Below are 57,671 nucleotides of genomic sequence, written 5' to 3'. Positions count from 1 at the left end.
TCTCCTGTCGCTTTTGGGCGAGGGCGGTCAGCTGATTTCGTTTGGCGTGATGTCGGGCGAGAAAATGCGGATTTCTGCGGGAGACGTCATCTTCAAGCAAGCGGTCGTCAAGGGTTTCTGGCTTGCCAAGCTCATGGAAACCATGTCGCGGGAGGATGCCGGCCGTATGATCGGCGAACTGGTAACCCGTGCCGCCAAGGGTGAGCTGAAACTGCAGGTCGATGCCGTTTTCCCACTGGCCGAAGCTGCGAAGGCTGTGGATGCCGCAGTCGAGCGTGGTCGCAAGGGCAAGGTTCTTCTTCGTCTCTCCTGAGACCGAACCAAGCTGGCACACGCGCTTTAACAAAATCGCGTGTGTCGAAACCAAAGCCTGAATGCGTCGCAAAGCAACCATTGCGACGCGCTTCGATTTGCGATTTGTATGGTTCCACGAAAGGCTATTTCGCCTCAAGGAGCTAAAGGCAGATATGCGCAAATATTCGGTCTTTGCGGTGGCCCGGGAGGCCATGCGCAGCCACAAGGGGTGGGAACCGCAATGGGTCTCGCCGGAACCGCGTTCTTCTTACGATGTCATCATCATCGGCGGCGGCGGTCACGGACTGGGCGCGGCCTATTATCTTGCCAAGGAACATGGCATCACCAATGTGGCGGTGATCGAAAAAGGCTGGCTGGGCGGCGGCAATACGGGCCGCAACACCACCATCATCCGCTCCAACTATCTCTATGAAGAGAGCATGGATATCTACGAGCATTCCCTGAAGCTGTGGGAAGGCTTGAGCCAGGATCTCAATTATAACGTCATGTATTCGCCGCGTGGCGTGATGATGCTGTCGCACAACACGCACGACATGCAGAGCTTCAAGCGGCACATCAATGCCAACCGGCTTTATGGCATCGATAATGAATGGCTGACGCCGGAAGAGGCAAAGAAATTCTGTCCGCCGCTCGATATCTCCAAGACGGCCCGTTACCCCATCAATGGTGCAGCACTTCAGAAGCGTGGCGGCACGGCACGTCATGATGCGGTTGCCTGGGGCTATGCGCGCGCGGCATCCGATCGCGGCGTTCACATCATCCAGAACTGCGAAGTCACCGGCATCCGTCGCGGTCCGGGCGGTGAAGTGACAGGCGTTGAGACCAATCGCGGCTTCATCGGTGCACGCAAGATCGGCGTGTCTGCTGCCGGTCATTCCTCGGTCGTCATGCAGATGGCGGATGTGCGGGTGCCGCTGACCAGCAACCCGCTTCAGGCGCTGGTGTCGGAACCGCTAAAGCCGATTTTTCCCTGCGTGGTCATGTCCAATACGGTGCATGCCTATATCTCGCAGTCGGACAAGGGCGAACTGGTGATTGGCGCCGGTACGGACCAGTATCACTCCTATTCCCAGACCGGGGGTCTTCAGATCATCACGCATACGCTGGATGCCATTTGCGAGCTGTTCCCGATTTTCCGTCGCGTGAAGATGATGCGCCAATGGGGTGGCATTACCGATAACACGCCGGATCGCTCCGCCATCCAGAGCGTCACACCGGTGCCGAACCTGTTCGTCAATTGCGGCTGGGGAACGGGTGGCTTCAAGGCAACGCCGGGGTCTGCAAACCTGTTTGCCTGGCTGATTGCCAAGGGCGAGCCGCATCGTCTGGCGCAAGGCCTGACGCTGGACCGGTTCCGCACAGGACGCCTGATCGACGAAGCGGCGGCTGCCGCTGTTGCGCACTGAAGAAGGGGACATTCATGCTGTTGATCCATTGCCCCTATTGCGGCGAGAGCCGTTCCGAACTGGAATTTCGCTGGGCGGGCGAGGCGCATATCGCGCGGCCCGAGAACATTGCCGAGATTTCAGATGAAGCCTTTGCCGAATATTTCTTCATTCGCGACAACACCAAGGGCATTGCCTGGGAACGCTGGCGGCACATTCATGGCTGCGGACGCTTCTTCAACACGATCCGTGACACCGTGAGTGACAAGTTCCTGTTGAGCTACAAGGCAGGACTGGCGCGGCAACCGGTTCCGGGTGCCTCTGAACCGGTGGAAGGAGATGCGGCATGACGTCTCATCGCATCAAGGGCACCGGACGGCTGACGCCTGCCCGCAAGGCCCGCTTCACTTTCGACGGCAAGATCTACACCGCATTGGAAGGCGATACGGTTGCTTCCGCGCTTCTGGCGAATGGCGTGCATCTCATGGGCCGTTCGTTCAAGTATCACCGTCCTCGCGGTATCCTGTCTGCCGGTGCGGAAGAGCCGAATGCGCTTCTGGATGTCGCGCGTGACAGCGCCCGCCGTCAGCCCAATGTGCGCGCCAGCGTGCAGGAGGTTTTCGACGGTGCGATCATCCAGTCGCAGAACCGTTGGCCGTTCCTGTCCTTCGATATTGGCGGTATCAACAATCTGCTCTCGCCATTCTTCGCGGCAGGCTTCTACTACAAGACCTTCATGTGGCCGCGCGAGGCCTGGGCGAAGCTCTATGAGCCGGTCATCCGCCGTGCTGCCGGTCTGGGCGTTGCGCCAAAGGAAGAAGATCCGGATCATTATGCCAACCGCTTTGCCCATTGCGACGTCCTGGTGGCCGGTGCCGGAGCTGCCGGCCTGACGGCGGCACTTTCCGCCGCTGAAACGGGTGCCTCCGTTATTCTGGTGGATGAGCGTGCCGAAGTGGGCGGCGCGCTTCTGTTCGATAGCGGAACCGTAATTGACGGCAAGCCGGGCTATGACTGGGCTCAAGGCGTGCTCGCCAGACTGAAAGCCATGCCGAATGTGCGCGTGCTGACCCGCACCACCGTGTTCGGCTACTACAATCACAATTTCATCGGTCTTGCGGAGCGGGTGACGGATCACCTGCCGCGTCCGAATAAGTCGCTGCCGCGTGAACGCTTGTGGCAGGTGCGAGCGAGAAAGGTTGTACTCGCAACCGGCGCGATCGAGCGGCACATGGTGTTTGCCAATAATGACCGTCCCGGCATCATGCTGGCCTCGGCGGCGCGCATGTACCTCAACCATTACGGTGTTGCCGTCGGCTCAAAGATTGGCGTCTACACGGCCCATGACAGCGCCTACGAGGCGGCATTCGACCTGAAGCGCGCCGGTATCGACGTGGTGTCCATCGTCGATTGCCGTGCCAAGCCAAGCGAAGCGCTTCTTTCGGCTGCGCGTGTTCTCGGCATCGAAGTCCTGTCCGGCTATTCGGTCGTCAACACATCTGGCCGTTTGCGCATTTCCTCGATGACGGTGGCGCGCAACGGCTCGACCAATCATCGCAAGATCCCGGTCGATGCGCTGTTGATGTCCGGCGGCTGGACGCCTTCGGTTCATCTCTTTTCGCAATCGCGCGGCAAACTGAAGTTCGATGCAGAAAACCAGCGTTTCCTGCCCAATATCTATGCGGAAGCGTGTGTCTCCGTCGGTGCTTGCAACGGAACCGATGAGATCGGCGCCCTTTTGGCGGAGGCGTCGGCTGCTGGCGGCGGCTCGGTGAGCCTGACCGGTCAGAGCACCTATGCCTGGACGGGCGGCATGATCGGCGCTGCCGAAGGAGCAGGGCCCGATACGGCGGTGAAGGCCTTCGTGGATTTCCAGCACGACGTGACGGCAAAGGACATTCGCCTTGCCGTGCGCGAAGGCATGCACTCCATCGAGCACATCAAGCGCTTCACGACAAACGGCATGGCGTCCGATCAGGGCAAGCTGTCCAATATGCATGGTCTGGCGATTGCGGCGGAAATGCTGGGCAAGGACATTCCGCAGGTCGGTCTCACCACTTTCCGCGCGCCGTATACGCCCGTGACCTATGGTACGCTGATTGCCCATTCGCGCGGCGATCTGTTCGATCCCGCCCGCAAGACGCCGCTGCATGGTGAACTTGTGGCCGCAGGCGCCGAGTTCGAGGATGTGGGCAACTGGAAGCGTGCCTGGTATTTCCCGCGTCGCGGTGAGGACATGCATGCTGCCGTCAACCGCGAGTGCAAGACGGCACGCGAGGTGGCTGGCATCTTTGACGCTTCCACTCTCGGCAAGATCGAGGTGGTCGGTCCGGATGCGGCGAAGTTCCTGAACCTCATGTACACCAATGCCTGGGACAACCTGAAGCCCGGCAAGTGCCGTTATGGCATCATGACCCGAGAAGACGGCTTCATCTACGATGACGGTGTCGTGGGGCGCTTGGCGGAAGATCGCTTCCATGTGACCACGACGACGGGCGGTGCGCCGCGCGTGCTTCACCACATGGAGGACTACCTCCAGACCGAGTTCCCGGATCTCAAGGTTTGGCTGACCTCCACCACCGAACAATGGGCGGTGATTGCCGTGCAGGGTCCGAAGGCGCGCGAAATCATTGAGCCGCTGGTGGAGGGTCTCGACCTTTCCAATGAGGCCTTCCCGCATATGAGCGTTGACGAATGCACGGTCATGGGTGTTCCGGCTCGTCTGTTCCGGGTTTCGTTTACCGGTGAAATCGGCTTCGAAGTCAACGTACCTGCCGATTATGGTGCTTCCGTCTGGAGGGCCATCTGGGAGCGTGGCGAGGCTTTGGGCGCTTGCCTCTATGGCACGGAAACCATGCACGTGCTGCGCGCCGAGAAGGGCTATATCATCGTTGGACAGGATACGGATGGAACCGTTACTCCGGATGATGCCGGTTATGGCTGGGCCGTTTCGAAGAAGAAGACGGATTTCGTCGGCATTCGCGGCCTGAAGCGTCCTGATCTGATCCGGTCCGGTCGCAAGCAACTGGTTGGGCTGCTCACTCAGGACCTCACGGAAGTTCTGGAAGAGGGTGGACAGATCGTTGCCGATCCGAACGAACCGAAGCCGATGACCATGCTGGGCCATGTGACGTCTGCCTACTGGTCGGAAAATCTGGGCCGCTCGATTGCAATAGCACTCGTGGCCGATGGCCGTGCCCGCATGGGCAAGACCGTCTACATCCCGATGAAAGACAAGACCATTGCCGCAACCGTGACGGATATGGTGTTCTTCGACAAGGAAGGAGGCCGCATCCATGGCTGAACTTGCAACGCGCGCAGTACCACTGGCCGGGGCTCACGGCGGGACGGCTTCCGTTCGGCTGAAGCCTGCGTCGCCTGCCCATCGCATCTCGCTGCGCGCCGGAGAAGACGTGGTTTCCGCGCTTTCAACGGCGCTCGGATTGAGCCTGCCCACACAACCGAAGACCTCTGCCTCTTCCGGTTCGCGCACCGCACTCTGGCTGGGGCCGGATGAGTGGCTCGTGATCGATGAGGGCGAGGGTGGGCTTGTGGAGGCTGCCCGGTCTTCTGGTGCGGTCCATTCCGCAACGGATGTCTCGCATCGCAACACGGCAATCCTGATCGAGGGGGCGGGTTCTTCAGACGCCCTGAACGGCGGCTGCCCGCTGGATCTTTCACTAAAAGCTTTTCCGGTGGGTGCTTGTGCGCGCACTCTGTTTGGCAAGATCGAAGTCGTGCTCTTGCGAACAGGGGAACAGAGTTTTCGTCTCGAATGCTGGCGGTCCTTTTCGGAATACGCCTTCGGCCTCCTGCGCGAGGCTGCGCTCGACGTAGAATAGTATCGTGGACTACCTTACGGGATATATATCGTTCCGTGGGGTAGTCCTTCGAACTCATTTATTTAATGTTGATATTATCATATTATGTAATATCAAGAATGAATTCATTTAATTTTTAAGTATATTATCTTCGGTAACCCGTTCTTTACCAACATTCTCCACTCTGTTTCTCGGGGAATTCAAGGATATCGCTCACGGATAGTCCAGAGCGGAACCACAGCGTAAGCACCAGTCAAACTCGATCTGTCTCTTGCAGGTCTGCGGACGAATGCCGCAGTCAGTCGAGCCGTTTGCATCAAAGGTCGCGCATAAACGTCGTGCTTGCTGTTCCTTGAATGATGAGGAGGAAATGCATGCTGCGCAGATTATCAATCCGGGCAAGAACATGGATCATGGCGATCAGCTCGCTCGTTGGCATGATGCTGGTCGCGGTCATCTTTGGTGAAACGCTTCGACATCAGGATGCTGCGAATGATCAGCTCGCCCGTCAGCAAAGTCTGGCAGACGATGTGCTATGGACACAAGCCAGTTTCGGCCAGCTCAAGGTCGAGGCCAGTCGCTATGTCACGTCCCCCAAGGCTTCCGGTGTTACGGCGTTCAAGACGCTCTCGCTGGAACTCGAGACCGCAATTGCGAAACTGGCTAGAGATCCGGAGATGCCGACGGCCCAAGCGGCTCAATTGCAGGCTCTGCTGCAGGGTGTTCAAGGCTATTCCGCCAGATTCGGCCAAGTGGCGCAACAGCGCGAGAAGCTTGGTTATAGCCCGGAAGAGGGGCTTCAAGGCAAGTTGAGGGGCTCCATCCATGCCATTGAATCACTCCTGACTGACAAAGCCGATCCGCGCATCACCATTGCCATGCTGTCTGCGCGGCGCAATGAGAAGGATTTCATGCTTCGGGGTGATGAAAAATACGTCAAGGCTGTAGAGCGTGCCGTCAGTGAACTGGCGGCATTTCCCTCTTCGGCTTACGGATTGTCTTCGGACCAGAACATGGCAAATCTGTTGAATGGGTATCAGACATCTTTCAAGGACTATGCGCAAACGGCAGCGCTTGAGGCGCGGCAGATCGGCGACCTGCGTCAGCAGGAAGCGCGTCTCGATCCTCTCTTCGGTGAGATCGCAAAAGCAATCGGTGACTTCAGCAAGGCCGCGGAACTGACAGCGGCTGCGGAGCGCGATTTCCGTTTCAAGCTGCTGGTCGGCGGCCTTGTGCTGCTCGGTTGCATTCAAGTGGTTTTGGCAACAGCAGTCAGACGTTCGATTACTGGACCGCTTGGAGGATTGACGCAGGCAATGGCCGAGCTCGCTCAGGGTCGGCTGGATATGATCATTCCAGAGAAAGCCTCTGGCCACGAACTTGGGCGCATGGCGAGTGCCATGGAGATCTTTCAGCGAAATGCGCTGACCAACCAGCAGCTTGAGGAAGAGGCCAGGGCGCAACGGGCGGCGGCTGATGAAAGCCGCGAAGAGAACGAAACGCAAAGTCGGGAACGCGCCTTGAGGATGCAGCAGGCGACCTCCGTTCTCGGGAAAGGTCTTCAGGAACTTGCCGTAGGCAACCTTTTGCACACGATCGATACGCCCCTGACCGCGGAATTCGAGCAACTTCGCCAGGACTTCAATCGCTCCATCAGGCAGTTGTCTGAAACGTTGAGCACAGTCGCGGGTGCCGCGCATGTCATCGACGGTGGTGCTCGCGAGATCAGCGGCAGTGCAAACGATCTTTCGAACCGGACGGAGCAGCAGGCCGCTTCGCTTGAGCAGACCGCGGCGGCGCTCGATCAGATCACCACCAATGTCAAAGGCTCGACGCACCGCGTACAGGAGGCGCAGGCAGTTGCTGTCGAGGCGGAGGCAAGCGTGGTTGAATCAAGTCGCGTGCTGGACCGAATGACGGAAGCGATGAAGCTCATTGAAACCTCCTCTCAGCAGATTACCAGCATCATCGGGGTGATCGACGAAATTGCGTTCCAGACCAACCTGCTTGCGCTCAATGCTGGTGTAGAGGCTGCGCGTGCGGGAGAGGCCGGGCGAGGCTTTGCCGTCGTGGCGCAGGAGGTTCGTGAACTTGCGCAACGGTCGTCGAAGGCTGCCGGCGAGATCCGACAGTTAATAGGCCAGTCCGGCACCTATGTCCGGGGCGGGGTGACGCTGGTTGCCGATACAGCGGAGGCGCTTCAGAGAGTCGAGGCACATATCCGGCATATAAACGACCACATGCGCTTCATCTCCAATGCGTCCACGGAACAATCAACTGGTCTTGCTGAAGTCAACAGCGCTGTGAACCAGATGGATCAGGTGACACAGCGCAATGCCGCCATGGTTGAGGAGGCAACCGCCGCCAGTGCGATGCTGGCAACCGAAAGCGAACGTCTGAGATCGCTGATTTCAGGCTTCCAACTGGCACAACGATCAGCCGCACAGCGGCAAGCGGCCTGATGCAGCGGATAGGCTCGAGCTTCAAGTCTCCTCGGGCCTGTCCTTGGGGTCGAATTGAACGATCGTCAGCCAGGTTCCGGTGACCGCTGGCTTTCGTTCGTTCTCGATCTCAACCGTTACGTCATAGCTCGTCATCAGCATATTGGCTCCGCGATACCGCGCTTCCTTCAGCACGAATCTTCCCCGCACGCGCCGACCGACACGCACCGGTGAGCCAAAACGGATCTTGTCGAAGCCGTAGTTCAGGCCCATCGTCTGTTCACGGATTTTGGGCAGTGCCGAGTAATTCATGGCCGAGAGTAGAGAGAGGGTGAGAAAGCCATGAGCGATGGTTTCTCCGAACGGGCTTTCCTTGGCCGCTCTTTCCGGGTCCGTGTGAATGAACTGCTGGTCCAGTGTTGCATCGGCAAACTGGTTGATCATCGTCTGGTCAACGGTGATCCAGTCGGATACGCCGATTTCCTGTCCGATCAGGGCAGGGACGTCTGTCAATGAAATGATTTTGGTCATTCTGTTCCTATCGGACAATGGACTTCATATCTGGAGGGTCGCCTTGCAATATTCAAACAATCTACCGTGATTTTCAGGCCGTCAGCATTTATCAGCAGAGCCTCTTATACTGTCTTCACTCAATGCTCTTGTGACACCAGCCAGGTTACCGAACGCGGAGCAAACCCTTCCTCGGGCTGCGGGCGATCACCCAGCACCTCATTCCAGGCGCCTTCCGGCAGGCAGATCTGCCGAACCTCGCTGGAGCGGTTAAAGACGATGGCCAGTTGCACATCCGTCTGTGTGTCACGATCCAGGGTTTGCAGCAGCATGGTCAGCTGTGTTCGTTCCGGCTGCTCCCAGTCGGCTATGGTCATCGGTTCGCCCAGTTCGTTCAGCCAGGTGATGTCGCCGTCGCCGTGAAAGAAATCGAGATCGGCAAAGGCTGAGAACCGGCGGCGGATGGCACCGAGCTCCGCGGTATGCGCCAGCAACTCTTCATCGAGCGTCCTCCAGTCGAGCCAGGTGATCTCGTTATCCTGCGCATAGGCATTGTTATTGCCCTGCTGGCTGCGTCCACCCTCATCGCCCGCCGTCAGCATGATGGTGCCGCGCGTTGAGAACAGAGTGGACAGAAGCGCCTTCACATCGCGTTTGCGCCCTGACACCACGGCGGACAGAGGGGTTGCGCCTTCGATGCCATTGTTCCACGAATGGTTCTCGTTGTGGCCATCACGGTTATCCTCGCCATTGGCCTCGTTGTGCTTGTGGGCATAGGACACCAGATCCATCAGCGTGAACCCGTCATGGGCTGCGATGAAGTTCACCGTGCGCGTCTCGATCTCTCCGTGGCTGGAAAAGATATCTGACGAGCCGGCCAGAGCATTGGCAAGCGTTCCGGTTTTCGAAGGATCGCCACGCCAATAGCAGCGCATGTCATCCCGGGCGCGGTCGTTCCATTCGAGGAAGGGTGTCGGGAAATTGCCGAGCTGATAGCCGCCGGGGCCAATGTCCCAAGGTTCAGCAATGAGAATCCGGTCAGCCAGAAGCTCGTCTTGCGTGATGGCCAGCAGCGTATCGCTATGGCGCGAAAAGCCCTCATGACTGCGGCCCAGAATGGTGCCGAGATCGAAACGGAACCCATCGACCCCCGCATTCAGCACGAAATGGCGAAGTGTGTCGACAATCATTCGCCGGACGGTTGGGTGGTCGCAGGCGATTGTGTTGCCGGTGCCCGTATCGTTGATCAACGCACCCGGATTGTCCGGGTGATGCCGGTAGAGGCTCGGGTTATCCAGACCCCGGAAGCTCAGGGTGGCGCCATAGCGATCGCTCTCGCCGGTGTGGTTGAAGACCAGATCAAGGATGACGCCAATGCCGTGGCGATGCAGTTCCGCAACCGTTTCGCTCAGTTCCGCCATGCCACCGGGAGCAAGCCGTGGATCGAGCGCCATGAAGGTGACCGGATTGTAGCCCCAGCCATTGGTGAGCCCGAGAGGCGGCAAATGCCGCTCGTCGATCCAGGCGGTGATTGGCAGAAGCTCGACCGCATCGACACCGATGCGTTTCAGATGCGCGATGACGGATGGATGAGCAAGGGCCTTCAGCGTGCCGCGCTCATGCTGCGGAACGTCCGGGTGAAGCATGGTGAAGGGGCGAACTCCAAGCTCGTAGATCAGGCCACCTTTGCAAAACACTGGCGGTTTTGACGTGACCGGTCGGTCTGCCGTCACGATCGCCTTGGGAACCAGATCCCCCGTATCGAGGCCGAATTCCGAAAGGCGAGGATCGTAGGTGTAGGGGCGATCCAACTCCTTCGCATAAGGGTCGACCAGCAGTTTAGCCGGGTCAAACCAAAGTCCGCGATCAGGATCGTGAGGACCGGAAGCGCGCAAGCCATAACGGGTGCCTTCCCCAAGTCCCGGAACTGCGAGGGTGAATCGGCCATAGCCCTGTGGCGTCATCGGCAACCTTTGGAGTTCCTGCCGCCCCTCAGCGTCGAAGATGCAGACCTCCACGCCCGTGGCATGTGTGGACTGGACTGCGAAGGTAACGCCATCTGCGGAAAGGATTGCGCCCAGAAAAGAATGCTGCATGCGGCTTCCAGTTCTTCGAGAAACTGCCATAGTATTAGGATCAACTTATGCACGCAGGTTGCGCGTTATACGCATCTTGCACAGTTCGACGGTTTTGGGGAGGAAAACATGCCATCGACCATTCGCTTGCATCGTTTGCTCAAGGCGCCAGTGGACAGGGTCTTTCGTGCGTTTACGGATGCCGATGCCATGGTGAAGTGGAATCCGCCGCACGGCTTCACCGCACGAATGCATGAATTCGAGCCGAAGGAGGACGGCATTTTTCGCATGTCCTTCACCAATTTCACGACGGGCGAAACGCATTCCTTCGGTGGCAAGTATCTCGAATTCGTCGAAAACAAGCGCCTTCGCTATACGGACCAGTTCGATGATCCGAACCTGTCCGGGCAGATGGAAACGGTGGTGGAGTTCAAGGAGACACCGATGGGTACAGAACTCACCATTGTGCAGGCGGGTATTCCAGACCCGATTCCGGAAGCAGCCTGCTATCTCGGCTGGCAGGAATCGCTCTCCTTGCTGACGCTTCTGGTAGAGCCGGAGATTCGGCAAGGTTAGACAGTCATACGAGCGCGTTACCCCCCTCTGCCTTGCCAGGCATCTCCCCCTCAAGGGGGGAGATTGGCAAGATGCTTTCGCTCGCTATTTCTCGCAAACTGTGGTTGCCGCACCAACCATGCACCATGGCATTCCGTGGGTTGCCACGAATCGATCTCCCCCCTTGAGGGGGAGATGTCCGGCAGGACAGAGGGGGGTGAAGCTTAGCCGCTTAGGTTATAACGGTTGGCGCATCGCGGCCCGTCCGCTTCTTTATGTCCGCAATTTCATCTGCCACGGCAATCAGGTCGGCCAGTGCTGCCTGCGTTTCAATGTCATGGCGGGAGCTATCCGGCTCATAACGCTCCACATAGAGCCGCAGCGTCGCGCCCGATGTGCCGGTGCCGGAGAGGCGGAAAACCACACGGCTGCCGCCTTCGAACAGCACGCGTATGCCCTGGTTTTTTGACACCGAACCGTCCACCGGATCATTGTAGGCAAAATCATCCGCGGCTTCGACCTTCAGCGCGCCAAAGCTCTGGCCAGGCAGGGAGTTGAGTTTTTCGCGAAGGGCAGCAACCAGCCCGTTGGCGGCGTCCGTATCCACTTCTTCATAATCGTGGCGGGAATAATAGTTCCGACCGTATTCGGCCCAATGGGCTTCCACGATTTCCTTCACGCTCTTCTTCTTGGCGGCAATGATGTTCAACCAGAAGAGAACGGCCCAGAGGCCATCTTTCTCGCGGACATGGTTGGAGCCGGTGCCGAAGCTCTCTTCTCCGCAAACGGTTGCCTTGCCAGCATCCAGAAGGTTGCCGAAGAATTTCCAGCCGGTCGGTGTCTCATACATGCCAATGCCGAGCTTCTCCGCCACGCGGTCGGCGGCGCCACTCGTCGGCATGGAGCGGGCAATGCCGGCAATGCCGTCTGCATAGCCCGGCGCGCAGGTTGCGTTGGCGGCAATGATGGCCAAGCTGTCGGAAGGGGTCACGAACATGCCCTTGCCGACGACCATGTTGCGGTCGCCATCGCCATCGGAAGCCGCACCGAAATCCGGGCCTTGCGGGCTCATGACATCGTCATACAGTTCCTTGGCATGAACGAGGTTCGGGTCCGGATGGTGGTGACCGAAGTCGGGAAGCGGCACTTCGTTGCGAACCGAACCGGCGGGCGCCCCGAGGCGCTTCTCCAAAATCTCCACGGCATAGGGTCCGGTGACAGCGCTCATCGAATCGATCACGACGCGGAAGCCGGAGCCGATCAGGCTGCGGATCGCGCCGAAGTCAAACAGGCTTTCCATCAGGTCAGCGTAGTCTTTCACCGGATCGATGACTTCGACAATCATGTCACCCAGCGCATAAAGGCCGACCGTATCAAGATCGACATCCGCTTCGTCGAGGATCTTGTAGGTATCGATGACCTTGGTGCGGGCAAAGATCGCATCGGTGATTTTTTCCGGTGCGGGACCACCATTGCCGATATTGTACTTGATACCGAAGTCTTCCGTCGGGCCGCCGGGATTGTGGCTGGCCGACAGCACGATGCCGCCGAAGGCACCGTATTTGCGGATGACGTGCGACGCGGCTGGTGTAGAGAGAATGCCGCCTCTGCCGACCATGACCTTGCCGAAGCCGCTGGCTGCGGCCATTTTCAGGGCCTTCTGAATAACTTCGCGGTTGTAGTAGCGACCATCGCCACCGATCACCAGCGTCTTGCCCTCAAAGCCCTCCAGACTGTCGAAGATCGACTGGATGAAGTTCTCGGCATAGTTTTCCTGGGCGAACACCGGCACCTTCTTGCGCAGGCCGGATGTGCCCGGTTTCTGATCCTGATAGGGCGTGGTCGAGACAGTCTTGATCATCAATGCGAACCTTTCGGTAGAAGGCTGGAGTATAGTTCGGCGTAAAGCCCGGCACTTTTTTCCCAACTCACGTCGGATTTCATGCCCTGCTTTTGCATCTGAACCCATGTCTTTGTGTCGCCATGGAGGCGAACGGCGCGGCGAAGCGCGCGCTTGAAATTATCGAGCGTTACGGGGCCAAAGGTGACCCCGGTGGCGGATTTTGCCGCAAGCGCGGCGGGATTGGCATCGATAACGGTATCGTTCAGCCCACCCGTGCGGGAAACCACAGGCACGCAGCCGTAGCGAAGGCCATAGAGCTGCGTCAGGCCACAAGGCTCGAAACGCGAGGGGATCAGAATGGCATCGCAGCCCGCCTGCATGAGGTGCGATAGCGGCTCGTCATAGCTGACCTTGATGCCGATGCGGCCCGGATGGCGGCTCGCCGCTGCCTGCAGCGCATTCACCAGTTCCGCGTCACCGGAGCCCAGAACCGCAAGCTTTCCGCCCATGGCCACAAGATCGTCAGCGGACTGGGCAATCAGGTCCACGCCTTTCTGCCAGGTCAGGCGGGATATGACGCAGAAGAGTGGCGCGTCGTCATCCACCAGCCCGAACTGTGCTTCCACGGCACGCTTGTTCTCGCGGCGTGCCTTGAGGTCGCCAACAGAGTAGTGGTTGGCCAAGTCCTTGTCGGATTGCGGGTTCCACACATCGACGTCGATGCCGTTGACGATGCCGTGCAGATCGCTGACACGGCGATTGAGCAAGCCTTCCAGCCCCATGCCAAATTCCGGCGTCAGGATTTCTTCCGCGTAGGACGGACTGACGGTGGTTACCGCCCAGGCGGTCTGAATGCCTGCCTTCAAATAGCCGACCTGATTGTAGTATTCGACGCCTTCCATATCAAAGGCATGCGGAGGCAGCCCGAGTTGGGGGAAGATATCGGCGTTGAAATTACCCTGGAACGCGATGTTATGAATGGTCATCACGCTGGGGATCGCCGGCGTGTCGGCAAAGCGCAGATAGGCAGGCAGAAGGCCCGTCTGCCAGTCGTGGACATGCACGAGATCCGGCTTCCAGCCCGGCATGTTGCCGAGCGCGATCTCGGCGCCCGCCTTGGAAAGCGCCGCGAAGCGCCGCCAGTTGTCGAAATGATCATGCCCATGGGTGTCGAGATAGGGCCCGCCTGCCCGGTCGAAAAGGGCGGGGCAGTCCAGAACCAGAAGATCGAGACCGGCGACCTTCGCTTCCAGCACATCCGCGCTGACACCCAGCAGATCATCGAATGTCATGCGAATGGCGACATCGCGTAGCGCCGACATGACCGCCGGATAGCCGGGGATCAGCGTCTTCATCTCGATGCCGAGTTTGCCAAGAGCCAGCGGCAGCGCGCCCGCCACATCGGCCAACCCTCCGGTCTTCACCAGCGGATAAACTTCCGAGGCAACCGACAGAACCTTCATGCCCATCACCTTCTCCCCCATGCGGTGACACGATGGAGCACTGATACTCCATCGTCTCTCACTGTGCCCGAATTCCAGATGTGTCAGAGATCCAGTTTGTCGATCATCGGCTGCGTGATCAGGCAGATTCCGTTCTCGCTGCGGCGGAACCGCTTGGCATCAAGTTCTGGATCTTCGCCAACGACCAGACCTTCCGGAATGGTGACACCCGCGTCAATCACCACATTCTTCAACTGGGCGCGCCGTCCTACGCGAACATTTGGAAGGATCACCGCACCTTCAAGGCGCGAATAGGAATTTGCGCGTACGCCGGTGAAGAGAAGGCTGTTCGAAAGTGCCGAGCCCGAGATGATGCAGTCACCCGAGACAACGGAGGAGACTGCCGAGCCGCGCCGATTTTCGTCGTCATGGACGAACTTTGCCGGCGGCGTGATTTCCGCATAGGTCCAGATCGGCCAGGATTTGTCGTAGATATCGAGTTCAGGAACAATGCCCGTCAGATCGATATTTGCCTGCCAGTAGGCGTCGATCGTTCCCACATCGCGCCAGTATGCCTGCTTTTCGAAGTCAGAACGCACGCAGGACTGCGCGAAGCGATGCGCGACGGCTTTGCCGTTCGCCACGATCCACGGAATGATATCCTTGCCGAAGTCACGGCTTGAGCCGGGGTCGGCAGCGTCTCGGCGCAGGCATTCCATCAGGAACTTGGTGTGGAAGACATAAATGCCCATGGATGCAAGTGCGTAGTCCGGCTTGTCGGGGATGCCCGGCGGATCGGCTGGCTTTTCCACGAAAGCACTGATCTCGTCCTTGTCGTTGACATGCATGACGCCGAAGCCGGTGGCTTCCATGCGCGGCACTTCCAGGCAGCCGACGGTGACGTCTGCACCGGAATCCACGTGCTGCTGCAGCATCAGCTCGTAGTCCATCTTGTAGATGTGATCGCCGGCCAGAATAACCATGTATTCCGGGTTATAGGCCTCGATGATATCGATGTTCTGGTAAACCGCATCGGCTGTGCCTTCATACCATTGCGTTTCGGAGACGCGCTGGGAGGCAGGAAGAATATCGAAGCTTTCGTTACGTTCGGGACGCAGGAAGTTCCAGCCGCGCTGCAGATGGCGGATCAGCGAATGCGCCTTGTATTGGGTGGCAACGCCAAAGCGGCGAATACCTGAATTCAGGGCATTCGAGAGTGCGAAATCGATGATGCGGGCCTTGCCGCCGAAATAGACCGCAGGCTTTGCGCGGCGATCCGTCAGTTCCTTCAGACGGCTGCCGCGTCCCCCTGCCAGTACATAGGCCATGGCGTCGCGGGCTAGCGGTTGAACACGTTTTGTCGTCATGGCGTTCCTCCCAGGTATCGATAAAATCAGGTTTCAGGCTCAAGCATGATGGTGGCGAGCGGTGGTAGTGTGACCTCTGCGCTAATGGTTCCTCCGGCAGAAACGGCTTGCACCCTGCCACCATTGCCCTTGCCGCTGCCGCCGTAGATTTCGGCGTCAGTATTCAGTATTTCGCGCCAGCGGCCCTCCTTCGGCAGAGGCACACGGTAGTTTTCCCTGTAGACCGGCGTGAAATTGGTAATGACGGCAACCGGCTTTTCTCCCGGCGCCTTGCGCAACCAGGCATAGACCGAATTGTCGGAATCATCCGCGATCAGCCATTCGAAGCCTTCACCCTCGCAATCGCGTGCATGCAGTGCAGGCTTGGAGCGGTAGGTGAAATTCAGATCGCGTACCAGACGGCGGACACCTTCATGCGGATGGTAATGCAGCAGGTTCCAGTCGAGCGAACGTGCCTCGCTCCACTCGCTCCACTGCGCAAATTCCTGTCCCATGAACAACAGCTTCTTGCCGGGATAGCCCCACATGAAGGCGTAATAGGCGCGCAGGTTGGCGAACTTCTGCCAGTCATCGCCTGCCATCTTGGCAATCAGCGACCCTTTGCCATGCACCACCTCATCGTGGGACAGCGGCAGAACGAAGTTTTCCGAATAGGCGTAGATCAGGCCAAATGTCAGTTCGTTATGGTGGAACTTGCGATGCACCGGCTCCCGCTTCAGGTAGCTCAGCGTATCGTGCATGAAGCCCATGTTCCACTTGAAGCCGAAGCCGAGGCCGCCTTCGTGCACGGGGTGCGAAACCTTGGGCCAGGATGTGCTCTCTTCGGCAATCGTCATCAGCCCCGCATGCGAGGCGTAGCTTGCGGAGTTCAGCTTCTGCAGGAAGCGAACGGCTTCAAGATTCTCGCGCCCGCCATACTCATTAGGGACCCACTCGCCTTCCTTGCGGGAATAATCGAGGTAGAGCATGGACGCGACCGCATCGACACGCAGGCCGTCTAGATGAAACTTTTCCGCCCAATAGAGCGCGTTATTGATGAGATAGGACAGAACTTCGATACGACCGAAATTATAGATCGCCGTATTCCAGTCCGGGTGGAAGCCCTGACGCGGATCGGCATGTTCGTAGAGGGCAGTGCCATCGAATTCCCGAAGACCATGGGCATCCGTCGGGAAGTGGGCGGGCACCCAATCGAGAATGACGCCAATACCCACCTTGTGGCAACCGTTGACGAAGCGGGCAAAGCCCTCCGGCTCGCCAAACCGCGCGGTCGGGGCGTAGAGCCCGGTGGTCTGGTAGCCCCAGGACGGGTCGAAGGGATGTTCGGTAATGGGCAGAAACTCGATATGGGTAAAGCCCATATCCGTGACATAGGGAATGAGTTCCGCCGCCAGTTCATCCCAGCTGAGAAAGGTTCCGTCTGGCCGTTTGCGCCAGGAGCCCGCATGAACCTCGTAGATCGAAATCGGCTGGCGGCGATGGTCGCATTCTGCCCAGAACTTGCGATGTGCCTCGTCTTCCCATTCCTGCACCAGTTCCGGTGCGGTTAGCGATGCCGTCTGTGGCCGAAGCTCCGCACGCCGTGCATAGGGGTCTGCCTTCAGGGGCAGGGGCACGCCATCCTTGCCGATGATCTCGAACTTGTAGGTACTGCCAGGCAGGACGTCGGGGGCAAAGATCTCCCAGATGCCGGTATCGACCCTCAGCCGCATGACATGGCGGCGACCGTCCCAATTGTTGAAGTCGCCGACCACGGAAACGCGCTTGGCATTGGGAGCCCATACGGCAAAGTGAAAACCTTCGGCGCCTTCGTGCTTCAGCGGATGTGCGCCCATCTTGTCGAAGAGGCGCAGGTGCGACCCTTCGCGAACGAAATAGTCATCCATGGGACCCAGCACCGGGCCAAAGCTGTAAGGATCGGTCAGCGCCCATTCCGCATCGCCCCGGCGCGCCCGGTAGCGCAGGGGCTTGAGCGTGGTGAGCGTCACCGGTCCTTCGAAAAAGCCTGCTTCGTGGCGAAGTCCAAGCTCACCCAGAATCGTTCCGTCCAGTGCCGTCACGGTCACGTTTTCGGCTCCGGGTATGAAGCAGCGGGCAATAATCCCGCTGCCTGACTTGTGCGGCCCAAGAACCGCGAAAGGATTTGCATGTGAACCGCTGATGATCGCCTCGATCTCGGCAAGCGGAAGTTCACTCGGTGTTTGTCCGTTCTTGCCATTGGATGCGGGCGACTGGCTCATCATGCTCTCCAGATTTCCGACGCATACTGCCGGATGGTTCTGTCAGACGAGAACCAGCCCATGCGCGCCGTATTGCGAATGGTCTTGCCGTACCAGGACACGGGATCGGCCCAGATCTGGTCGACATCGCGCTGCGCCTTCGCATAGGCATCGAAGTCACCGGCCACCATGAACCAGTCATGGTTATAGATGCCATCGATGAGAGCCGTGAAGCGTGAACGATCATCGGGAGAGAAGACGCCGGACGAGATGGCCTGGAGCGCCTGGGCCAGTTCACGCGACTGCTCGATGATGGCCCGTGGATTGTGGCCTTCCGAGCGGACGCGGGCGACTTCGTCCGCCGTCATGCCGAAGATAACGATGTTTTCCTCGCCCACATGGTCGCGCATCTCGACGTTGGCGCCATCCAGTGTGCCGATTGTCAGTGCACCGTTCAGGCCGAACTTCATGTTGCCGGTACCGGAGGCTTCCATGCCCGCCGTCGAAATCTGTTCTGACAGATCCGCCGCCGGAACCATGACTTCCGCGAGCGAGACGTTGTAGTTCGGGATGAATACAACCTTCAGAAGCCCTCGGACAGCCGGGTCATTGTTGATGACACGCGCCACGTCGTTTGCCAGTTTGATGATCAGCTTGGCGTTGTGGTAGCTGGGCGCAGCTTTGCCCGCGAAGAACTTGACGCGCGGCACCCAGTCCAGTTCCGGATGAGACCGGATCTGATCGTACAGCGCAACCGCTTCGACGATATTCAAAAGCTGACGCTTGTACTCGTGGATGCGCTTGATCTGGATATCGAACATGGCCGACGGATCGATGCGAATGCCCATGCGGCCTGCCACGAGATTGGCAAGTTGCACCTTGTTCTGACGCTTCACTTCGGCAAACTTCTGCTGGAAGGCGCTGTCATCGGCAAAGCTGTCCAGTGCGCGGAGTGCCTCGGTATTGTCCTCGAACTCAGGTCCGATGGCTTCACGCAGCAGGTTGGTCAGGCCCGGATTGCACTGCATCAGCCAGCGACGCGGGGTGATGCCGTTCGTCTTGTTGTTGATACGGTTGGGGTAAAGCGAATGGAGGTCGGCGAACACCGTTTCCTTCATCAGATCGGTATGAAGTGCCGACACACCATTGATGGAGTGCGAGCCCACGAAGGCAAGATTGCCCATGCGCACGCGCCGGTCGCCGCCTTCATCGATCAGCGATATCGCCCGGATCTGGCTGTCGCCGAACTTCTTTTCCTTGCGGGCATCCAGCAGGATCTTGGTGTTGATCGCGTAGATGATCTGCATGTGGCGTGGCAGCAGACGCTCGAACAGCGGCACCGGCCAGCTTTCCAGAGCCTCGGGCAGCAGCGTGTGGTTGGTGTAGGAGAAGGTCTGGCGCGTCACGTCCCAGGCCAGATCGAAATCCATGCCGTGCACATCACACAAGAGACGGATCAGTTCAGCAATCGAAATGGCCGGGTGCGTGTCGTTCAGCTGGATCGACACCTTTTCGTGCAGGTTGGTAAAGTCCGGATACTGCTGGAGGTGACGGCGCAAAATGTCCTGCAGCGAAGCCGACGAGAAGAAATACTCCTGGCGCAGACGCAGCTCCTGTCCGGCCGGATTGGCATCTGCCGGATAGAGAACGCGGGTGAGTGTCTCCGCCTTGTTGCTTTCGCGCAGCGCACCGATGTGATCACCGGCGTTGAATGCGTCGAGCAGGATCGGATCGATCGGCTGGGCGGACCAGAGACGCAGCGTGTTGACGCGCTTGCCGCGCCAGCCAACGATTGGCGTGTCGTACGCCATGGCGATGAAACGTTCCGCAGGCTTCCAGACGAAACGCGGCGGATCATCATAGCCGCCGACACTTTCCACCGAGCCGCCAAAGCCGATTTCATAGGAGCTTTCACGCCGCTCGAATTCCCATGGATTGCCGTGTGCAAGCCAGTTTTCCGGCAGTTCTACCTGCCAGCCATCGGCCATCTGCTGGCGGAAAAGCCCGTGCACGTAGCGAATGCCATAGCCATAGGCGGGAATATCGACCGTTGCCATGCTTTCCATGAAACAGGCTGCCAGTCGACCAAGACCCCCATTGCCGAGCGCCGCATCCGGTTCGAGGCCCGCAATCACATCGATATCGACTCCCAGCGATGCGAGCGCATCCTTGATCTCGCTGAGAAGCTCCATGTTTGAAACGGCATCGCGCATCAGGCGGCCGATCAGGAACTCTAGCGATAGGTAGTAAACGCGCTTGTCGCCCGTCCGGTAGACCTTGCGCGTGGACTCCATCCACTTGTCGATGATTCGGTCACGAACCACGAGGATGGCCGCTGTGAGCCAGTCATGCGGCTTGGCAACCTTGGCGTCCTTACCGATGCGGTAGGTCAGGCGCTCTATGATCTCTTCCGCCATGATTTCGGGGCGGGAGCTGCGCGGTGCCGGTTGCGGGATTTCTACCGGAGGAAGCGTATTATTCATTGGGCTGCCAACTTTGCTGGAGGGAACGGTGGAGGAGGCGTTCGGTTCAGAATATGGCCTTTTCTTCAACGTCGAATATAATCGTTATGATGCACATGCGTTCAGAGGTCGCAATAGGGTTTGTCAGAGTTTTTCAAAGCGCTTTGGTCGATGCAAGGTCTTGAAGAAAAACGGAAAGGCGCTCGCATCTCTGCAAGCGCCTGTAAACCTTGAGAAGAATGTGTTGCGTCAATTTGTCAAGCGCGTTTGTGTCTTGGCTGCCTTTCGCCCAATGTCGCCGAATGCGGCCACGAGATCGGACATGTTTGACGATTCGTAGTAGCTTTCCTTGTTGCTGGCGCAGGCTTGCAGCAGGTCCTTGCCCTTGTCCGGTGCCATGAAGGCGACCGTGAAGACGGTGATCCCATCTGCCTTGGCTTGGGCGCAGGCGGTACGAACCTTGTCGTCGATGCCCTTGTTCCAGGCATTGCTATAGCCGGTCATCTCACCATCGGTCATCAGCACGATGAAACGGGAAAAGCTGTAATTCTGCTTTGCCTTATGCTGCGTTGCTTCTGTGACGTTGGCTTTCTGCAGATCCGAGAAGGCAACTGCCATGGCGCCGCTGGCATCCGTACCGCCTTCCGGAACGGCAGGCAGCGCAAGGACGTAATTCTTGGCGGTTGTGGTGCCCCAGGCCGGCTTCTGCTCTGTCTTGGTTTCGTGGGTATAGGAAACGGCACCAATGCGGATCAGTTTCTTGGCCTCTGTCTCCTGTGCCGTCGCATTGGTCTGATCGGGCGCTGCTGCCTTCAGCAGTTCGGTCGTCATCACGCCTGCCGCTGTTTTCAGCGCAGCGATCTTGGTCACGTAATTGGCCACTGTGCGCGTGCGCTGCTCATTATAAGTGCAGGAGTAGTAACCGCGCCAGTAATCGTAACAAGTGCCTTGAACAGTCGCCGTGTAGGTTTCCTGTTTGGTCGGCTTGAGCGGATCGACCGTCGTCGTATCCCAGGCCATGGAGCCGGACTCGTCCAGCACCAGATACATGGACAGTGCGTTTCCTTCGCGGGCGCTGGCCGAAATGCTGGAAACCGAAATCGGGATAGTTTCAAAGCCCAGAACACGCGTCAGGCCGCTCAACTGAACGTTCGCCTTGAGGGTCATCCGGACTTCGAAATTCTTGCTGGAGCCCCCCGTCGAGGTAATGGTTGCGCCGGTATTCATGTTCTTTTGCAGGTCGGCTTTCGCGGCAGCAATCTCGTCTTCAGACATGCCGCTTGACTGCAGATTGGCCAGATACTGACCGACCATCTCGTCCTTGGCCATCTTCGTAGCTTCGGCTTCGGTAATGTCGTCCTTGGACATTTTCGATGCTGCCGCCAGCGTTGCTGCGTCCGCGATGTTCTGGATCTCGGCCTTCTCGCGCATGACATTGGTGAGGTCCACAGCAACACCGCCGACGCCAATCGTCACCGGCAGCAGTATGGCCGTCATCATTGCAAAGTTGCCGGCTTCATCGGCAAGCAGATTTTTGAAGGTTGAGTAGTTCATCGCCTCGGTCCGTCCCATTCATTAGAACGGAATAACGATTACCGCCGACAGCTAACGAAACTCCTAATTGCATGCGTAAATTTTTAGCTGAACGCCCAAATGTGGTGCGATTCTGCTACTTGAGCGGGATAACGTCGACGGACTGTACCGTGCGATGCGTACCGTAGGATTTGAGAACACCCACAACGGGGGCGACGTCGGCATAGTCGCGTCCATAGCCGACGACGATATGATCTGCTCCTGCGGGAATGTTGTTGGTCGGATCAAGCTCTATGTAGCCGGTCGATTTTCCACACCAGATGCGCACCCAGGCATGCATGGCGTCGGCTCCTTCCAGACGCTCCTTGCCCGGTGGCGGAATGGTGCGCAGGAAGCCGCTCACATAACCGGCCGGAATTCCCAGACTTCTGAGCGCCACGATCATGATGTGGCTGAAATCCTGGCAGACGCCGCGCTTCAGCTTGAAAGCCTCCACCGGGGTCGTGTCCACGGTCGTTGCTTCGGCGTCGTACTTGAATTCCTTGAAGATGCGCGCGCAAAGCAGGTTCGCGATCTCCCGCACGGTCTGACCCGCTTTTGCGGTTTCTCGTGCAAAGGCTGCGATCTCAGCATTGTCTGGCAATCGCGGGCTCTGGCCGGTGAAATGATGCGGCGCATGGGGATCGATCGAGCGAATCTCGGCAAGCTCCACCGCCAGATCCTTCAACTCCGGCGACAGGTCTGCCGTCAGCGGTGCGGCCTCGACCATCACGCGCGCCTGCATGCGGATGTCGAGCTTCTCGTGCTGTGCGCGCAGAAAAATGGAGGTTGCCTGCTGTCCGAAGAAATCGATGAAGTCGCTGCGCTCTTCCGCAGTCGGAGCAACGGTCACCGATCCCGCAATCAGGCGCTGCCGGTCCGGGATCGAGAGAGGCAGAAGGCGAAGGATGTGGCGAGCTCCCGAGGCGGGCGTGTCATAGAGATAGCCCATGTGGAGCGAGATATCGTAAAGCATGGGTTATCCGAAATAGGTTTGCGCGAGCAGATCGGAGAGTTTTTCCATCTCCGCCTCAAGACGCTCGTAAACATCCGGTGTCATTGCCTCCGGCGTCATGACCGCGAGGCCGGAATGCAGGCGCATGGATTCCCGGTCCAGCGCCGACATCTGGCCGGTGCCATAGGGATGCGGTAATTGCTCGACTTCCGTCCGGATCTCGTTCAACTGGAAAAGGACAGAGCGCGGGTTGAGCGGATCGAGCGCCAGAAGATCGGTCACCGTCAGGCGAGCGGTGTTCACATTGTAGCGGCGGCGGTGGGTCATCACGCTGTCGCCGATCTCCAGCAGCATATCCAGCGCGCCGTCCGGTGCGTCGGGCCCGGACATGTGACCTAGCAGACGCGTCATGTGCAGGCCGCGTTCGAGATAGCGACCAATGGACAGGAAGCGCCAGCCGGTGAAGCGATACATGTTTTCGTGCACGAGACCGGCAAAGCCCGCCAGCTTGCGCAGGAGCACCGTCATCGCATGGGCGGCATCGTCGCCGTGCTGAACGCCCTCATGGAAGCGGCGCGCTGTCTTTGCCAGATCGTTCAGCGCCAGCCAGCCATCGGGCGAGAAGCGATCACGGATATTGCTGGCAGAATAGATCGCGCTGTCGATGTTGCGAATGAGCGGCAGCGGCACCGCCTTCACCATGTCGATATCGACGCCTTTGAGATAGCGCGAAACATCGGCCAACAGCGGCTGTGCGGGATCGGCGCTTTCGGCATAGCGCATATGCCACGAACGAAGGATGCGCAGCGCCCCTTCCGCCCGCTCGATATAGCGGCCAAGCCAGAACAGATTGTCGGCGGCGCGGCTTGGCAGGCTTCCCGGCATGTTGCGGGAGAAACTTTCTTCCGGCGGCAGGAGCGATGGCTTTTCGACCGGCTTGTCGGAGACGATCCAGACGTCTGCAGCGGTTCCGCCAGCCTGCATGGCAATCGCGGCCACATCGTCGCCAGAGCCAATGCGAGCAAAGCCACCCGGCATGATCTGCCAGCCATTTTCGGTGCGCGCTGCAAAGACGCGCAAGGACATGGGACGAGGCATCAGCCTGCCGTTGACATAGGCCGGTGTCGTGGAAAGCGTCACCGCTTCCTGACCCACCAGCTTGCCGCCTGCGGCATTCAGCCAGTCTTCAACAGATTGCTTGCCGCCCTTGCGGGTCGCCCCCAGAACCGACTGGTTGTTGTCGTCAAAGAAGGGTGCACGGGAATAGGCGGGTCCGATCACCATCTTCTCGATATTTTCCGCCACGTGCTGGCGCTCGCTCTTCTGGCCGCACCACCAGGTGGCGATGGAGGGCAGCTTGAGCTCTTCGCCCAGCAGATGGCGGCAGATGGTTGGCGTGAATGCGAGAAGTGCGCGCGTTTCCAGGATACCCGAGCCGAGCCCGTTGACGATTGTCACGGAGCCGGAGCGCAGTGCTTCCACCATTCCCGGCGTGCCGATGTGTGAATTCTGGTTCAGCTCCAGCGGATCGGCGTAAGGCGCGTCGAGACGGCGCCAGAGAACGCTGACAGGCTTCAGGCCTGCGACGGTGCGCACCATGACCCTGTTGTTGACGACGGTGAGATCCTCGCCCTCCAGCAGCATGAAGCCAAGATAGCGGGCGATATAGGCATGTTCGAAATAGGTTTCGTTGGCCGGGCCGGGTGTCAGAACGGCGATCCTGTCATCCGGATAGCGTTTCTGTGCCTGCAACGCATCGCGAAACGCTCCGAAGAAGGAGGCAAGCCGATGGACATGGCTTTCGCCATAGATATCGGAGAAGGCGCGGGTGGTGGCCACGCGGTTTTCCAGCGCGAAGCCAGCGCCAGACGGAGCTTGCGTGCGATCTGCCAGAACCCACCAGTTACCGTCCGGTCCGCGGCCGATCTCGAATGAGCAGAAATGCAGATGATAGCCGCTGGATGGCTTGATACCGACCAGAGGTCTCAGAAACTCGGGGTTTGAAGCAATCAGCGCCGGTGGCAGAATGCCTTCGCGCACCAGCCGGTTTTCGCCATAGATATCGGAAACGATCTTCTCCAGCAGGTCCGCGCGCTGGATCAGGCCTTCCGAGACCTTCTCCCACTCCTTGCCATCGATCACGACCGGCACATGCGAGATTGGCCACGCGCGCTCTGCACTTCCCTGTCCGGCATAGGAGCGATAGAAGACGCCCGCATCGCGCAGGTAGCGATCCGCGCGGGCAAAGCGTTCGTGCAATTCGCCTTCCGACATGCAGCTGAGCGAGGAAATCAGGTTTTGCCAGACCGGGCGGATCTGGCCGTCCCTGTCCAGCATTTCGTCAGATACGCCCGGCAAGGCCTGGTAGCCGAGGATGGGATCTCCTTCCACCGCCTCGGCTGCATAGTCCAGCTCTGTTACCGGGATCACTGACAATTCACACTCCTATCGGCCGACGCAGATCAAGCGTCAGCGGGAATTCGGCGGAGGGCAGCTCTGCCATCAACGTATAGCGGCCAGCCGTATGCCCCCAAGGTTCGAATCGCGCAAGCCTTCTTGCTTCCGCTTCGTTGCCATTCACCGGGAATGTCTCGTAATTGCGACCTCCGGGATGAGCGACATGGTAGACGCAGCCACCGATTGAGCGGTTCGACCATGTATCATAGATGTCGAAAGTGAGCGGCGAATTAACGGGCAGGACCGGGTGCAGGCCCGATGCCGGTTGCCATGCCTTGAAGCGGACACCGGCTACGGCGACCCCGGACGCACCTGTCGACGCAAGCGGGACATTGCGGCCATTGCATGCCACGCGGTAGCGCGATGGATTGCTGGTCTCCAGCCGGACCTGAAGACGCTCGACCGAGGAATCGACGTAACGCACGGTACCGCCGATCGCGCCCTGTTCGCCCATGACATGCCATGGCTCCAGCGCCTGCCGGATTTCCAGTTTCGCGCCCTCATATTCCACTTCGCCGAAGAAGGGGAATCGGAATTCCAGCTGGGCGGTGAACCATTCGGGACGCAGATCGAAACCGTTGTCACGAAGATCGGCGATAACGTCCATGAAATCTGCCCAGACGAAGTGCGGCAGCATGAAACGGTCGGCAAGCGCCGTTCCCCAGCGGACGAAGGACCCCTGTGCCGGGTTCTTCCAGAAACGCGCAATCAATGCCCGCACCAGCAATTGCTGAGCCAAAGACATGCGTGCGTTCGGCGGCATTTCGAAACCGCGGAACTCGACCAGGCCCAGGCGTCCTGTCGGGCCATCTGGGGAGAACAGCTTGTCGATGCAGATTTCCGAACGATGGGTATTGCCGGTGACATCCGTCAGGAGATTGCGGAACAGGCGGTCCACCAGCCAGGGCAGGGGCGGCACACCCTGGCCGGGCGCCGGCACCTGCGCCAGCGCGATTTCCAGCTCGTAGAGGCTGTCGTGGCGAGCTTCGTCGATGCGTGGGGCCTGACTGGTCGGGCCGATGAACAGGCCCGAGAAGAGGTAGGAGAGGGAGGGGTGCCGCTGCCAGTGGAGCACTAGGCTCTTCAAAAGGTCCGGCCTGCGCAGGAAGGGGCTGTCATTCGGATTTGCGCCGCCGACGACCACATGATTACCACCGCCGGTGCCGGTGTGGCGGCCATCGATCATGAACTTGTCCGCACCCAGACGGCTCAGTCGGGCTTCTTCGTAGATGGCGGTGGTGATCTCCACGCATTCCTTCCAGTTGGACGCTGGATGGATGTTGACCTCGATGACGCCCGGATCTGGCGCAACGCGGATGACATTCAGCCGCTCATCATGCGGTGGCGTATAGCCCTCGATATGAACCGGCAGATTGAGCGCCCTCGCAGCACGTTCCGCCGAGGCGACGAGATCGAGATATTCCTCCAGCGCGGCGGTCGGTGGCATGAAGACGCAGACCCGTCCATCGCGCACTTCCACGGAGATGGCAGTGCGCACGCGCCCGCCGATTTCCTCGTAGGATTGGCCGAGCTGGGTCTGCTGCGCAATATCGGGCCGCAGCGAATGCTCCGGCATGACGCGACCCTTCTCCGTCGAGAAGTCCGGAAGAGGCGGACGCTCGACGCTTGGATCGACCGGATTGATGTAGGGATACCAGGACGGCGCAATATAGGGCAGCGAGTTCAGCGGCAGGCGGAAACCGACAGGGCTGTCGCCCGGAATGAGATAAAGCCGCCCGCGGCGTGTGCGCCATTTTTCGCTGACCCAGCTGCGGCCAGAAGCGCGCGTCTGCCAGGCCTGAACCGGCAAGACATAACCAGCCGGACTTGTCAGTCCCTGGGAGAAGACCTTGGCGATGCGGTTTCTTTCTTCCGGGTCTTTGAGTTTGGAATTAGCCGGATCGACATTGTCGGGCAGGTTCGCTTCCTTGATGATCCATTCCGCCGGATCTTCATAGGCAGGCGCCACATTCTCCGTCGAAAGGTCCAGCTCCAGCGCAATCGCCTGAAGAAGCTTGGCCGCGTCTTCGTGGGTTACCTCGTGATCGCGCTTCTCGATGGCGATCAGATCCGGGTCTGACCAGATGGGCAGTCCGTCCTTGCGCCAGTAAAGCGAGAAGGTCCAGCGCGGCAGGCTTTCGCCCGGATACCATTTTCCCTGACCGTAATGCAGAAATCCACCGGGGGCGAAGCGCTCGCGCAGCTTGCGGATCAGCACATCGGCACGGTCGCGCTTAGTGGGGCCAACGGCTGCGGTGTTCCACTCCTCTGACTGGAAGTCATCGATGGACACGAAGGTCGGTTCGCCGCCCATGGTGAGGCGCACATCCTGCGCCTTGAGCACGGCGTCGACCTGTTCGCCCAGTGCATTCAGCGCATCCCAGCTTTCATCGGAAAACGGCTTGGTGATCCGCGGGTGTTCGGCAACGCGCGAGACCTTCATGTCAAAGTCGAAGCTGGTTTCCGCCTCGCCGTAATAGCCGCCCGAAATTGGGGCTGCGTTCTTATAGTGTGGCGTGGCGGCCAACGGAATATGGCTTTCGCCTGTCAGCAGGCCCGAGGTCGGGTCCAGACCCACCCAACCGGCGCCGGGAAGATAAACCTCCGCCCAGGCATGCAGATCGGTGAAATCCACCTCAGTGCCGGAGGGGCCATCAAGGGCTTTGAGGTCTGGCGTCAACTGGATGAGGTAGCCGGAAACGAAGCGTGCCGCCAAACCCAGATGGCGTAGAATCTGCACCAGAAGCCAGCTCGTATCACGGCAGGATCCCTTTGCGCGCTCCAGCGTTTCCTCAGGCGTCTGCACGCCGGGTTCCATGCGAACGATATAGCCGATTTCGCGCTGCAGGCGGGCGTTCAGCCCCACCACCATGTCAACGGTCGGCTGTTCAGGGCTCTTGTCGATCGTCTCCAGGAACTTTGTCAGGAGAGGGCCGGTCGGCTCCGGCTTTCGATAGATCGAAAGATCCTCGGCCAGATTTTCGGGGTAGTCGAAGGGCCACTTCGTCGCTTCCTCTTCGACAAAGAAGTCGAAGGGGTTGTAGACCGTCATGTCGGCGATCAGGTCGACTTCGATCTTGAATTCCGTCACGGGGTCCGGAAACACGAAGCGAGCGAGATAATTTCCGTAAGGGTCTTGCTGCAGGTTTACGAAGTGATTTTCGGGGGTCACCTTCAGCGAATGGCTGAGAACGCGCGTTCGGGAATGGGCTGCGGGCTTCAGGCGGATGATCTGCGGTCCCAATCGAACCGGCTTGTCATACATATAATGCGTAAGATGGTAGATGCTGGCTTTGATGGACATGAAACTCCTTGCCGGGCCGCAAACAGATACCCGTCACCGAACTGCGGGTTCAAGTTTGTGCAATGCAGGAGAATAAAGCAAGGTGTTTCAAGTTGCCGACAGGCGCGCGCAGCTCGTCACAACAGTAGAGACAAGCCATGCGCTGCAAATCGCCGTGAGCTCATCTTGCAGGCGAAAGATTTTCCATTCGCCTTGTTTTGCCGAATGCCCAAATATAATTCGCGCTGCAAAAGCCTTGGGCGGGATGCTGCATTCAGAGTCGTGTCGCGTCTGCTGCAAAAGGAATGAGCTACGAAATTGCTTAATTTCGCAGCTCATGATTAAAAATTAGACGATTTAGCCTTTTCAGTAGGCAGATCAATCAGGACGGCTTGCCTGCTGAAGGAGCAGAGTCCTTGATTGCCTCGGCATGATACCAGCCGCCACCGAAAGCCAGATCGCAAAGAGCGGGGTTGGCTTCCACAGCCTTCTTCTCGATCCGCGCCATGAAATCGCGGCGGCCTCTGAGGCCTCCAACCGGAAACTGAATGATCTGTGCGGTATGCTCGGGGCTTGCTGTTGTCATGGTCTTATCCTTGGTGCATTTTTCCGTCCGGATATGCTTTTGCCTATTTTTTATGCTTGATGCTTTAATTTGCACCATTTTGGGTGCGCTTATTTTGTTCAGAATGCATTATTTTTGCGCAAAACGCAAGTGGCAATCTGGCTGTATGCGGCCGCGCTTCTGTAATTTCGCGCCTGCCTCCATTTCATAACGACATAGGATCGGAGGAGTTCCGTTTGCCCTCATTCCGGGGGCCTCGCAGGGTGCAGCCCTTGTTCGCTGCAGCGAATCGCAGGACGCGACTCAAACTGGCACGGCTTATGCATTGCTATGGGCAGTCCTGGCGGTGCGCCCATGAAGGGAAGCGCGAAACAGGATGTGCTCACAACGCGCAGCATAAGAAACGAGAGATCACTATGACGAAATACAAGCTCGAGTACATTTGGCTGGATGGTTACAAGCCGGTGGCAAACCTTCGCGGTAAGACCCAGATCAAGGAATTCGATACATTCCCGACGCTTGAGCAGCTGCCGCTTTGGGGCTTCGATGGCTCTTCGACGATGCAGGCCGAAGGTCATAGCTCCGATTGCGTTCTGAAGCCGGTTGCGATCTATCCCGATCCGGCCCGTACGAACGGCGCTCTCGTTATGTGCGAAGTCATGATGCCGGATGGCGTCACGCCGCATCCGTCGAACAGCCGCGCAACGATCCTGGACGACGATGGCGCCTGGTTCGGTTTCGAGCAGGAATACTTCTTCTACGAAAACGGCCGTCCGCTCGGCTTCCCTGAGCAGGGTTATCCAGCTCCGCAGGGTCCTTACTACACGGGCGTCGGCTACAAGAACGTTGGTTCCGTTGCCCGCGAGATCGTCGAAGAGCATCTCGACCTCTGCCTCGCTGCCGGCATCAACCACGAAGGCATCAATGCCGAAGTGGCCAAGGGCCAGTGGGAATTCCAGGTATTCGGCAAGGGCTCCAAGAAGGCTGCCGACCAGATCTGGGTTGCACGCTACCTGCTGCTTCGTCTCTGCGAAAAGTATGGCATCGACGTCGAATTCCACTGCAAGCCGCTCGGCGATACGGACTGGAACGGCTCGGGCATGCACTGCAACTTCTCCACGACCTACATGCGTGAAGTTGGCGGCAAGGAATATTTCGAAGCGCTCATGGCAGCCTTTGCCAAGAACTGGAAAGAGCACATCGACGTTTACGGCCCGGACAACCACCTGCGTCTGACCGGCAAGCACGAAACGGCTCCGTGGAACAAGTTCTCCTACGGCGTTGCCGACCGTGGCGCCTCCATCCGCGTTCCGCATTCCTTCGTCAACAACGGCTACAAGGGTTACCTGGAAGACCGTCGTCCGAATTCACAGGGTTGCCCGTACCAGATCGCTTCGCGCGTTCTGGCAACGATCGCAGAAGTCCCGACGGCTGCTTCGGCTGCTGCCTGAGCCTATCGGCCCTGATCATAGCGAAATGGCGTCGGGTCATCCCGGCGCCGTTTTCGTTTTCTCAGTATTGATTTTTGCAGGTTTTAGACCTCGCCCACGGCTTCGCGGCGGCGGCGATCCAGTTCTTCGGAGTATCGCCGCAATGTGTGCGCTTCGCTGAGCTGGCCGATGACGCGCCGGTCGATGAGATTGTTGATAACCGGCAGAGCCTCCGCATGGGCCTGATCGAAGATTTCAGCCGCCTGCTTCGCGTTCATGTTCGGCAACAGGAAGTCGTTCTCGAACTGGAGAAAATCCTTGACCTCGGTCCGTGGCTTCGTGCTTTCGACCTCCTCGGCGTAAACCTCCGGTATCGATACAATGCCGGCATAGCGGTCGTTATCATCCAGCAGAATGGCGCGTTTGGCTGAGCCGAGCGGAAAAGCTTCCCGGAATTCTGCCAAGGACACACCCAGCTTCGCGCATTTCACATCGGAACGCATAAGCTTGTCGACGGTCAGGTTGCGGATCCAGCCGACATCATGGGCCGAGCGGATGCTTTCCCCCCGCAGGTGGAAACGCCATGTCGCGAATGAGTAGCCGAATGTATTTCGCACGACGAGCGATGAGGTGATAACGGCCGCCAGAACGAGGGCCGTGATGGGAAAGTCTGCCGTGATTTCCAGCGCCAGGAAGGTCATGGTCAGCGGGCCGCCGATGATTGCAACGGCCAGCGCACTCATTCCCACCACCGCCAGCACGGTCGGCGTCAGGGAACCGGTCGTGATGAAGTCAGCAGGCATGGCAAATATCTTGCCAAGCAATGCGCCCATGAAGAGCGATGCGAAGAACAGGCCACCACGGAAGCCGGACCCGATCGACACCGCCGAGGCGACCGATTTGAGCAGGAAGAGGCCAATAAGCACCTGCACCGGGGCCTGGCTATCCAGATTGATGTGAAGCGCGCCATGTCCGGCGGAAAGAACCTGCGGCGTTATCATGGCCATCAGCCCGATCAGGATTCCTCCAAGCGCCGGTCGCAGGTAGGGAGGAAGCGAACTCTTGCGCGCCGTTTCCTCAATGAAGGCGACGCCCTGCATGATCAGGATACCGACGCCTGCGCAGATTGCGCCGAGCGCAATGGCCGGGATGTAATCCGCTGGCGTGATCGTCCCGATTTCACCGACTTCGATCAAAAAGCTGTCGCCGGAAAACCCGCGCGCCACGAAGGTTGCCACGATGGCCGAGACGACGACAGGCGCCAGGGCGACCATGCTGTAGGTGCCGATGATGAGCTCGAACGCATAGAAGGCGCCGGTGAGCGGTGCATTGAAGGCGGCGGCGATGGCGCCGGCGGCACCGCAACCAACGAGGACGCGCATGTCTTCCCGCCGCAATTTGAGCTTGGAGCCGAGCTTCGATGCGAGACCGGCGGAGAGCTGGGTGTAGCCGGCTTCCAGTCCGACAGAGGCTCCGAAGCCGTTGGAGATCAGGTTCTGCACCGCGACGATCACGCTGTCGGTCAGCGAGATGCGCCCGCCATAGAGCGCGTTGGCCTCGATGGGGTCAACCATTGCGCGCTTTCGCCGTCGCGACAGGATGAACAGGACGCAGCCAAGGACAATGCCGCCGACAATGGGCGCGCACAGGACGATGAGTTTGTTTTCGATCTCCGAGGCGCTCAGCCACTCGCTCATTTCGATGCCGAAGATCAGGCTGTGCAATGCCTTGGAAATCCAGCTCATGCCGCTGACCGCACAGCCTGCGCCGATGCCGATCAGAATGCCGGAAAAGATCAGTCCGATCTCGGAGCCGCGCGTGAAGGCCTTCCTTTTCAGGAGCTTGCCCCAGGTTTGGCCAAACTTGAATATCGCTCCGGGAGCCAGCGTCTGCATCGAGCCTGCAGCCTTCCTGTTCATGATTTTACATCAGCGCCAAACAGCGCCTATGCCTTGGGCCTCTCTACCCGGCAATTGGAGCCAAGGCGTCAAGTGTCAAGCGCGGTCAGTGCAAGCTGTGGGCGCTTATAGGAGTGGGAAAGCGACGATTTCATGAACGCGCGGTTCAGAAGCTGTTCAGTTTTCACTTCCTAATCTCCTCACTATCGAAACTGAGGTGACGATCATGAAGTCTATGTTTTTGGCTGCCGCAATCCTTGCTGCCGGCGCGGTTGCCGCCGAAGCGCAACCCATGCCCGTCGCACCAAAAGTCGTTCCGGCGAATGGTGCAGCATCTGGCTTGATTGAGAAGGTCGACTGGGCCTGCGGGCGCGGCTGGAGATTGAACCGCTGGGGTGAGTGCGTACCGCGCCGCCCACCGCCACCGCCGCGCTATCACCGCCCGCCGCCGCCACCGCCGGGCTGGGGTTGGGGCCCGCCGCCGCGCCATCATCACCATCACGGTGGGTGGGATCGCCGCTGGGGTGGTCCGCCGCGCTGGTAAAGTCCAACGCGAGCCGGGTGCAGGATCTGCTGCCCGGCTCCAGGGCCTGATATCAGCTCGTAATGCGCGATGAACTGATGATTTTCATGAAGAGCGCGCTCATGGCCTGGGATATGCCTTCCGACGGGCTGACTTCAAAGAAATAGCCGGAAGACGCGCAGCTCTGCATGCGTGAAGCGATCTCTGCCTGGAACGGGCTGATCCAGTCATTGTACCACTGGTTGGTCGGCAAAGGCAGATAGGTGGTATAGAGAACGGCGACCTTATAGCCCTGGTCCTTCAACGCCTGGCAGGCATCGGGATTGATGGGTTCCTGGCAACGTCCACCCGTCAGCTTCTTGGTGCAGCCAACAGGCTTGTAGCTGTCGTTGACGCCATCCGAGACAAAGAAGACGATTTTCTCCGGCGATGTCGAGGTGGCACCAGTGCCCGCCGGGCCGATGACTTTCGCGATGTTCTGCATCGCAAGGGTGAAATCCGTCTGCTGGTCGTTATTATAGCCCTGATAGGGGATCGACATCAGATCTATCATGCTGGCCTTGTTCTTGGCCGTCTTGAGATCCGAGGTCAGGTTCGCCACTTCCATCAGCTTCGTATCTTCCGCCTTCTGGCCGAAAGTATAGACCGCCATACGGAACTGATTGGACACCTTGCGCGCGCTCGTTGCCGTGTCCATCAAGGCGGCCGTTGCCTGCGCAACGACGTTGATGCGCGTCGTGACACCCAGTTGCTTGGCAAGATTGTAATAGCTGTTCGGGTCTTCGACGCCATTGTTGACGATATGGCAAGCGAAGGCGCATTTATCGCCCGTATTAGCCACCATGGTGGAGATGTCGGATGGCGTGGCCGCCACGCCCATGGAAGGCGTGTTGTCCAGCAACAGATAGAAATCGCGGTAGGTCGCCGTCTTATAGGCAGCGGTTGCCGTTCCGCTGATGGTGATCTTGTTTTGGCCGAGTGCCATCAGCAATGACGTCGGTACCTCTGCGGAATAGGTGATCTTTGACGTCAGGTCGACCCCTGATCGCGAGACAGTCGCAGACACATTCGTCAGTGTGTAGGGTCTGTTGCCCGTTATTTCGCCACTGAACAGGTTCTTGGCGTCGGTTTCCGCATCAAGGATTTCGCCATCACCGGTCATCGACATGGCTTTCTTGTAGCCGGCCGAGTTATCCGAGATTGCCGCCAGCGCCGCAGCGTCAGCGGCAGACTGAAGCTCGTTCTTGGCAGCCAGTGCATTGGCAAAGTCGACGCTCAAACCGGCAACGGCGGCAAGTGGAACCATGAGGAGCGCGCTCATGATCCCAAAATTTCCGCTGCGATCTTTCAGAATGCTTCGCATGGTTCTGTCTCAGGTTTCGGCAGTTCCCTCCGGTATTATGGTGCTGCAGTATAAATTTCATGAATCTAATGTTGTTCGACCTGATCGGAAACATCCATTGGTAATAATGGATGAATGGATAATGTTAATTTTGTTGCATCTCTCTGACGTAACGTAATTTTTGCTCAGGTTGCGCTTGGATTATTCTTTCGGTTGTGATTGTACACGCAAGGCGGGTAGGTGAGCGCTTCCCATTGATAAGGAAGGGTCATGCTCAAGAGTTGAGCCATGCAGTAACCGGCCGCTTCATGAATATGGTTGCTCAGCTTCAGGTCGGTAACGCGAGATGCTCAACAGTTGCCCTATGATGCCACCGACGGCAGTGCAGTTCATGCGCGTCTGAGGGATGGACGAAGGACAGCCACCCTTGTGCTCGGCGCCTGTGGACGCGGCTGTTCACTGCGACCAGAGGTGAGCGATGAGCCTGGACTATTTGACTCGTGCGGTGAAGATGGGTCAGCGCAGCCGTCGGCGGATGCGCAAGCATGGCCAGAACATGAAGGGCGACAGGCTCTGGAGCCGGGAGGAGGAGGCGGTCCTCATTGCTCATCAAGGCGAGTACGATCTGATAAGCAAGCTTCTGCCGCACCGTTCGCGCGCCGCGATTGCCAGTCGCTGCCAGTTGCTGGGGCTTCGCCGGAAGATCCATGTCTGGACCGCCGCAGAGCTTGCAAAGCTGCGTCGGCTTTATCCCGTTGCCAGCGTCCAGGAAATCGAAGAGGCCTTTCCGCACTCCAGCTGGACGAATATCTGCCAGGTGGCGCGCTATCACGGATTTTGTCGCGCGGTCCGGTCAACCTACAAAAGCACAGGTCATCCCGCACTTGATGACGTGCGACAGCGTTGCCTGGAAATTCGCTGGACAATGAAGGATCTCGACAAGGCGGCTCGCACAGGTTGCTATTTTCAGCGCGCCGGATGGATCGGCAAGAAGATAAACTACCGGGCACTCGGGCGTGCCATAGAGGCCTTGGACGGCGTTATTGAATGCCGATGGAAAGAATAGCCTTGGCCCTCCGCCCTGCCCATGTTCACGGGGGCGAACAAAATTTCGTGCCCTAAAACCAAAAGGCCTTCAGATCGCTCTGAAGGCCTTTTTGAATGGGAATGGTGGGCGTGACAAGGATCGAACTTGTGACCCCTACGATGTCAACGTAGTGCTCTCCCGCTGAGCTACACGCCCTTCCGTGGCGGCGGATAGACCATAAAAGCGGCCGACCCGTCAACCGCTTTTTTGCATCTTCGTGACGTTTTTTTGAAGCGTCAGAAAGAAGCCCGGAAAACCGGGGTCAAGCGGCCAGAAGCTTGTTCACTTCGTCCACAAGGTCACGCAGGTGGAAGGGCTTGGAAAGCACCTTGGCGTCCTTCGGAGCCTTCGAATCGGAGTTCAGGGCAACGGCGGCGAAGCCGGTGATGAACATGACCTTGAGATCCGGGTCGAGTTCGGTGGCGCGACGCGCCAGCTCGATACCATCCATCTCAGGCATCACGATATCGGTCAGAAGCAGGGAGAACGGCTCCTCGCGCAGGCGGTCATAGGCGCTTGCTCCATTGTCGAAGGAGGTCACCTTGTAACCGGCCTTTTCCAGCGCCTTGACCAGGAAGCGGCGCATATCATTGTCATCTTCGGCGAGAAGGATCTTTTGCATCATCAGGACCGTTAATGGGTTTCTCTTGAATTAGGGCTTTGACGGTAGCTTTTCGCCAGTAAAAAACCGGTGAACGATAACCGTCAGATGCCTTCTTTATGGATTTACATAGTATGGACTTCGCAGCAGGCAACTGGCAACATGTCACCTTGAGTTGTTCACTACATGGTAAAGAACGAATGCAATGGGCTGATGGTCGGCTAGAACCCTTTGAAGTGCGGGAGCCTGAGCAGCAAACCATTCCCTTTGTCTTCAATTCTCCCCATAGCGGCCGGTTTTATCCACCGGAATTTCTGGCGGCGTCCCGGCTTGATTCCTTGAGTATCCGCAGATCCGAGGACCACTTTGTAGACGAGTTGTTCTCGGATGCGCCCCAACTCGGTGCGCCACTGCTGGTTGCCCACTTTCCACGCGCCTATCTGGATGTCAACCGCGAGCCTTACGAGCTTGACCCGCGCATGTTCGAGGATGCTCTGCCATCCTACGCCAATATCGGCTCCATGCGCGTTGCAGGTGGGTTGGGTACGGTTCCACGGATCGTTGCGGAGAACATGGAGATCTATGCGCGACGCATGCCGGTTGCGGATGCGCTGTCGCGCATCGAGGCGCTCTACAAGCCCTACCATGCGTGCCTGAGGCGCCTGATTGCTCGCACTCACGCCCGTTTCGGCTTTTCCGTCCTGATCGACTGCCATTCCATGCCGGGCAATATCCGCATTGCGGGCTCGGATACGCGGCCCGATTTCATCATTGGAGATCGCTACGGCACCAGTGCCTCCGCCGAACTGTCGCGTGCGGCCTTGCATATCCTGGAGGATCTCGGCTTCAACGCCGTTCGCAACAAGCCCTATGCGGGCGGCTTCATTACCGAACACTACGGCCGCCCGGTCCGTGGGCTTCATGCCCTGCAGATCGAGATCAACCGGTCTCTCTATGTGGATGAGGCAACGCTGGAAAAACGCGCGGATTTCGAGGTGGTCGCTGCGGCACTGTCGCTGTTCATGCGGCAGATGATCGATTTTGCGGACGAATTTTCGATCGAATCGACGCTCGCGGCAGAGTAGTTTTCGTTTCCCTTTTTTATCATTCCTGCCCCGACGCTTGCGTGCGGGCAAAAAAAACCGCGCCTCACGGACGCGGCTAAGTCTAGGGAGGAAACACCCAAGGAGGGTATTTACAATCTTTCGACTGCAAAAATCACATTAATGACACATTGCCCAAATGTCAAGCATTCCTTTTTGGTGATCAAACTTAAGGCAGATGCATGTTGTGCCGTTAATTCGATGCGGTTGTGCTTGCTCCTGTCGGCCTTTCGACTAGAAAGGAGGACAAATTTTCGACCGGGGGAAACATGCTGCCAGATCGCGCCTTCTTCGATAGCCTAGCCGATGCCGCGCGCAGCCAGACGCTGCCTCGTTTCAGGGTCGGGACTGCGGTCACCAACAAACTGCATGGGGGTTTCGATCCGGTGACCGAAGCCGACCAGGCGGCGGAACTCGCCATCCGGGAACTCATCATCAATTCCTTTCCCGACCATGGCATTCTGGGCGAAGAGCACGAATCGATCGGGCTTGATCGCGAGCATATCTGGGTGATCGATCCGATCGATGGAACTCGTGCTTTCATTTCAGGCGTTCCCGTCTGGGGTACGCTGATAGGCTTGCGTTCCGGCGGACGAGCCGTGATGGGACTGGTTGACCAGCCTTTCACCGGCGAGCGCTATTTTGCCGATGGGTCTGCAAGCTGGTATTCCGGCCCGGATGGTGCGCATCGTATCCAGGTGCGCGATTGTGGAGATATCTCCAACGCCATTCTGTTCACCACATCGCCGCACATCTTCTCGACCGCTGAGCGCAGCCAGTACGACCGCGTCGAGAGCAAGGTTCGCCTCTTCCGCTACGGCACGGATTGCTATGCCTATGCGCTTCTGGCGGCGGGGCATGTGGATCTTGTCGTCGAAAATGGCCTGAAGCCATATGATGTCGGTGCACTCATTCCGCTGATCGAGCAGGCGGGCGGCATCATCACCACCTGGGATGGGGGTCGTCCGGAAGATGGCGGCAGCATCATCGCAGCCGGCAGTCGTGCGGTCTATGAGCAGGCCATGGACCTGCTGGCCGGGCGTTGACGATCACGCTCAGGCGGCTGTCTCGGAGAGATCCACCAGCGGTTCCGTGCCGGGCATGAAGGCCTGAATCGCGGCCAGCGCCTGGGCACGATAGATATCGCGTTCCTGAAAGATCTCGTGCCGGGCGCCGGTGATGGTAATGAGTTGTCCGGCCCGGAAGTTTCGCGACAGCCGTTCCTGATAGATGTAGGGCACGATACCATCCAGCATGGGTGCCAGAATGAGCGTCGGGATTGTTATCCGTGTCAGATGCGATTGTTCGTTGACCATGGAGCCCGCCATCAGGCTTTCGTGCAGCCATCGTGCCGTGGGCGCCCCGATGGTGAGGTCTGGCCTCGCCGCGACGATCGCCGCATTCCGGTTGAAGCGAACTTCATCCGATGTCAGCGGGTTATTGGCAAAGGGGCGATGACCTTGGTCCTTGCCCATCGAGACTGAGCCCAGCCCCACTCTGGATAATGTCGAGGTGAGGGGCCGCAGCCATTTTTCCGGCAAGGCCTGTCCGCCCAATCCGACGAAAGGTGCGGCGAGCGCCATGCGGTCGATCCGGTTGTTGAGGCGCGGCGCGGATGCCAGAGCAATCAGGGCTCCGGTCGAATGGGCAATCAGAAAGAAGGGCAGACGGGCATCCGGCAGCACGATGGTTTGCAGGAAGATTTCCAGATCGTGCTGATAATCCATGAAGCGGCGGACATAGCCTTTGCGTGCATCTTTCAACAGGCGCTCAGAGCCGCCCTGTCCGCGTAGATCGAAGGTCGCGACCCAGAGCCCCATGGCATTGAGATCGCGAATGGTCTCGAAATATTTCTCGATGAATTCATTGCGTCCTTGCAGCAGGACCACCGTGCCCTTGGCGGGAGAGATGGCTGACCGGAACAAGGCATAACGGAGGCGTGTGCCGCGAAAGCCCTCGAAATAGCCAGCCGTGCAATTGTCCGGGACCGGATTATCCGGCGTGGAGAAGAGAATGTCCGATCGGGAGACCTGAGCTTCGTCCATGGTGCCGCCTTGCTCTTTTTTGTCAGGGATAGGGGGTGCTGGCCGCAAGGTCAAAGAAAAAAGCCGGAACCGGTCGAGCCAGTTCCGGCGAGGGGGAATGACTGAAGAGAAGGGACGTGGCTTCAGTCGCCGGAGGCAGACCCATCCGGTTCGAGAGAAGAAATAGCCGGATCAATCTGAACAGGCCGGGAATGCCCCGTTCACCTGGAGTTCAGGCTTTCGCCAATGTCAACTTTGCGGAAATTTCGAGAAAATTCGGAAAGGTCTTGAACGGGCAAAATTGGCTCACCATCTCAAGGTCACGGACGCCGCAAGGGTTCGTAATAACGGGGAAGCGTCGCCAGAATGGGTCGTTTCCCTTGCTTTGATTTTCGCAAACGTCGCTTCAAGGAGGACACTATGCGTCACGTTGATTTTTCGCCGCTCTATCGCTCTACCGTTGGCTTTGACCGTCTCTTTTCGATGCTGGACAGCGTTGGCCAACCGGAGCAGGCACCCAGCTATCCCCCCTACAATATCGAGCGGACGGGTGAAAACACCTATCGCATCACGATGGCCGTTGCCGGTTTCGACGAAAAGGAACTCAGCATCGAGGCTCATGCACACGTGCTGACGGTCAAGGGTGAGAAGTCTGAGGACGAGGCAGCCAACAAGACCGAATTCCTGTATCGCGGCATAGCCAAGCGCGCCTTCGAGCGCCGCTTCCAGCTTGCCGATCACGTGGAGGTTCAGGCCGCTTCCCTGAAGAATGGTCTCCTGCACATCGACCTTCTTCGCAACATTCCCGAGACCTTGAAGCCACGTCGCATCGCGATTGCGGCTGATATTGCCGAAGCGACCAAGACCATCGAGGCTCAGCCTGCGCCAAAGCAGGTCAACTGAGCCTGTAACAGGCAATTGATGAGCGATTGAAACTCGAGGCCCCTGCCGATGATCTCGGCAGGGGCTTTTTGGTGCCTGGACTTTACTGACCCTTGCTCACGCCGGTTTTGTTGCGAGGGCAGCCTCTGCCAACGCTTCACGCTCCGCCTTCTTGGCAGCATAACGCTGGGCGATGACGGCGCAGGCCATCAACTGGATCTGGTGAAACAGCATGAGGGGAAGCACAATGGCACCAATGCTTTGCCCGGCAAAGATGGCGCCTGCCATCGGGACACCGGAAGCAAGGCTCTTCTTCGATCCGCAGAAGGTAATGGTAATCTCGTCTTCCTTGTTGAAACCCAGCAGGCGGCTTCCGAACATCGTGATCATCAGGACGACGATGAGAAGCAGAATGTCGAGGGCGATGACAACACCGATGTCCTGCACCGAAAATGTGCTCCAGAGACCCTCATTCACGGACTCGCTGAACGCCAAGTAGACGACCATGAGGATCGAGCCGCGATCGACCGGCAGGAGAAGCTTCTTCTTTGAACGGATCCACTTGCCGATCCAGGGTTCCAGAACCTGCCCGAGAATGAACGGTGCCAGTAGTTGAAGAACGATTGTTTCCAAGGCGCCGAGGTTGAAGCCGGCGCTACCACCTGTGGTCATCAGCAGGCCGACCAGCAGAGGCGTCAGAAACATACCAAACAGGTTGGAGGCCGAGGCCGAACAAATGGCTGCGGGCACGTTTCCGCCTGCGATCGAGGTAAAGGCGATCGAAGACTGGACCGTCGAAGGGAGGACGCAGACGAAGAGAAGGCCGAGATAGAGCTCCGGCTTCAGGATTGTCTCCGGGATGAATCCAAGCCCCAGTCCCAGCAGCGGGAAGATGCCGAACGTCACGATAAGGATGGTGATATGCAGGCGCCAGTGCAGGATGCCGGCAATCACCACATCGCGCGACAGGCGCGCGCCATGCAGGAAGAACAGCAGCGCGATGGCGCAGTCCGTCGCATAGCCGAAGATCGTCGCGAATTGTCCCTGTGCGGGGAGAAGAGAAGCGATGATGACGGTTGCGACCAGCAGCAGGGTGAAAGTATCTGGCAGAAAACGGCGCATGATCTAGTCCATTCGAAAAACCAGATTTACGGATGAGTGATCATGAAGCAAAATGCAAACACTAACAGTTATCGTAGATCGTGATACGATGTTGAATCTGATCCATCTGGAAAGCTTTGTCTCTCTGCAGGAGAGCGGCAGTTTTACCGCCGCCGCCGATCGGCTTGGTATCGGTCAATCGACCGTCACCCAGCATATTCAGCGGTTGGAGAAAAGCCTGGGCAAACAGCTGATCGATCGAACCACGCATCGCGTTCAACTGACGACCGAAGGTGAGGCACTGCTGAGCTATGCGCGTGCCATGCTGGATCTCAACGGGAAGGTTCATTCCTTGTTTGGCGAAAACCGTTTGCGCGGGCGCTTGCGGCTTGGCGTTTCAGAAGATGTCGTTGCGAGCCGCCTGACGCTGATCCTGGAAGACTTCATCCGGCTTCATCCGCTGGTGGATCTGGAACTGACGGTGGCCCTGAGCTCACCCCTCTATCAGATGCTGGACGTCGGGGAGCTGGATCTCGTGCTGGCAAAACGCCATATTGGTGAAACGCAGGGGCGTCTGCTGTACCGAGAACCTCTCGTCTGGCTCGCGCGCGATCCGGAGCTCATCCGCTTGAAAGAGGGGGAGCCGGTTCCGCTGATCGCTTTTCCGACACCGAGCATTACGCGCAAGATTGCTCAAGACACGCTGGACCGCCACAAGATCCTGTGGCGCATCGTCTGCACCTGCGCCAGCCTGAGCGGACTCACGGCAGCGGCGCGCGCGGGAATGGGCGTTCTGGTGCAGCCGCGCAGCATGGCGCCCGATGGCCTGAAAGAGGTGTCGGGCGGCTGGCTCCCGCCTCTCGATGATGTGGAATTCGTACTCGTTCCCTGTCGTGGGGCGGATGCGGCTCTGGTGGAGGCATTGTCAGCGCTGATTGTCGCGCGTCTCGTCCCGCAGGCGGGGTGAAAAAGAGGTTGCCCGGAAGAGTTTCCGGGCGCCCTTGTTGCCCTCGGAACTTACTTCTCCGGCATCATGGATGAATGGAGATGATCGATCTTCCAGGCTCCGTCCTCGTATCGGTACAGGAAGCTGTAGCGCGCTTTCACATCAGTCTTCGCGCCGGTTTTCGCGTCCGTCAGCGTTACTGTCCAGGTGCCAAGACGCGATGCCGTGTTGCAGTCGATCTCGATTGTCGACGTATCGATCTTGCCGACGGGGCTGCTCTTCAGAAACCCGACGAAATAGTCATTCACCTCTGCAGGGGTTGTCCGAGGCTTATTGGAGACCGTAGCAAGCAGGACAGGTTCCTTGGTGAACAGTGATGTCACCTTGGCGGGGTCTTTTGTGGCCCAGGCATTGTTGAAGTCGGTGAATAGTGCCTCGATCTGGGCTGGTGTCGTGTCGGGGCAAGTGGCGGATTTCGCCTGCGCGACACTCGCTCCAACAATCGATGCTCCCAGAACCAGACTGCCGGCTACAAAGTACTTCTTCATCTATTCCGTCTCCGATGCTCGTTTATTGACATGAAGCATGTGGAGGTTGGTTCCAGTTCAAACAATGATACTTTCAATAACAGGATATTACATTTCTGTTATGCGCATTATTTCTAATATATCGCAATTTTTCATTGTGTAGAATAAGGAAATACATAAGCATAATTCTGTTAAATTTTGGATATAATTGCGGCATACATATGCAGCGAAGGTAGGAGGGAGGCGTCTCCCTCCTGTATCTCCCTTAAGCCTGCTGCAGGATGTCCAGAAAGCGATCCACGTCCTCGGTGGTCGTTGCGAAACTGGTGACAAGGCGAATGAGGGATTCGTCCTTATGAACGGTTGCGGCCACATCTTTCGGGGTCGGCCATTCATAGAACTTCGCGCCCTTGTCCTCTGCCGACTTGGCCGTGGCTCTAGGGATCACCGCGAAAACCTCATTACTTTGAGTTCCCCATGCAAGCCGTGCCGTGTTGGATGCGGCGAGCCCATCGCGCAGTCTGTCGGCCATGCCGTTCGCGTGCCTGGCGAGATCCAGCCAAAGGTCATTATCCAGATAGGCGGCCAGTTGGGCGGAGATGAAACGCGACTTGGAAAAGAGTTGCGCCGCCCGCTTGCGAATGAACGGCATTTCACGTGCCTTGGCAGGATCGAAAAAGACGATGGCTTCGGCGCACCAGCAGCCATTTTTCGTGCCGCCGAATGAGAGAACGTCGACGCCACGTTTCCAGGTCATTTCCGCAGGCGTTGCGTCAAGCGCCACCAGGGCGTTGGCGAAGCGTGCGCCATCCATATGCACACCGATGCCGTTTTCCCGGGCGATTTGCGTGAGCGTTTCGATCTCAGAAAGATCATAGACGGTGCCTTGCTCGGTTGCCTGCGTCAGCGTGACCGAGTTGGCGCGACCGTGGTGTACCGCATCCTGCGGAAAGCGGGCTATCTGCGCCTTCAGGCTTTCGGCATCCATCTTTCCGAGTGGGCCCGCGACTTCGATCATGCGCATCCCGGAGAAAAAGTCCGGAGCGCCGAGCTCATCCTCAATAACATGGGCTTCCGAATGGGCGAATGTCACGCCCCCAGGTCTGGCGAGGCTGGCGAGCGCCAGCGAATTTGCCGCTGTTCCCGTCGCGACATAGAAGACGGCAACGTCTGTCTCAAAGATGTCGCTGAAACGTGCTTCGATCGAACGGTCCAGTTCGCTGGTACCATAGGCGGATGCAAAGCCTGCGGCCTCCTTCGTCAAGCGTTCGCTGATCAGCGGGTGCGCACCCGCCCAGTTGTCGGAGGCAAAGAACATGAAGTGACCTTTCATATGCGTCGGTAAGCGCCGGGAGACGGCGGTGGGAAAATTAGACGGATGCGCCGTTCGATCAAGTGTTCCTCACATACCCTTTGCCGGAACGGAATAGGTCGCAATGAAAATGCGACGAGACATGCCCTGGCCTAATTTTATTTCAGCTGTGCAGCACTCAAGATAACTTTCATGCCGTGATAAGCCCTCTTTTTTCGAGCCTGCGCCTTGCGCCTTGAACAGATGTCTGTCATAAAATGCAGGAACTAGGACAGTCATCCTGTCCTATTTCGGGTCTCGGCACTGGTTGAAACTGTTAACCTTCAAGGGTTGGCCGTTTCAGGCGGTGCCTCTGCGGCGCGTCAAGCGACGCTTTTCTGGTTCAACCCTGATGCGCGTGTGCGCTGACAAGGAGGAAATGATGACGAAGGCTATATCCACCCCCGCTGACGGCAGCGATACGGTGAAAGCGCTCATTCCTGTCCGTTTGTCGCCGTCCGGCCTGCCGCTCGCGCAGGGGCTTTATGATCCGCGTAACGAGCATGATGCCTGCGGCGTCGGCTTTATTGCGCATATGAAGGGTCAGAAGTCGCACCAGATCGTCAAGGACGGTCTGTTCATCCTCGAAAACCTCACCCATCGCGGTGCTGTCGGTGCCGATCCCCTGATGGGTGATGGCGCTGGCATTCTGGTGCAGATCCCGGATCGCTTTTTCCGCGAGGAGATGGCGAAGCAGGGTGTGACCTTGCCGAAGGCTGGCGAATATGCCGTTGGCCACATCTTCATGCCGCGCGACCCGGAGCAGATCGAGCACTTCAAGAAGGTGATGATTGAAGTCGTCGCCGAAGAAGGCCAGCAGTTCCTCGGCTTCCGCGATGTGCCCGTCGACAATTCCTCGCTGTCCAAGGCGCCGGAAATTGCTGCGACAGAACCTTATCACTGTCAGATCTTCATCGGCGCTGGCCGCGATGCCGCGACGAATCATGATTTCGAGCGCAAGCTGTTTTTGCTGCGCAAGGTCATTTCCAACCGCATCTACGACCAGTTCGGCGGTCAGGAAACCGGCTTCTATCCGGTCTCGCTGTCGTCCTCGACGATCGTCTACAAGGGCATGTTCCTGGCCTATCAGGTGGGTGCCTATTACAAGGACCTGAGCGATCCGCGTTTCGAGAGCGCCGTTGCCCTCGTGCACCAGCGTTTCTCCACCAACACCTTCCCGTCGTGGAAGCTGGCGCACCCGTATCGCATGGTCGCCCATAACGGCGAAATCAACACGCTGCGCGGCAATGTCAACTGGATGGCCGCGCGTCAGGCGTCCGTATCCTCGCCTTTCTTTGGCGACGACATCTCCAAGCTGTGGCCAATTTCCTATGAAGGCCAGTCGGATACGGCCTGCTTTGATAACGCCCTCGAATTCCTGGTGCGTGGCGGCTATTCCATGGCGCATGCGGTGATGATGCTCATCCCGGAAGCCTGGGCCGGCAACCAGTCCATGAGCCCTGAGCGCAAGGCGTTTTACGAATATCACGCAGCTCTCATGGAGCCGTGGGATGGTCCGGCTGCCGTTGCCTTTACCGATGGCAAGCAGATCGGCGCGACGCTCGACCGCAACGGCCTGCGTCCGGCGCGTTACGTCGTGACCTCGGACGACCGTATCATCATGGCTTCCGAAGCGGGCGTTCTGCCGGTGCCGGAAGAAACCATTGTCAAGAAGTGGCGCCTGCAGCCAGGCAAGATGCTGCTGATCGACATGGAAAAGGGCCGCATCATTTCCGATGAGGAAGTGAAGAGCGAACTTGCGACCAAGCACCCCTATCGCAACTGGCTGGACCGCACCCAGATCATTCTGGAAGACCTGAAGCCGGTGGAGCCGCGTGCGCTGCGCCGCGACGTGTCTCTGCTCGATCGTCAGCAGGCCTTCGGTTACACCTCGGAAGACACCAAGATCCTGATGTCGCCGATGGCAACGACGGGTCAGGAAGCGGTTGGCTCCATGGGCACCGACACGCCGATCTCGGCCATGTCGCAGAAGTCCAAGCTGCTCTACACCTATTTCAAGCAGAACTTCGCGCAGGTTACGAACCCGCCGATCGACCCGATCCGCGAAGAGCTGGTGATGAGCCTCGTCTCCTTCATCGGTCCGCGCCCGAACATTCTCGACCACGAAGGCATGGCCAAGGCCAAGCGCATGGAAGTGCGCCAGCCGATCCTGACCAATGGCGATCTGGAAAAGATCCGCTCCATCGGCCACGTGGAAGACCATTTCGACACCAAGACGCTGGACTTCACCTATGATGTGGAGCGCGGTGCCGAAGGCATGCCGGAAATGCTGGATCGCCTGTGCGAGCGTGCGGAAGCCGCTGTTCGCGGCGGCTACAACATCATCGTGCTGTCGGATCGCCAGCTCGGTCCCGACCGTATCGCCATTCCTGCGCTTCTCGCCACGGCTGCCGTGCACCACCACCTGATCCGCAAGGGTCTGCGTACCTCCGTCGGTCTGGTTGTCGAAACGGGTGAGCCACGCGAAATCCATCATTTCTGCTGCCTTGCCGGTTTCGGCGCGGAAGCCATCAACCCCTATCTGGCATTCGATACGCTGATCGACATGCACAAGAAGGGCGAGTTCCCGAAGGAAGTCTCCGAAGACGAAGTCGTCTATCGCTACATCAAGGCTGTCGGTAAGGGCATTCTCAAGGTCATGTCCAAGATGGGCATTTCCACCTACCAGTCTTACTGTGGCGCACAGATCTTCGATGCGATCGGTCTCGCTTCGGAACTGGTCAACAAGTACTTCTTCGGTACGGCCACGACCATCGAAGGCGTTGGTCTGGCTGAAATCGCGGAAGAAACCTTTGCCCGCCACAAGGCCGCTTTCGGAAAGGATCCGGTTCTGGCCTCCAACCTCGATATCGGCGGCGAATATGCCTACCGTATGCGCGGCGAAAACCACGCCTGGACGCCGGATGTCGTAGCAACACTCCAGCATGCCGTTCGCGGTAACAGCCAGGATCGCTATCGTGAGTTCGCCGAGATGGTGAACGAGACATCCGTACGGATGAACACCATTCGCGGTCTGTTCAAGATCAGGTCGGCAGAGCAGATTGGCCGCAAGCCTGTGTCTCTCGATGAGGTCGAGCCTGCTGTCGATATCGTCAAGCGCTTCTCGACAGGTGCCATGTCCTTCGGCTCCATCAGCCGCGAGGCGCATACGACGCTGGCGATTGCGATGAACCGCATCGGCGGCAAGTCCAACACGGGTGAGGGCGGTGAAGAAAGCGACCGTTACATGCCGCTGGCGGACGGTTCGCAGAACCCGGAACGCTCTGCCATCAAGCAGATTGCGTCGGGCCGCTTCGGTGTGACGACGGAATATCTCGTCAATGCCGATATGCTGCAGATCAAGGTCGCCCAAGGTGCAAAGCCTGGCGAAGGCGGCCAGTTGCCTGGCCACAAGGTGGATGCGACGGTCGCCAAGACCCGTCACTCCACGCCAGGTGTCGGCCTCATTTCGCCGCCGCCGCATCATGACATCTATTCGATCGAAGACTTGGCTCAGCTGATCTTCGACCTGAAGAACGTCAACACGGATGCCGACATCTCGGTCAAGCTCGTGTCTGAAGTGGGCGTCGGAACGGTTGCTGCCGGTGTTGCCAAGGCACGCGCCGACCATATCACGGTTGCCGGTTTCGATGGCGGCACGGGTGCTTCTCCGCTGACTTCGCTGAAGCATGCCGGTTCCCCATGGGAAATCGGTCTTGCTGAAACCCAGCAGACACTGGTGCTGAACGGCCTTCGTTCGCGCATTGCCCTTCAGGTGGATGGTGGCCTGAAGACCGGTCGTGACGTGATCGTTGGCGCTCTTCTCGGTGCCGATGAATTCGGCTTTGCAACGGCTCCGCTGATTGCGGCTGGCTGCATCATGATGCGCAAGTGCCATCTGAACACCTGCCCCGTTGGCGTTGCCACGCAGGATCCGGTTCTGCGCAAGCGCTTCAAGGGCACGCCGGAACACGTCATCAACTACTTCTTCTTCGTCGCTGAAGAAGTGCGCGAAATCCTGGCCTCGCTCGGCTTCACCAAGCTGGACCAGATCATCGGCGCTTCGGAACTGCTCGAAAAGGATGAGATGCTGGCGCACTGGAAGGCCAAGGGCCTCGACTTCAGCCGCATCTTCCACAAGGTGGAAGCGCCGAAGGAAGCAACCTACTGGACCGAGCGCCAGAAGCACCCGATCGATGACGTGCTGGACCGCAAGCTGATCGAAAAGTCGATGCCTGCGCTGGAAAGCAAGGAATCGGTGGTCTTCGAAGTGCCGATCAAGAACGTGGACCGCTCTGCCGGTGCCATGCTCTCGGGCGCACTTGCCAAGCGCTGGGGTCACAAGGGGCTCAAGGACGACACGATCCATGTCACGCTGCGTGGTACGGCTGGCCAGTCCTTCGGTGCCTTCCTCGCACGCGGCATCACGTTTGATCTCGTCGGCGACGGCAACGACTATGTGGGCAAGGGCCTTTCAGGTGGCCGCATCATCGTGCGTCCGCCGGAGAACTCGAAGCTTGCTGCCGAGCATTCTATCATCGTCGGCAATACGGTGCTCTACGGCGCAATCACCGGCGAATGCTACTTCCGCGGCGTGGCGGGCGAGCGTTTCGCCGTGCGTAATTCCGGCGCTGTGGCCGTCGTCGAAGGCGTGGGCGATCATGGCTGCGAATACATGACGGGCGGCATCGTGGTGGTTCTCGGCGAAACGGGCCGTAACTTCGCGGCCGGTATGTCCGGTGGCGTGGCCTACGTTCTCGACGAGAGCGGCGATTTCGCCAAGCGCTGCAACATGGCCATGGTCGAGCTGGAGCCGGTTCCGGAAGAAGACGACATGCTGGAGAAGCTCCACCACCATGGTGGCGACCTCATGCACAAGGGACGCGTGGACGTTTCCGAAGACATGACGCGCCACGATGAGGAACGTCTCTACCAGATGATTTCCAACCATCTCCACTACACGGGCTCCAACCGTGCCAAGGAGATCCTGGATCGCTGGAGCGAGTTCCGTCCGAAGTTCCGCAAGGTCATGCCGGTCGAATACCGCCGTGCGCTTGAGGAAATGGAACGGATGCGCATGGGCGTTGCGGCGGAGTAAATCGCCGCAGCCGTCATTCACGGATCAGACCGTTCGGTCGGTGCTTGAGCACTGCGTCGAACGGGAAGATCACAAGGGATCTGATCGTATCGATGTGGGCGCAAGTGGCGACGGTCGATACAGGGAGCTTCGGCTCCCATTTCGAAGTGAGGGATGAAACATGGGCAAGGTTACGGGTTTCATGGAAATCGACCGGCAGGTGGCAAAGTACCAGCCTGCGTCGGATCGTATTCGCCATTTCCGCGAATTCACCATTCCGATGTCGGATGCCGAAGTGACCAAACAGGCCGCGCGCTGCATGGACTGTGGCATTCCCTATTGCCATGGCCCGACCGGCTGTCCGGTTCATAACCAGATCCCGGACTGGAACGACCTCGTCTATAACAACAAGTGGGAAGAGGCGATCCGCAACCTCCATTCCACCAACAACTTCCCGGAATTTACCGGTCGCGTTTGCCCGGCGCCTTGCGAGGAAGCCTGCACGCTGAACCTGGAAGATGCGCCTGTCGCGATCAAGACCGTCGAGCAGGCCATTGCCGACAAAGCCTATGAACTGGGCTTTATCGCGCCGCAGCCGCCGACCATTCATACCGGCAAGAAGGTCGCCATTATCGGTTCCGGACCTGCCGGTCTTGCCGCTGCCCAGCAATTGGGTCGTGCTGGCCATGAGGTTCATGTCTACGAGCGCGAGAGCAAGCCTGGCGGTCTGTTGCGCTACGGTATCCCGGACTTCAAGATGGAGAAGAACTTCATCGATCGCCGCGTGGAGCAGATCAAGGGCGAGGGTGTTACCTTCCATTGCGGCGTGAACATCGGTGTCGACCTGCCGATGGAAAAGCTTCTCGCCGACCATGATGCAGTTGTCTATTGCGGCGGCTCCGAAACCCCGCGTCCAGCCGGTATTCCGGGTGTGGACCTGCACGGCGTCTATGATGCCATGCCATACCTCGTTCAGCAGAACCGCCGCGTCGGTCGTGAAAACATCGATAGCGTGGGCTGGCCGTCGGAGCCGATCCTGGCCGGCGCAAAGCATGTCGTCGTTGTCGGCGGTGGCGACACCGCATCGGATTGCGTGGGCACGGCTTTCCGCCAGGGTGCGGTGAAGGTGACCCAGCTCGACATTCGCCCCATGCCTCCCGAGAAGGAAGACAAGCTGGCCGTCTGGCCGTTCTGGGCCACAAAGATGCGTACCTCCTCTTCGCAGGCAGAAGGTGCGAACCGCGAATTCCAGGTCGCAACGCTCGAATTCGTTGGCGAAGACGGCCAACTGACCGGCGTTCGCTGCTGCCAGGTGGATGAGCGCCGCAAGCCGATTGCCGGCACGGACTTCATCATCAAGGCGGACCTCGCTTTCATCGCCATCGGCTTCTCCGGTCCGGCGAAGGATAGCGTGTTGAGCGATCTGGGTGACAAGCTGCAGCTGAATGTAGACCGCCGCGGTTCCACGAACGTGGTCGCGAACGAGAAGGACTACAAGACCTCGGTCGACAAGCTGTGGGCGGCCGGTGACGTTCGTCGCGGCCAGTCGCTGGTGGTCTGGGCCATTCGTGAAGGTCGTCAGGTCGCCCGTGCCGTGGACGAGGCCTTGATGGGTTCCTCGGTCCTGCCGCGCTAACGTCTTTACGTTCCGACAAAGAGTTACTACGGCCCGAAGCGTGGTACGCGAAGCCCAACCTCGCGTACCACGCTTCGGGTTATGATTTTTCTGTTCCGATCCGGAGGATTTGTCGATGAGCCTCAAACTCTATCTTGCCGGGCCGGAAGTTTTTCTCCCAAATGCCCGCCACATGCTGGACGCAAAGGCCGCGTTGGCGCGCGAGTTCGGGTTCGAGCCCATCTGCCCCGGCGATGTTTCGATCGAGCCTGCCCCCACGCGCCATGAATTCGGCCTGAAGATCAGTGCGGTCGATGAAGGCATGATGAACCGCGCCGATGGGATCATCGCCAATCTCACGCCGTTTCGGGGTATCGCCGCCGATGTCGGCACCGCCTTTGAGCTTGGCTATGTCTGCGCGCAGGGCAAGCGTGTTGCTGCCTATACGAACATGACGGCAAACCATTTTCAGCGCACGCGGGAATTCTACAAGGGTGAGATCGTGGAAGGGCCGGATGGGCGCAAGCGCGGCCCGGACGGCTTGTCTCTCGAAGATTTCGACATGATCGACAATCTGATGCTGCATGGCGGCATAGAGCGTCGCGGCGGCTTCATTGCCGTGCATGATGCAGCGCCAGACGCGCTCTACACGGACCTGACAGCGTTCCGGTCCTGCCTGGATTGGTATGCGTCACGGTGACGTCGGGTTCAGCCTGACATTGTCGATGCGGCCAACGGGAGCATCGGGCAGGAAGCCTTTGGTCAGCAACAGGTTCTGAGGCGTTTCCCGGGCCACCGGCTTGATGGTGGAAGCGCCGAGCAGTTCCTTGCCACCGTCCAGTTCGGGATCGGAGAGATTGATAGGCTGGCTTGGCATCTTCGCCTCTACTTCCGGCGGCAGGCTGGAAAGCAGCGGCAGATCTCCCGCATCCAGACGGATCAGATCTCCGACGGAGAGATCACCCAGATGGCGTTTTGCCAGTTTTTCCACGTAGAAAGCCAGCTTGCGTTTGCCCGCATCGGTGAAGCTCACGCCGTCCGCTCCCCGCAAGCGGGCCGGTTGGCCGTTCACGTCGGATCCGGTTACAATGAACTGACCGCTTTCATCGACGAATCCGTCCCAGATATCGACGAATTCTCCGCCCACTTCCTCGACATTCGACCTGTAAATGCCGTTCAGCGTCACGGCATCGGCTGTCAGTGACGGGGATTCGAATGCCGCAAGGCCGACCCAGAGAAGCGGGATCTTGCGATCCGTCACCATTTTCGCGAGGCGTGTGACGCGCTCTTCATATTCCTTCAGCCAGATATCCGTGCGGAAACGCTCCCGCTCGGCACCCACCTGCATGGACTGCCGGTCATTTGCGCCCAGCATCACCACCACGATCTGCGGCTTCTCCTGCTCCAGCATGCGGGGCAGTTCACTTAGCCAATCATAATGGTCCTGCCGGACGAGACCGGAAGCAACAGAGCCCTTGGCGATGACCTTGACGGAGGGATCCTGCTCGAAAGCGGTTTCCAGTCCCTGTCCGACACCCATGGCGCCGAAATCTCCAACCACCAGGATCTTGCGGGCGCTGTCCATTTTCTCAACCGCTTCCGGCTGCGGTGCTGCGGCCGGAGGCTTGACAGGTGTTGGTGCAGCCGGTCGCGCCGCGCCCTGCGGCCTTACCCGCTCCGGGCGAGGGCGCATCTGGATGATGGAGCTTTCGGGACGGCGCCGTTCATTGCCGAACAACATGTCGAACAGGGTGCGTCGCTGTTCCTGCGCTACGCCCACGCCCGCGGGCAGGGCCATCAACACAATGAGGGCCGTGGTCAGGAGGCGGCGAGGGAGCCTGCGCTTGGAAGTCATGTCTTCGGCCCATTCTCGATAAGCTGGTCCCATCCATCGGGACCGATGCCCGCGCGACAAAGCCGTGCGGGCCATGAGGTCAAGTCTGCGGGAATGTGGTCACTTCCGCAAGGCTTTCAACAGTCCCTTGGACGGTTCGCCATCCCGCTCCATGCCGAGGCGTGCCTGAATGGCGGCAATGGCAGCCTTCGAACCGGAGCCGAAGTTTCCGTCGATTTCGCCATCATAATAGCCCAGTTCCTTGAGGCGGCTCTGCAATTCGAACTTTTCCTTGATGTCCAGCGTATTGTGAGGACGCGGCCAGGATTGCTGCATGCCGCCATAACCGGCGATCTCGTCGGCCAGCAGACCAACGCCCAGCGCATAGGAGTCTGCTGCATTGTAGCGCTTGATGACAGTGAAATTGGTCATCATCAGGAATGCGGGACCTTCCGCTCCGGCGAGCAATTTGAGCGTGGCGCGATCATTGGGGCGAGGGAACGCCTTGCCATTGGCGCGCACGAAACCAAGCTTCGCCCATTGCGCCAGCGTTTTCGTCTGGCCTGCATGGCGCGCCGCACCGGCAGGCGATACGGCTTCATAGCCCCAGGTGGAGCCGGTCTGCCAGCCGTTTTTCGCAAGAAGATTGGCGGCGGTTGCCAGAGCGTCAGGGATGGAGCTCCAGATATCGCGACGGCCATCGCCATCGGCATCAACGGAGTAGAGAAGATAGCTTGTCGGTATGAACTGCGTATGCCCCATGGCACCTGCCCAGGAGCCAGTCAGATGCTTCGGTGTCACATCGCCAGATTGCAGAATCTTGAGGGCAGCAAGCAATTGCTTGCGGGCAAAATTGGCTCGTTTCGGGTCACCCCAGGCAAGGGTCGCGAGCGCTTGCGGCACGTGGTGAAGACGGTCGTGGTTCTGGAGGGCCGCCCCGTAATTCGTTTCCATCGACCAGATGGCCAGCAGGATATATTTGTCGACGCCGAAATGGCGTTCCAGCGCCGTCAGCGTGCGGTTGTGCTTGGCCAGCATCTCGCGCCCGACCTTTACGGTGTACGGGTTTACGCGGGAATCGAGATAATCCCAGATCTGCGCCTTGAACTCGGGCTGATAGCGTGCCTTTTCCAGCACTTCCTCATCCGGGCCGGTGATGCCCGCAAATGCCTGGTTATAAGTGGATTTGCTAATCCCGCTCGCCGCAGCCGTTTCATAGAATTTGGCGACCCATGCCTTGAAACCGGCGTCGGCCTTGGCATCTATCGCAGAAGTCGCAACGACAACCGCTGCGATGGCGGAGAGGGCAAAGCGTCTGGCGCTGAATTTTTTCATCGGCGGAGTGTTCCTTGTTCTATCCGGTCTCAAATTTGCCAGGATCGGGAACGACGCCCTGACATTGAAGCAACAGGGTAGACCGACAGTGTCAACAAATTCTTTACCATGTGGACACTCCTCTGTCATTGTTTGTGAAAAGGTAGTGATTGGCTGCTAAGGCGAAGGCCATGGCACCCTCATAGGTTTGTGCTTGAAGGAGGCATGAGTGGGACAACAGAAGATCCGTAAAGCCGTATTCCCCGTTGCAGGTCTTGGAACGCGCTTCCTGCCCGCGACCAAGGCTGTTCCGAAGGAAATGCTGACGGTCGTGGACAAGCCGGTCATCCAGTACGTTGTCGACGAAGCGGCTGCGGCCGGTATCGAGCACTTCGTATTCGTGACAGGTCGCGGCAAGGGCGTCATCGAAGACTATTTCGACATCCAGTACGAGCTGGAGCAGATGCTGCGCGAGCGGAACAAGAATGCGGAACTGACGCTGCTTTCCGACCTTCTGCCGACTGCCGGTACTGCAAGCTTCACCCGCCAGCAGGTTCCGCTTGGCCTTGGCCATGCCGTCTGGTGCGCGCGCGATATCGTTGGCAACGAGCCATTTGCCGTGCTGCTGCCGGACATGATCATGGCGTCTGAAAAGAGCTGCCTCAAGGGGATGGTCGAGCTTTACGACAAGACAGGCGGCAATGTTCTGGCGGTCGAGGAGTGCGATCCTGAGCTGGCGCACAAGTACGGCATCGTCGGCATGGGCGACAAGGTGGGCGAAGAAGGCTTCAAGATCACGCAGATGGTGGAGAAGCCTGCCAAGGGCACTGCCCCTTCCAACTTCTTCATCAATGGTCGCTACATCCTGCAGCCCGAGATTTTCAAGATCCTCGAGACCCAGGAGCGTGGTGCGGGCAACGAAATCCAGTTGACGGACGGCATGCTCGCGCTTGCCAAGTCGCAGGAGTTCTCGGCCTATCACTTCAAGGGCGAGACCTTCGACTGTGGTGCCAAGGATGGCTTCATTCTTGCAAACCTTGCCTTCGCCTTGAAGCGCGACGACATCCGTCCGTTGATCGAAGGACCGCTGAAGGCCATCACATCGAAGATGTGAGCTTGCATTTCGTGAAAACGAAAAGGGCCCCGGAAGTGATTCCGGGGCCTCTTTTTATCGCCTGAGGGTTAGTTTATCGCCTGAGAGTCAGGCCGACGCCGGCGCGCAACTGCTTGCTGTCGGTTCCGCCCGGATTGTCGGTGAACTCGTAGCCCAGGTTGGCAGTGGCATCGAAATAGCGATTGATATTCCAGATGACACCGGTTCCAAGAGACCAGTTCAAGGCGTTTTGCGTGCTTGGGTAATCGCGCACCGTGGACGAGGCGGTCAGTCGGCCTGTCAGATCGTTGCGGATGAGATGCGAGAGGCCCGCACTCAACTGGTAGTCAACCCAGCCGCTCTGACCTGCTGCCGTCGCGTCCTGCACCGTCGTTCTGAGACCCAGATCCACGTCTGTCCCACGCTGGGGTGACCAGAGCAGCGTCCCATCCACGGTAAAAGCGTCGATGGATTTCAGGCGGGCATCCTCATAATCGACGATGGCATAGCCAAGGCCCAGTTCGCCGCGCAACTTCTCTCCAAGATCGAGTTGCACGCCTGCACGGCCGCCGTAGCTCCAGGAGGATCGGGCATAACCCAGCCGGTCGACATCATCGTCATAGAGCGCGCGCCCGAGAGTAGCCTCGATGAAGGGGATAAGAGCAGGCGAAAGCTCGTAGCCGACACGGATGCGGCCTTCGACAGCGTTGCGATCCCGGTCGCTGAGGCTGAGCGAGCGACCATCTGCAAAGCGGGCGGAGCCGTAGAGTGTGCGTGTGCCGGTCAGCGCTGCGGTTCCGCGCAGAATTCCGAAGTCGCGTTCGATCGTGCCGCCCAACGAGAAACGGTCGACGCGCGCCTGTTCCACGGTACCGGCAATCGCGTTTGGGTCGCTCGCATCCTCACGCTCGAAGGCGTAACCGGCAAGAACATGGGCGACGGTCTGGTTTGACAGATCCAAACGCAAATCGGCGTCCAGTCGCGCATTCGGTTCGGTCTGACCGGTGCCGCTGATGTTTTTCTGGAAGGTGCCTGCGCCGGTGATGGTCAGCGCGTGGCGCGCCCAATCCGAGGTCAGCGTTCCATTCAGCGTGGTCGCAAGATAATTTCGGCGGCTGGTAGTGGAGCCGCTACGGGTCGTTTCTGAATTGACGCTCTGGTTCACGCTTGGCCGAAGCGTGAATGTGCCAAGCTTTACCCCCAGGCCATCGCCGCGGCGTGTAGACGTATCCCCGCCCTCGATCGCTTCTTCTGCTGCGTTCTGCTGCGGTTCGGTGAGCTCGCTCAGATCGTCGGCGATGAGACCATCCGCCTGATTGAGCGGTGTACCCTGCAGCATGTTGGCTCCCGCACGCAGGGGGGTGGTGGCAAGGCTTGTCGTGCCGGTCGCGGTTGAAGACAATCCGTTGCCGGTTTGGTCCAGTGGGTCCGCTGAGCCGCTGCCTGCCAGTGCCGTGTTGCTTGCGGAGTAGGGATCGGTCGGGCTGGAAAGCGGATCGTTCGCGCCGCCGGTACTGGTGCCTGTTCCTGTGCTGCGGGTGGGAAATGTTTCGTTCAGCGTGCTCAAGCCGCCGGTGCGTGCGGTGCTTCCGCTGCTGGCCGTCGCATTCGTATTGCGATTATTGGCGGATTGCGCTGCTGCGATGGTCGGAATGGCTAAAATGGTTGACGCAAGCAGGGTCAGCGTAGCGCCAAGGCGCCGCTGCCGCAAAGCATCGTTTGAAATGCGTTTCGTCATGGCGCCGACTGGGCTCCCAAATATTCTTACCCATTCGTAAACCCTTGTGGTTAACGATTGGTTGATTTCCCTTTTGCGGAGCTTGATTGGCCGCATGGACATTTGGTCGGTTCGCGGCTATGGCTCCCGCCCATGATGAGCGAGACCAGATCCTTGACCTTGACCGATCCTGTTCATTCAGCGCTGCGAACGCTGGCCACCGAAAAGCGGGGGCTTGAGGCGCTGGAGGCGGCCCTGCAGAACGGGCTTGCCGAACCGTTGACGCGCGCTGTCGAGTTGATCTCGAACATCACCGGTCGAGTGATCGTGACGGGCGTTGGCAAGAGCGGTCATATCGGCGCCAAGCTTGCGGCGACCTTCGCCTCTACCGGAACGCCCGCTTCCTTCGTACACGCTGCGGAAGCCAATCACGGCGATCTCGGCATGATCGCCGGAAATGATCTGGTCATTGCGCTGTCGAAGGGCGGAGAAAGCGCGGAGCTGCGAAATATTCTCTCCTACACGCGGCGCTTCTCGATTCCGCTAGTGTCTCTCACCTGTTCACCTGAATCTTCGCTTGCTCGCGCTTCCGACGTGGTTCTGCTGCTGCCGAACGAGGAGGAAGCCTGCCCGCATGGGCTTGCCCCTACGACCTCGACGCTGATGCAGTTGGCGATCGGCGATGCGCTGGCGATTGCGTTGCTTGAGGCGCGTGGCTTTACCGCGACCGATTTCCATACTTTCCACCCGGGCGGAAAGCTGGGCGCTGGTCTGACGCATGTGAAGGATATCATGCATACGGGGGAGCGCCTGCCCCTCGTGCCATCAGGAACCTCAATGCCGGAAGCCGTGCAGGTTCTCTCCCGCAAGCATTTCGGCTGCGTCATCGTTCTGAACGAAGAAGGCACCATTGCCGGTATCGTGACCGAAGGCGACATG

40 protein-coding genes, 1 tRNA gene and 1 pseudogene (2 of these 42 cut by a window edge) are annotated in these 57,671 nt (G+C 58.7%); 19 read left to right on the top strand and 23 right to left on the bottom strand.

Annotated elements, in window-relative coordinates; all coding sequences use genetic code 11:
* The 6 genes from ASD54_RS16775 to ASD54_RS16750 all read left to right on the top strand — a co-directional run.
* Window positions 1-313: the 3' portion of a zinc-binding dehydrogenase gene (locus ASD54_RS16775; RefSeq protein ID WP_062555756.1), read on the top strand. 668 nt of this gene lie to the left of the window's left edge; 313 of the gene's 981 nt are visible here — the last part of the coding sequence; its start codon lies beyond the left edge, outside the window; it ends in the stop codon at window positions 311-313.
* A 154-nt stretch (window positions 314-467) separates the two neighbouring features.
* The gene (locus ASD54_RS16770; RefSeq protein WP_062555971.1) at window positions 468-1,721 is read left to right on the top strand and encodes a sarcosine oxidase subunit beta family protein; all 1,254 of its coding nucleotides are present in this window, start codon (window positions 468-470) and stop codon (window positions 1,719-1,721) included.
* Window positions 1,722-1,735: 14 nt separating this feature from the next.
* Window positions 1,736-2,050 carry a sarcosine oxidase subunit delta gene (locus ASD54_RS16765; protein ID WP_062555755.1) on the top strand — a complete coding sequence of 105 codons (315 nt, stop codon included), beginning with the start codon at window positions 1,736-1,738 and terminating at the stop codon, window positions 2,048-2,050.
* Entirely contained in the window at window positions 2,047-5,004 is a 2,958-nt protein-coding gene (locus ASD54_RS16760; RefSeq protein ID WP_062555754.1) for a sarcosine oxidase subunit alpha, read from the top strand. The genes ASD54_RS16765 and ASD54_RS16760 overlap by 4 nt, the downstream gene beginning before the upstream one ends.
* Complete coding sequence (locus ASD54_RS16755; protein WP_062555753.1) at window positions 4,997-5,542, top strand: sarcosine oxidase subunit gamma; 546 nt, start codon at window positions 4,997-4,999, stop codon at window positions 5,540-5,542. The genes ASD54_RS16760 and ASD54_RS16755 overlap by 8 nt, the downstream gene beginning before the upstream one ends.
* A 353-nt stretch (window positions 5,543-5,895) precedes the next feature.
* The gene (locus ASD54_RS16750; protein WP_162249591.1) at window positions 5,896-7,983 is read left to right on the top strand and encodes a methyl-accepting chemotaxis protein; all 2,088 of its coding nucleotides are present in this window, start codon (window positions 5,896-5,898) and stop codon (window positions 7,981-7,983) included.
* A 21-nt stretch (window positions 7,984-8,004) separates the two neighbouring features.
* Here ASD54_RS16750 and ASD54_RS16745 read toward each other — a convergent pair whose 3' ends face one another.
* Window positions 8,005-8,493, bottom strand: coding sequence for a MaoC family dehydratase (locus tag ASD54_RS16745; RefSeq protein WP_062555751.1), 489 nt, complete (start codon window positions 8,491-8,493; stop codon window positions 8,005-8,007).
* Between the two features lie 119 nt (window positions 8,494-8,612).
* Window positions 8,613-10,568 carry a glycogen debranching protein GlgX gene (gene glgX / locus ASD54_RS16740; protein WP_062555750.1) on the bottom strand — a complete coding sequence of 652 codons (1,956 nt, stop codon included), beginning with the start codon at window positions 10,566-10,568 and terminating at the stop codon, window positions 8,613-8,615.
* A 108-nt stretch (window positions 10,569-10,676) separates the two neighbouring features.
* Between glgX and ASD54_RS16735 the strand changes: the two genes are divergently transcribed.
* Window positions 10,677-11,123 carry an SRPBCC family protein gene (locus tag ASD54_RS16735; RefSeq protein ID WP_062555749.1) on the top strand — a complete coding sequence of 149 codons (447 nt, stop codon included), beginning with the start codon at window positions 10,677-10,679 and terminating at the stop codon, window positions 11,121-11,123.
* Between the two features lie 211 nt (window positions 11,124-11,334).
* Here the strand turns inward: ASD54_RS16735 and ASD54_RS16730 are convergent, their stop codons facing one another.
* The 10 genes from ASD54_RS16730 to ASD54_RS16685 form a co-directional block, all read right to left on the bottom strand.
* Window positions 11,335-12,963, bottom strand: a complete 1,629-nt coding sequence (locus ASD54_RS16730) for an alpha-D-glucose phosphate-specific phosphoglucomutase (RefSeq protein WP_062555748.1) — start codon at window positions 12,961-12,963, stop codon at window positions 11,335-11,337.
* The gene (glgA, locus tag ASD54_RS16725; protein ID WP_062555970.1) at window positions 12,963-14,408 is read right to left on the bottom strand and encodes a glycogen synthase GlgA; all 1,446 of its coding nucleotides are present in this window, start codon (window positions 14,406-14,408) and stop codon (window positions 12,963-12,965) included. Before glgA ends, ASD54_RS16730 begins: the two co-directional genes overlap by 1 nt.
* Window positions 14,409-14,491: 83 nt before the next feature.
* Window positions 14,492-15,754, bottom strand: a complete 1,263-nt coding sequence (glgC, locus tag ASD54_RS16720) for a glucose-1-phosphate adenylyltransferase (protein ID WP_062555747.1) — start codon at window positions 15,752-15,754, stop codon at window positions 14,492-14,494.
* Window positions 15,755-15,780: 26 nt separating this feature from the next.
* Window positions 15,781-17,994 (bottom strand): 1,4-alpha-glucan branching protein GlgB, encoded by a 2,214-nt coding sequence (gene glgB / locus ASD54_RS16715; RefSeq protein ID WP_062555746.1) that lies wholly within the window; start codon window positions 17,992-17,994, stop codon window positions 15,781-15,783.
* The gene (locus ASD54_RS16710) at window positions 17,994-20,456 is read right to left on the bottom strand and encodes a glycogen/starch/alpha-glucan phosphorylase (RefSeq protein WP_062555745.1); all 2,463 of its coding nucleotides are present in this window, start codon (window positions 20,454-20,456) and stop codon (window positions 17,994-17,996) included. The genes glgB and ASD54_RS16710 overlap by 1 nt, the downstream gene beginning before the upstream one ends.
* 228 nt (window positions 20,457-20,684) lie before the next feature.
* Complete coding sequence (locus ASD54_RS16705; protein ID WP_062555744.1) at window positions 20,685-21,989, bottom strand: TadE/TadG family type IV pilus assembly protein; 1,305 nt, start codon at window positions 21,987-21,989, stop codon at window positions 20,685-20,687.
* 115 nt (window positions 21,990-22,104) lie between these two features.
* Window positions 22,105-22,983 carry a transglutaminase family protein gene (locus ASD54_RS16700; RefSeq protein WP_062555743.1) on the bottom strand — a complete coding sequence of 293 codons (879 nt, stop codon included), beginning with the start codon at window positions 22,981-22,983 and terminating at the stop codon, window positions 22,105-22,107.
* 3 nt (window positions 22,984-22,986) lie between these two features.
* A complete protein-coding gene (locus ASD54_RS16695; RefSeq protein WP_062555969.1) occupies window positions 22,987-25,374 on the bottom strand; it encodes a circularly permuted type 2 ATP-grasp protein in 2,388 nt (795 codons plus the stop codon).
* A 25-nt stretch (window positions 25,375-25,399) separates the two neighbouring features.
* The gene (locus ASD54_RS16690; RefSeq protein ID WP_062555742.1) at window positions 25,400-28,723 is read right to left on the bottom strand and encodes a transglutaminase family protein; all 3,324 of its coding nucleotides are present in this window, start codon (window positions 28,721-28,723) and stop codon (window positions 25,400-25,402) included.
* 361 nt (window positions 28,724-29,084) lie between these two features.
* Window positions 29,085-29,288, bottom strand: coding sequence for a DUF2735 domain-containing protein (locus tag ASD54_RS16685; protein WP_062555741.1), 204 nt, complete (start codon window positions 29,286-29,288; stop codon window positions 29,085-29,087).
* 395 nt (window positions 29,289-29,683) lie between these two features.
* Between ASD54_RS16685 and ASD54_RS16680 the strand changes: the two genes are divergently transcribed.
* A complete protein-coding gene (locus ASD54_RS16680; RefSeq protein ID WP_062555740.1) occupies window positions 29,684-30,718 on the top strand; it encodes a glutamine synthetase beta-grasp domain-containing protein in 1,035 nt (344 codons plus the stop codon).
* Window positions 30,719-30,801: 83 nt separating this feature from the next.
* Here ASD54_RS16680 and ASD54_RS16675 read toward each other — a convergent pair whose 3' ends face one another.
* The gene (locus tag ASD54_RS16675) at window positions 30,802-32,592 is read right to left on the bottom strand and encodes a chloride channel protein (RefSeq protein WP_062555968.1); all 1,791 of its coding nucleotides are present in this window, start codon (window positions 32,590-32,592) and stop codon (window positions 30,802-30,804) included.
* A gap of 229 nt (window positions 32,593-32,821) precedes the next feature.
* Here ASD54_RS16675 and ASD54_RS16670 point away from each other — a divergent pair, with 229 nt between their 5' ends.
* Complete coding sequence (locus tag ASD54_RS16670) at window positions 32,822-33,139, top strand: hypothetical protein (protein WP_062555739.1); 318 nt, start codon at window positions 32,822-32,824, stop codon at window positions 33,137-33,139.
* Window positions 33,140-33,191: 52 nt separating this feature from the next.
* Here the strand turns inward: ASD54_RS16670 and ASD54_RS16665 are convergent, their stop codons facing one another.
* The gene (locus ASD54_RS16665) at window positions 33,192-34,481 is read right to left on the bottom strand and encodes a TadE/TadG family type IV pilus assembly protein (RefSeq protein WP_062555738.1); all 1,290 of its coding nucleotides are present in this window, start codon (window positions 34,479-34,481) and stop codon (window positions 33,192-33,194) included.
* Window positions 34,482-34,938: 457 nt separating this feature from the next.
* Here ASD54_RS16665 and ASD54_RS16660 point away from each other — a divergent pair, with 457 nt between their 5' ends.
* Entirely contained in the window at window positions 34,939-35,526 is a 588-nt protein-coding gene (locus ASD54_RS16660) for a hypothetical protein (protein ID WP_062555737.1), read from the top strand.
* 102 nt (window positions 35,527-35,628) lie between these two features.
* On the opposite strand, the gene ASD54_RS16655 is transcribed toward ASD54_RS16660, so the two are convergent.
* Both ASD54_RS16655 and cpdR1 read right to left on the bottom strand, forming a co-directional pair.
* A tRNA-Val gene (locus ASD54_RS16655) sits at window positions 35,629-35,703 on the bottom strand.
* Between the two features lie 106 nt (window positions 35,704-35,809).
* Complete coding sequence (cpdR1, locus tag ASD54_RS16650; protein ID WP_062555736.1) at window positions 35,810-36,172, bottom strand: response regulator CpdR1; 363 nt, start codon at window positions 36,170-36,172, stop codon at window positions 35,810-35,812.
* 176 nt (window positions 36,173-36,348) lie between these two features.
* Between cpdR1 and ASD54_RS16645 the strand changes: the two genes are divergently transcribed.
* Window positions 36,349-37,233: an N-formylglutamate amidohydrolase gene (locus tag ASD54_RS16645; protein ID WP_062555735.1), complete on the top strand. Its 885-nt coding sequence runs from the start codon at window positions 36,349-36,351 to the stop codon at window positions 37,231-37,233.
* Between the two features lie 287 nt (window positions 37,234-37,520).
* Window positions 37,521-38,297 (top strand): histidinol-phosphatase, encoded by a 777-nt coding sequence (gene hisN / locus ASD54_RS16640; RefSeq protein WP_062555734.1) that lies wholly within the window; start codon window positions 37,521-37,523, stop codon window positions 38,295-38,297.
* Window positions 38,298-38,306: 9 nt separating this feature from the next.
* Here hisN and ASD54_RS16635 read toward each other — a convergent pair whose 3' ends face one another.
* Window positions 38,307-39,296, bottom strand: a complete 990-nt coding sequence (locus ASD54_RS16635) for an alpha/beta hydrolase (protein ID WP_062555733.1) — start codon at window positions 39,294-39,296, stop codon at window positions 38,307-38,309.
* Window positions 39,297-39,695: 399 nt separating this feature from the next.
* On the opposite strand from ASD54_RS16635, the gene ASD54_RS16630 reads away from it, so the two are divergent.
* The gene (locus tag ASD54_RS16630; protein WP_062555732.1) at window positions 39,696-40,178 is read left to right on the top strand and encodes an Hsp20 family protein; all 483 of its coding nucleotides are present in this window, start codon (window positions 39,696-39,698) and stop codon (window positions 40,176-40,178) included.
* Window positions 40,179-40,274: 96 nt separating this feature from the next.
* Here the strand turns inward: ASD54_RS16630 and ASD54_RS16625 are convergent, their stop codons facing one another.
* Window positions 40,275-41,279: a bile acid:sodium symporter family protein gene (locus tag ASD54_RS16625; protein WP_062555731.1), complete on the bottom strand. Its 1,005-nt coding sequence runs from the start codon at window positions 41,277-41,279 to the stop codon at window positions 40,275-40,277.
* Window positions 41,280-41,367: 88 nt separating this feature from the next.
* Between ASD54_RS16625 and ASD54_RS16620 the strand changes: the two genes are divergently transcribed.
* On the top strand, window positions 41,368-42,225 hold the full coding sequence (locus ASD54_RS16620; protein ID WP_062555730.1) for a LysR family transcriptional regulator: 858 nt from the start codon (window positions 41,368-41,370) through the stop codon (window positions 42,223-42,225).
* A gap of 50 nt (window positions 42,226-42,275) precedes the next feature.
* Here the strand turns inward: ASD54_RS16620 and ASD54_RS16615 are convergent, their stop codons facing one another.
* Both ASD54_RS16615 and ASD54_RS16610 read right to left on the bottom strand, forming a co-directional pair.
* Window positions 42,276-42,752, bottom strand: coding sequence for an SgcJ/EcaC family oxidoreductase (locus ASD54_RS16615; protein ID WP_062555729.1), 477 nt, complete (start codon window positions 42,750-42,752; stop codon window positions 42,276-42,278).
* A 244-nt stretch (window positions 42,753-42,996) separates the two neighbouring features.
* The gene (locus ASD54_RS16610; RefSeq protein ID WP_062555728.1) at window positions 42,997-44,049 is read right to left on the bottom strand and encodes a low specificity L-threonine aldolase; all 1,053 of its coding nucleotides are present in this window, start codon (window positions 44,047-44,049) and stop codon (window positions 42,997-42,999) included.
* Between the two features lie 493 nt (window positions 44,050-44,542).
* Here ASD54_RS16610 and gltB point away from each other — a divergent pair.
* The 3 genes and pseudogenes from gltB to ASD54_RS16595 form a co-directional block, all read left to right on the top strand.
* Window positions 44,543-49,180, top strand: a pseudogene (gltB, locus tag ASD54_RS16605) (glutamate synthase large subunit); the annotation flags it as partial.
* A 160-nt stretch (window positions 49,181-49,340) separates the two neighbouring features.
* Complete coding sequence (locus ASD54_RS16600) at window positions 49,341-50,795, top strand: glutamate synthase subunit beta (RefSeq protein ID WP_062555727.1); 1,455 nt, start codon at window positions 49,341-49,343, stop codon at window positions 50,793-50,795.
* Window positions 50,796-50,910: 115 nt separating this feature from the next.
* Window positions 50,911-51,474: a nucleoside 2-deoxyribosyltransferase gene (locus ASD54_RS16595; RefSeq protein ID WP_062555726.1), complete on the top strand. Its 564-nt coding sequence runs from the start codon at window positions 50,911-50,913 to the stop codon at window positions 51,472-51,474.
* Here ASD54_RS16595 and ASD54_RS16590 read toward each other — a convergent pair.
* Window positions 51,466-52,629, bottom strand: a complete 1,164-nt coding sequence (locus ASD54_RS16590) for a GDSL-type esterase/lipase family protein (protein ID WP_062555725.1) — start codon at window positions 52,627-52,629, stop codon at window positions 51,466-51,468. The two genes, ASD54_RS16595 and ASD54_RS16590, sit on opposite strands and share 9 nt — an antisense overlap.
* Before the next feature lie 99 nt (window positions 52,630-52,728).
* Entirely contained in the window at window positions 52,729-53,943 is a 1,215-nt protein-coding gene (locus ASD54_RS16585; RefSeq protein ID WP_062555724.1) for a lytic murein transglycosylase, read from the bottom strand.
* 208 nt (window positions 53,944-54,151) lie between these two features.
* Between ASD54_RS16585 and galU the strand changes: the two genes are divergently transcribed.
* Window positions 54,152-55,036, top strand: coding sequence for a UTP--glucose-1-phosphate uridylyltransferase GalU (galU, locus tag ASD54_RS16580; RefSeq protein ID WP_062555723.1), 885 nt, complete (start codon window positions 54,152-54,154; stop codon window positions 55,034-55,036).
* Between the two features lie 73 nt (window positions 55,037-55,109).
* On the opposite strand, the gene ASD54_RS16575 is transcribed toward galU, so the two are convergent.
* The gene (locus ASD54_RS16575; protein WP_062555722.1) at window positions 55,110-56,753 is read right to left on the bottom strand and encodes an outer membrane beta-barrel protein; all 1,644 of its coding nucleotides are present in this window, start codon (window positions 56,751-56,753) and stop codon (window positions 55,110-55,112) included.
* Window positions 56,754-56,888: 135 nt separating this feature from the next.
* Between ASD54_RS16575 and ASD54_RS16570 the strand changes: the two genes are divergently transcribed.
* On the top strand, window positions 56,889-57,671 hold the 5' portion of the coding sequence (locus tag ASD54_RS16570; RefSeq protein WP_156379262.1) for a KpsF/GutQ family sugar-phosphate isomerase. It continues 210 nt past the right edge of the window; only the first 783 of its 993 coding nucleotides appear in the window; it begins with the start codon at window positions 56,889-56,891; its stop codon lies beyond the right edge, outside the window.

Origin of the sequence: Rhizobium sp. Root149 (assembly GCF_001427345.1) — a bacterium.
Taxonomy (GTDB): domain Bacteria; phylum Pseudomonadota; class Alphaproteobacteria; order Rhizobiales; family Rhizobiaceae; genus Neorhizobium; species Neorhizobium rhizoryzae.
The sequence above is the reverse complement of the archived record's forward strand: the minus strand, read 5'-3'. Positions and strand labels throughout refer to the sequence as shown.

Coding starts and splice junctions, on each gene's coding strand:
- ASD54_RS16735 (WP_062555749.1), top strand. CDS start 10,677: ATGCCATCGACCATTCGCTTGCATCGTTTGCTCAAGGCGCCAGTGGAC.
- ASD54_RS16675 (WP_062555968.1), bottom strand. CDS start 32,592: ATGCAGACGCTGGCTCCCGGAGCGATATTCAAGTTTGGCCAAACCTGG.
- ASD54_RS16760 (WP_062555754.1), top strand. CDS start 2,047: ATGACGTCTCATCGCATCAAGGGCACCGGACGGCTGACGCCTGCCCGC.
- ASD54_RS16625 (WP_062555731.1), bottom strand. CDS start 41,279: ATGCGCCGTTTTCTGCCAGATACTTTCACCCTGCTGCTGGTCGCAACC.
- ASD54_RS16750 (WP_162249591.1), top strand. CDS start 5,896: ATGCTGCGCAGATTATCAATCCGGGCAAGAACATGGATCATGGCGATC.
- ASD54_RS16705 (WP_062555744.1), bottom strand. CDS start 21,989: ATGAACTACTCAACCTTCAAAAATCTGCTTGCCGATGAAGCCGGCAAC.
- ASD54_RS16770 (WP_062555971.1), top strand. CDS start 468: ATGCGCAAATATTCGGTCTTTGCGGTGGCCCGGGAGGCCATGCGCAGC.
- ASD54_RS16710 (WP_062555745.1), bottom strand. CDS start 20,456: ATGAATAATACGCTTCCTCCGGTAGAAATCCCGCAACCGGCACCGCGC.
- hisN (WP_062555734.1), top strand. CDS start 37,521: ATGCTGCCAGATCGCGCCTTCTTCGATAGCCTAGCCGATGCCGCGCGC.
- ASD54_RS16635 (WP_062555733.1), bottom strand. CDS start 39,296: ATGGACGAAGCTCAGGTCTCCCGATCGGACATTCTCTTCTCCACGCCG.
- ASD54_RS16595 (WP_062555726.1), top strand. CDS start 50,911: ATGAGCCTCAAACTCTATCTTGCCGGGCCGGAAGTTTTTCTCCCAAAT.
- glgX (WP_062555750.1), bottom strand. CDS start 10,568: ATGCAGCATTCTTTTCTGGGCGCAATCCTTTCCGCAGATGGCGTTACC.
- ASD54_RS16755 (WP_062555753.1), top strand. CDS start 4,997: ATGGCTGAACTTGCAACGCGCGCAGTACCACTGGCCGGGGCTCACGGC.
- ASD54_RS16670 (WP_062555739.1), top strand. CDS start 32,822: ATGAAGTCTATGTTTTTGGCTGCCGCAATCCTTGCTGCCGGCGCGGTT.
- ASD54_RS16665 (WP_062555738.1), bottom strand. CDS start 34,481: ATGCGAAGCATTCTGAAAGATCGCAGCGGAAATTTTGGGATCATGAGC.
- ASD54_RS16575 (WP_062555722.1), bottom strand. CDS start 56,753: ATGACGAAACGCATTTCAAACGATGCTTTGCGGCAGCGGCGCCTTGGC.
- ASD54_RS16645 (WP_062555735.1), top strand. CDS start 36,349: ATGCAATGGGCTGATGGTCGGCTAGAACCCTTTGAAGTGCGGGAGCCT.
- ASD54_RS16765 (WP_062555755.1), top strand. CDS start 1,736: ATGCTGTTGATCCATTGCCCCTATTGCGGCGAGAGCCGTTCCGAACTG.
- ASD54_RS16700 (WP_062555743.1), bottom strand. CDS start 22,983: ATGCTTTACGATATCTCGCTCCACATGGGCTATCTCTATGACACGCCC.
- ASD54_RS16590 (WP_062555725.1), bottom strand. CDS start 52,629: ATGACTTCCAAGCGCAGGCTCCCTCGCCGCCTCCTGACCACGGCCCTC.
- ASD54_RS16615 (WP_062555729.1), bottom strand. CDS start 42,752: ATGAAGAAGTACTTTGTAGCCGGCAGTCTGGTTCTGGGAGCATCGATT.
- ASD54_RS16630 (WP_062555732.1), top strand. CDS start 39,696: ATGCGTCACGTTGATTTTTCGCCGCTCTATCGCTCTACCGTTGGCTTT.
- ASD54_RS16730 (WP_062555748.1), bottom strand. CDS start 12,963: ATGATCAAGACTGTCTCGACCACGCCCTATCAGGATCAGAAACCGGGC.
- ASD54_RS16585 (WP_062555724.1), bottom strand. CDS start 53,943: ATGAAAAAATTCAGCGCCAGACGCTTTGCCCTCTCCGCCATCGCAGCG.
- ASD54_RS16745 (WP_062555751.1), bottom strand. CDS start 8,493: ATGACCAAAATCATTTCATTGACAGACGTCCCTGCCCTGATCGGACAG.
- glgB (WP_062555746.1), bottom strand. CDS start 17,994: ATGAGCCAGTCGCCCGCATCCAATGGCAAGAACGGACAAACACCGAGT.
- ASD54_RS16610 (WP_062555728.1), bottom strand. CDS start 44,049: ATGTTCTTTGCCTCCGACAACTGGGCGGGTGCGCACCCGCTGATCAGC.
- ASD54_RS16690 (WP_062555742.1), bottom strand. CDS start 28,723: ATGTCCATCAAAGCCAGCATCTACCATCTTACGCATTATATGTATGAC.
- glgC (WP_062555747.1), bottom strand. CDS start 15,754: ATGACGACAAAACGTGTTCAACCGCTAGCCCGCGACGCCATGGCCTAT.
- ASD54_RS16620 (WP_062555730.1), top strand. CDS start 41,368: ATGTTGAATCTGATCCATCTGGAAAGCTTTGTCTCTCTGCAGGAGAGC.
- ASD54_RS16660 (WP_062555737.1), top strand. CDS start 34,939: ATGAGCCTGGACTATTTGACTCGTGCGGTGAAGATGGGTCAGCGCAGC.
- glgA (WP_062555970.1), bottom strand. CDS start 14,408: ATGAAGGTTCTGTCGGTTGCCTCGGAAGTTTATCCGCTGGTGAAGACC.
- cpdR1 (WP_062555736.1), bottom strand. CDS start 36,172: ATGATGCAAAAGATCCTTCTCGCCGAAGATGACAATGATATGCGCCGC.
- ASD54_RS16685 (WP_062555741.1), bottom strand. CDS start 29,288: ATGACAACAGCAAGCCCCGAGCATACCGCACAGATCATTCAGTTTCCG.
- ASD54_RS16680 (WP_062555740.1), top strand. CDS start 29,684: ATGACGAAATACAAGCTCGAGTACATTTGGCTGGATGGTTACAAGCCG.
- ASD54_RS16600 (WP_062555727.1), top strand. CDS start 49,341: ATGGGCAAGGTTACGGGTTTCATGGAAATCGACCGGCAGGTGGCAAAG.